Source organism: Novosphingobium decolorationis, assembly GCF_018417475.1.
Classification (GTDB): domain Bacteria; phylum Pseudomonadota; class Alphaproteobacteria; order Sphingomonadales; family Sphingomonadaceae; genus Novosphingobium; species Novosphingobium decolorationis.
The window spans coordinates 3,951,825-4,008,039 of record NZ_CP054856.1 but is presented as its reverse complement, the minus strand read 5'-3'; the positions used below and the strand labels follow the sequence as shown (position 1 = coordinate 4,008,039).

The following is a 56,215-nucleotide window of genomic DNA, read 5'->3' as shown; positions in this document are numbered from 1 at the left end:
CGAGAATTCGAGGCAGAAGAAGCGCCCGCCGTACTTGAGCACGCGGTGCGCCTCGGCCAGCGCCTTGTCGATGTGGGTGACGTTACGGATGCCGAAGGCGATGGTGTAGGCGTCGAAGTGGCGATCGGGGAAGCTCAGCTCCTCCGCGTTCTGGCGCGACCACACGAGGGTGTCGATGCCACGCTCCATCGCGCGTTCGATACCGACATCGAGCATGTCCTGGTTGATGTCCGAGACCGTGACGATGGCGCCCTTGGCCTCCATGCGGAAGGCTATGTCGCCCGTGCCGCCCGCCATGTCGAGGATCTGCTCGCCCGCGCGGGGTTTCACCCGGCGCACGAAGTCGTCCTTCCACACCCGGTGCATGCCAGCCGACATGGCATCGTTCATGATGTCGTACTTGCGCGCGACGTTCGAGAAGATGGCACCGACCTTGCCGGCCTTCTCCTCGGCGGCGACCTCTTCGTACCCGAAGGAAACCGTTTCACTCATGACTCAGTCCTCTAGCCCCGTGGTGCGCGGAGCGCCACTGGTGATTTTGCACCTGCGCGCAGTGCAAACGCACCCAGCACGATGCCCGCCAGGATGAGGCCCATGCCGACGGCGTGGAAGAGCGCGATATCCTCGCCCAGCAGCAGCGCGGACAGGAGCGCGCCGAAGAGCGGCATCAGCGTGATCCCCTGCCCCGCACGCGCCGGGCCCAGCTGCATGGTCGCGGCTATATAGATGAAGTAGGCCAGCACCGAGGGGAACAGCCCGACATAGACGAAAGCCCCCACGACCGGCCAGGACCAGGCGACGGTCAGTCCGCGCGCGGCTTCGAAGGCGGCGAGCGGGGCCAGCGCGATGGCGCCCAGCAGAAAGGTCAGGAACACGAAGACCGGCGCATCCACTTCGGGCTTCTTGCGCAGAAGCACCGTGTAGAAGGCCCAGCACACCACCCCGCACAGGATCAGCGCATCGCCCAGCCCTCCGATCTCAAGCGCCTCCACCGCGGCCCAATCCCCGCGAAAGACGATGAAGAGCACGCCCAGGGTCGAGACCGCCACGCCGGCAACCTGCAAGCCCGCCGGACGCCCCCGGAAAAGCAGGAAGTCGAACAGGAGCACACAGGTCGGCACCGCGGCCTGGAGCAGCAACGCATTCGTCGCGCTGGTGTGGTGGAGCCCGGAATAGACGAAGGAATTGAAACAGACGACGCCCAGAAACCCCAGCAGGACAAGCCACCCGGCCCGCGCCCGCACCTGAGGCCACTGCGCGCGCAGCTTCGGGAGCGCCAGCGGGGCCACGAAGAGGACCGCGATCACCCAGCGCCCGAAGGCCAGCGTGAACGGCGGAATATCCGCGCGCACCGCACGCCCGACAATGGAATTGCCCGCCCAGAACAGCATGACCAGCCCCAACATCAGGAAGGGGCGCAACGCGGAGGACGACGCGGGGTGGGATGGAGAGGAATCGGCCATGGCGGGGGACTTACCCTGCCCGCACTGCTCTGGCGACGGCAAAGCGCCGTCCTCTCGGACGCGTCCCATGCGCAGGCGCCTTATTCGCAAGCAACGCCGTCACCGTCCCGGTCGAGCCCGTGCCGATAGCCCGCCTCGCCCCGCCGCAAGGGGGCCCGTCCCGCGGCGCGCACCGCCGCGCAGTTGGGATAGTAGGTCCCTGCCCCATCCACAGCCCCAGACTGGACGGAGGGAGCAGACGGTGCGGTCGGCCGCTGCCGCGCGGACGGCCGATGGCAATGGTAGTCGCCCGTGCGGCGATTGTGGTGACAGCCACTGCGATCGAGGCCGCCTGGATGCGCCAGGGCTGGCCCACAGACGAAACCGCCCGCAAGACAGGCCAGCGCGAGAAAGGCGCGCCTCGGAAAGGTAACGAAAAGCATGAGGAAGAGCCTCTAGGAGATGCCCCTTACAATTTTGTAAGCCGAGGCCGTCACCTGCACACCTCTCGCATCCCTCGCCAATCGTACCTACACAGGCAGTACCATGCCCGAACTTCCCGAAGTCGAAACGACTGTGCGCGGCCTTGCCCGCTTTCTAGATGGCGAGCGGATTGCCCGCGTTGCCGTGAACCGCCCCGACCTGCGCCGCCCCTTCCCGCCCGATCTCGTCCAGACGCTGACGGGCGCGCGCGTGACCGGCATGGGACGGCGCGCCAAATACGGCCTTGTCCATACCGACCGCGAGGTCACCATGGTCTTTCACCTGGGCATGTCGGGCCGCTGGCGGATCGAGCCCGAACGCCCCGAGAAGCACGACCATCTCGTCCTCACCACAGGTGCCGGCCATACGCTCGCCCTCAATGACGCGCGCCGCTTCGGTTCGGTCGATCTCGTTCCCAGCGCGAGCCTTGAAAGTTGGGGGCCGTTTGCGAAGATGGGCCCCGAGCCGCTTGGCCCGGACCTCACGCCCGCCCACCTCAAGACCGCCTTCAAGGAGCGAATCGCTCCTGTGAAGCTGCTCCTCCTCGACCAGGGAATCGTCGCGGGGCTGGGCAACATCTACGTGTGCGAAGCGCTCTTCCGTTCGGGCATCCGACCCGACAAGGCGGCGGGCAAAGTCACCCTCCCCGCGCTCAAACGACTCGTCCCCGCGATTCGCGACGTACTCACCGAATCGATCGCGGCGGGCGGCTCGACCATCCGCGACTACGCCCAGCCCACCGGAGAACTGGGCTATTTCGCGACTTCCTGGCAGGTCTATGGACGCGAGGGCGAAGCTTGCCTATGTGGCGCGCCGGTCCTGCGCTTCGTGCAGGGCGGGCGCAGCACCTTCTGGTGCCGGAAATGCCAGAAATGAGCCATTCCCGACACGCGCTGCATCTTGACGAAATCGGGCCTCACCGCTATGGGGCGCGCTTTCCGGCGAATCCGTTCGCCAAATTTTCGAGATTCGACCAGGCAAGGGGCCGCGAGGCGGCCAGACAGAGGAACGTTAATGGCCAATACGCCGCAAGCCCGTAAGCGCATCCGTCGCAATGAGCGTCGTGCACTGATCAACACCAACCGCATGAGCCGCATCCGCACCTTCGTGAAGAAGGTCGAGAGCGCCATCGCCGGTGGTGACAAGACCGCAGCTTCGGCCGCGCTCAAGGAAGCCCAGCCCGAGCTCGCCCGTGGCGTTGCCCGTGGCGTGCTCCACAAGAACACCGCAGCGCGCAAGATGTCGCGTCTGACGAAGCGCGTTTCGGCGCTCTGATCCTTTCCTGATTCGCCCGGAACGGACCTCCGATCCGGGCCAAAATCAGTACGAAAGTGGAACAAGGCCGGGGAGGCGATCCCCGGCCTTGTTGCGTTCCGGGCAGGTGTTTCCAACTCGTTTGACGAAAGCCTAGGAAACACCGCGATTCGCCGCAGCGAAATCCGCAAACCCTTGGAATTCCGCCACAAAACACTTTTGTTACGGCGTTTCCCGCAGACTTACGTGAGTCAACTGCCTTAAATTTTTTTATTTTGGGATGGCCGTCTTGCCTGTGGGCCAAAGCCCTCCCTAAAAGGACTTCCGGCCGTTGCGGAACTGGCCGGGCAAATCGCGATAGAGTGGATCGAGCGGCTGCAAAAGAGCTTTTGCAGCGCGGGGAGGTTTTGTCCCCAGCGAGGTCCGCTTTCGTCGCATTTGCCGCATTCGCATTCGGTTTTTCAGGTGTGCCACGTTGGTTTTGGCAGCGAACCAGGGGAGTTCGGTAAGGTGTCAGTATCGTCAACGGGTCAGGGCGCAGGCAGCGCAAGCAAGAAGGTCAAGGCAGTCAAAGTGACGACGGAAGAGGAGCGTGAAGCGGTGAACCTCGCAGCAGACTGGGCTGACATCAGCCAGGGCCTGCGCAAGGACCTTGGCCATCAGGCGCACAGCCAGTGGATCAAGCCGATTCAGCCGGGCAACTACTGCAAGGAAACCGGCACGCTCGATCTCTATCTCCCCACCGAATTTTCGGCCAACTGGGTGAACGATCGCTTTGCCGACCGTCTCTCGCTGGCCTGGAAGATCGCGCGCCCCGACGTGCGCCACGTGCGCATCCTGGTTCAGCCCGGCCGTCGCCAGCTCCCCGAGCTGCGTCTTGGCAGCAGCGGCCGCCCCAGCCGCGCGCCCGCGAACGATTCGGCCCATAGCGCAGGCGATCCCCTTTCCGCCGCGCTCTCGGGCGAAGCCTTCACCGCGCTGGGCCAGGGCCCGGCCGGCATCGACGCCTCGCAGACCTTCTCCTCGTTCGTGACCGGCGAGAGCAACGTCCTTGCCTGCAACGCCGCGCAGCGCATGGCCGCAACCGAAACGCCGCAGTTCTCCCCGCTCTACCTCAAGGCCTCGACGGGCCAGGGCAAGACGCACCTGCTGCACGCGATCGGCCACGCCTACCTCACGAATCACCCGCACGCCCGGATCTTCTACTGCTCGGCCGAACGCTTCATGGTCGAGTTCGTCCAGGCGCTGCGCCAGAACCAGATGATCGAGTTCAAGGCGCGCCTGCGCGGCTTCGACCTCCTTCTGGTCGACGACATCCAGTTCATCATCGGCAAGGCCTCGGCCCAGGAAGAGCTGCTCTACACGATCGATGCGCTCCTCGCCGAGGGCAAGCGACTGGTCTTCGCCGCCGACCGTGCGCCCCAGGCGCTCGACGGGGTCGAGCCGCGCCTTCTCTCGCGCCTCTCGATGGGCCTCGTCGCGGACATCCAGCCCGCCGACATCGAACTGCGCCGCGCGATCCTGGAGAACCGCCTGCAGCGCTTCGCCTCGATCGACGTGCCCACCGACGTCGTCGAATTCCTGGCGCGCACGATCAACCGGAACGTGCGTGAACTGGTCGGCGGCCTCAACAAGCTGATCGCCTACGCCCAGCTCACCGGCCAGCAGGTGTCGCTGCAGCTGGCCGAGGAACAGCTCACCGACATTCTTTCGGCCAACCGCCGCCGCATCACGATCGACGAGATCCAGCGCACGGTCTGCCAGTTCTACCGCATCGACCGCACCGAGATGAGCTCGAAGCGCCGCGCCCGCGCCGTGGTGCGCCCACGCCAGGTCGCGATGTACCTCGCCAAGGTGCTCACCCCGCGCTCGTACCCCGAGATCGGCCGCAAGTTCGGTGGCCGCGACCACTCGACGGTGATCCACGCGGTGCGCCTCATCGAGGAACTGCGCACCCGCGATGCCGACATGGATGGCGACGTGCGCAGCCTGCTGCGCCAGCTCGAAAGCTGATCTGCGCGGCCAGGGCCGCAACACGACAGATTGCACCAAGGGGCGCTCGGGCAACCGGGCGCCCCTTTTGCATGTCTGCAAAACACCATGATCGTGCAAAACAACGTTAACCCACGTACACCCTTGCCGTGAATATTTGAGGTAAAGCGAGAGAAGCGACCCAATACACAGACACAAAAAGCCGCAGGAGCCCCCACCATGCGCTTTTACAACGCAACGACTTTCCTGTTTCGCCGTCATTACGAATGGCGCATTCTTTTCATCTGCTTCTTCGCGGTGCACGTACCGCTTCTGGCGACGCTCGCCTTTCAGGCCTTTTCGGGAGGCTGGTCGGTCCCCACGCTCATCGTCGTACTCGGCGCGACGCTGGCCGGGACGATCTTCGGCGTGCTCGCCATCCACGGCCTGCTCTCCCCCATCCGCAAGGCCACCAATCTGCTGCGCGCGATCCAGGCAGGCGAACACCCGGGCGCAATCCCCACCGGCAGCGATGACCTGGTGGGCCGCCTGCTCGACGGGGTCATCGTCGCCGCGCACGAATCCTCCACGCGCATCGCCAGGCTGGAAACGCTGAGCGAGCACGATCCCCTGACCGGACTGCTCAATCGCCGGGGATTCAGGAAGGCGGCCGAATGCGCCCTCTCCCGTCCCGGAAACGCCGTTCTCGCCCTGATCGATCTTGATCATTTCAAGCTGGTCAACGACCGATTCGGCCACGAGGCGGGTGACACACTGCTGCGCAAGCTCGCCCAGGCCCTGGAAGCGGACTTGCGCCGCAGCGATGTGTGCTGCCGTTGGGGCGGGGAGGAATTCGCGCTGCTCTTTCCCGACACGCTGGTCGACGAGGCGCGCCTCGTGATGGAGCGCCTGCGCGCCTCGATTGCGCTCGACACCGGTCTCCTCGACGAGGCCTGGCCGGTCACCCTGTCCTGCGGCCTTGCCCCCTTGCGCTCCCTCACCGAACTGGACGAGGCGAGCCGCCGCGCGGACGCCGCGCTCTACGAGGCCAAGGAAGCCGGGCGCAACCGGGTGCGCATCGCTCGTTCCTGAGCGCCCCTGCCCCGTCCGCATCCGCGCTTGATAGAGCCCCCCCGCCTGCTCTAGGGCATGGCCATGCGCGCCGCTCACGAGATCGCCCTTCCCGCCACCTTCCCCGAGGCCGCCCTGCGCGCCGGGCGCGGGCGATGCCCCCGCTGCGGCGAGGCGCACCTCTTTCGCAAGTGGCTCAAACCCAATGAGAGCTGTGCCTCGTGCGGGGTGGACCTCACCCACCAGCGCGCGGATGACTTCCCCGCCTACATCGCCATGATCGTGACCGGGCACCTGATGGCCCCGATCGTCATTGCGCTGTCCAAGGACTTTGCCCTGGAGCCGCTCGCGATCTTCCTCATCGTCATCCCGCTCGCGCTAGTGATGATGCTGGGCATGCTCCAGCCGGTGAAAGGCGCGGTGATCGCGGCGCAGTGGTGGTTCGGCCTGCACGGGTTCGTGCGCGAGAGCCCCCTTGCCAGCGAGGGCGATGCGCCATGAGCCTGGCCCCTGAACGCCTCGCGCGTTTTGCGCGCCATATCGTGCTGCCCGAGATCGGCGGAGCGGGCCAGGCGGCGCTCGCCAATTCGCATGTGGTCCTGATCGGCTGCGGTGGCATTGGCAGTCCAGCCCTGCAGTACCTGGCCGCAGCCGGTATAGGACGCCTCACGCTGGTCGACGATGACGTCGTGGACGTCAGCAACCTCCAGCGTCAGACGATTTTCACGCCGTCGGATGTCGGCACGCCCAAGGCGGAAGCGGCGGCCGAATGGGTGCGGCGGTTTGATCTTGGTCTGGAAGTGACGGCCGTGGTCGAACGGCTGGGGGGAGACAACGCCGACCGGATTCTTCCCGACGCGGATCTGGTATTGGACGGGTGTGACAATTTCGCGACTCGCCTCGCGGTGTCAGATGCCTGTGTTGCGCGTGCCATACCACTGACAAGCGCGGCGATCGGACGCTTCCAGGGGCAGGTCGCAAACTTCGCCGGACACCGCGAAGACCAGCCCTGCTACCGCTGCTTCGTGGGCGATGCCTTCGACGCACAGGACTGCGACACCTGCGCCGCCGACGGCGTGCTGGGCGCCATGGTGGGCATGGTCGGGACCTTCGCGGCGATGCACGCGATCCGCGTTCTGGTGGATGGTCACGCGGCCTTTGGCGATCCGAAATACGGATCGCTGACCCTGATCGACGGGATGAACCCAGGAATGCGCTCGATCCGCATTGCCAAGGACCCCGCCTGCTCAGCCTGCGGGGCGTAAAACAGGAAGAGTATTCAAGGGGTCATCTCCCCTTGCCCCCGAAATCAGCACTCTCGCCTGACGCAGCCAAGGGTGCGCATGGAACGTGAGCTAGAAAGGTTGGGGAGCCCGAGGGCGATGGCCCTCGGAAAGTCCCGTCTTCCCCCCTACCCCTGAAGCATCTCCTCCACCCAGGCCGGGACCGTCTGCGTGGCCGGACCATGGCGCGCCTCATCGAACCAGTCGGTCCCTTGCGAGGGTTGGAGGTTCAGCTCCAGCGTATGCGCGCCCATGTCGGCGGCCGTGCGCACGAAGCCCGCGGCCGGATAGACCGCGCCCGAGGTGCCGATCGAGACGAACAGGTCCGCCTCTTCCAGCGCCGCGAAGATCTCGTCCATGCGGTAGGGCATCTCTCCGAACCACACGATATCGGGCCGCAGGGCCGGCGCGCCGCAGGACGGGCACGGCGGGCTGTCGATCAAGCTTGCCGTCCAGCGCGTGCGCGCATCGCAGGCCGTGCACCAGGCCGAAAGATGCTCGCCATGCATGTGGATCACCTCGGCCCCGTCCGATGCGCCCAATGCCCGGTCATGGAGGTCATCGACGTTCTGCGTGACCAGCATGACCGCGCCTCCACTTCGGGCGGGCCACTCGCGCTGCAGGCGGGCCAGGGCGTGGTGCGCCGCGTTGGGCTCCACCTCCAAGACCTGTTCGCGGCGCATGTCGTAGAAGCGAAAGACCAGATCCGGGTCGCGCGCGAAGGCCTCGGGCGTCGCCACGTCCTCGACGCGGTGGTTCTCCCAGAGCCCTCCTGCATCGCGGAAGGTGCCGATGCCCGATTCGGCGGATACGCCGGCGCCGGTCAGGATGACGATGTTGCGAACTTGTTCCATTCCGCCCATGAGACCAGCCTTGAATGGAGACGGCAAGTGGTACGAATCGGAATTATCGGCAGTAACGGACGCATGGGGCAGGCCATTGCGCAGGCGATCGCGGACGCGGGGCTCGACCTTGCGGGCGGCGTGGACCGCGATGGCGACGTCGCAGGCCTTGCCGCCAAGGCCGACGTGCTGATCGACTTCTCCAGCCCCGATGCGCTGGAAGCCAACCTCGACGCGGCCGTCGCGGCCAAGGTCCCGATGGTGATCGGCACGACGGGCCTTGCCGAGCGCCACCACTGGCTGATCGACGAGGCCGCCGCTGAGATCGCGGTGCTCCAGACCGGCAATACCTCGCTCGGCGTCACGCTCCTTGCCCACCTCGTGCGCGAGGCCGCCGCGCGGCTCGGCAACGACTGGGACATCGAGATCGTCGAAACCCACCATCGGATGAAGGTCGATGCCCCCTCGGGCACCGCGCTCCTTCTGGGTGAGGCCGCCGCCAAGGGCCGCGACGTCACGCTCGGCGACGTGTCCGACCGGGGCCGCGACGGCATCACCGGCACGCGCGAGGAAGGCCACATCGGCTTTGCCGCGCTGCGTGGCGGCACGGTCGCAGGTGATCACACCGTCCACTTCCTCGCCGACAACGAGCGCCTCGCCCTCTCGCACATGGCCGAGAACCGCGGCATCTTTGCCAAGGGCGCGGTCAAGGCCGCGCAGTGGGTCCGCGAGAAGGACGCAGGCCGCTACACCATGCCCGAGGTGCTGGGGCTCTAAGGGGAGGTCAGGCTTGCGCCGCTACGTCCACGACCAGCTGTTCATCCATTCCGAGGCGGCGCAGCTGCGCCATGGTCTCTCGTGGATGAACCGGCTGATGGTGACGACGATCCTGGCGGCCATCCTGCTTACTGTCCTTGCCAGCGAGGAGACCCTGTTCCAGCCCCACCGCGCGCTCTTCATCGGGGCCGAGATGGTCTTCGGCGTCATTTTCGGCGTCGAGTACCTGGCGCGGGTGTGGGCCGTGGTCGAGGATGATCCGGCTACGCCCGCCTGGAAGATGCGGCTGCGCTTCATGGCAACGCCCGTAGCCCTGCTCGACCTCATCGTGGTGATTTCCTCGCTTCTGCCCTTCTTCTTTTCCGACCTTGCCGTGCTGCGCCTGATCCGCCTGCTCCGGCTTGCTGCGCTCATCAAGTTCAGCCACTTCTCGATCGCGCTGCGCGAATTGATGCACGCGCTCACCGACCGGCGCTACGAACTGCTGGTGACCCTGGCGTTGGGCGGCGGACTGCTTCTCCTGGGTGCCACCGCGCTCTACTGGGCCGAACGCGAGGTCCAGCCCGAAGCCTTCGGCTCGATCCCGCGGGCGCTGTACTGGGCGGTCATCACCCTGACGGCGGTGGGCTACGGCGATGTCTCGCCCGTCACGCCGCTCGGCAAACTTCTCGCCTCGCTCGTGGCGATGAGCGGGATCGGCCTGGTCGCGATGCCGACCGGCATCATGGCGGCAGCCTTCAGCGACGCCATGCAGCGCCGCCGCGCGCTCAACGACCCCACCCTCGCTCGCCGCGAGGATGACGAAACGGACCCGACGTGAAAAAAGACGATATCTTCGAATTCTTCCGCCGCCTCGCCGAGCTCAATCCCGATCCGGTGACCGAGCTGGAATTCGGCAACGTCTACCAGCTCCTCGTCGCCGTGACGCTTTCCGCGCAGTCGACCGACGTGGGCGTCAACAAGGCGACGCGCCGGCTATTCCAGGAGGTGAAGACCCCGGCCGAGATGGTCGCGCTGGGCGAAGAGGGGCTGAAGGAGCACATCAAGACGATCGGCCTGTTCAATTCCAAGGCGAAGAACGTGATCGCGCTCTCGCAGATGCTGGTCGAGAGGCATGGCGGCGAAGTCCCTGCCGACCGCGATGCCCTTGTCGAACTGCCCGGGGTCGGCCGCAAGACCGCCAATGTCGTTCTCAACTGCGCCTTCGGGGCCGAGACCTTCGCGGTCGACACCCATATCTTCCGCGTCGCCAACCGCACCGGCATGGCCAAGGGCAAGACCCCGCTCGCGGTCGAGAAGGGACTGGAAAAGAAGGTCCCCCACCCCTTCCGGGTCGGTTCGCACCACTGGATGATCCTGCACGGGCGCTACATCTGCAAGGCGCGCACGCCCGAATGCTGGCGTTGCCCGGTCGTGGACCTGTGCGACTTCAAGGCGAAGGTGCTGGAAAAAGGCGCCAAGCCCGCGGCAGCGAAGAAGCCCGCCGCACGCAAGGCGGCCGTGCGCAAGCCTGCCGCCAAGGCCTGATATCCCCACTCCGGTTGCGTCTGGTCAAGGCAGCCCCCCAAGCGTCTAGGCTAGGTCCTTGAGGGGCCACGCAAAGCAGCCAGGAGGGGGCATGGCGGACGCGCAGACTTTCGAACACGAAACACGGGCCCGCCCGCTCTGGGGCGGGCCGCCTCCAGGCTGGCGCGCGCGAATCTACCGCATCGCCTTCGAGGCCGAGACGCCTGCAGGCCGCCTGTTCGACAAGGTCGTGATCGCCGCGATCCTCCTGTCGGTCTGCGTCGTCTTCGCCGATTCGACCCCCCACCTCCACGCCCGCTGGGCGCGCGAGTTCCTCTTCGCCGAATGGGGCTTCACCGCGCTGTTCACCGCCGAGTACGCGCTGCGGATCGTGTGCCTGCGCCAGCCCTGGCGGTACGCAAAGAGCTTCTACGGCATCATCGACCTGCTGGCGGTGGTGCCCACCTATCTCGCGCTGCTGTTCCCCGCGATCCATGTCCTGATCGACGTGCGGGTGCTGCGGCTCCTGCGCGTCTTTCGTATCTTCAAGCTCACCGCCTACATCGCCGAGTACCAGCAACTGGCCGTCGCGCTGGCCGCAAGTCGCCGCAAGATCGCGGTGTTCCTCGCCTCGGTCCTGCTCATCGTCGTGGTGCTGGGCTCGCTGATGTACGTGATCGAGGGGCCCACCCACGGCTTCACCTCGATTCCCGTCTCGATCTACTGGGCGATCACCACGATGACGACGGTGGGCTATGGCGACATCATCCCGCAAACACCCGTGGGACGGTTCGTGACCGCGCTGATGATGCTGCTGGGCTGGGGCACACTGGCGGTGCCGACCGGCATCGTCACCAGCGAGATCGCGCTGCACCGGGGACGTGGGCCGGAATCGCTCGACCGGGCCACGCGCGGAGCCATCGGCCTCTCGCCCGCACCGCCCTGCACCGCCTGCGGCGAAGCCGAGCACCTGCCCCGCGCGCGCCATTGCCACGCCTGCGGCGCACGCCTGCCGCGTCCCGCCGAGGCCGAACCCGAGCCTTCACGCTGACACGCCGCCTGGAACATGGCAGGATGCCCCTTCGTTGCAGAAGTCCGAGACGCCATGGGAGAGCACCGATGCCATTTCACGCCGCCACCAGGAGCCTCGTGCGCCTTCTACCGTTTGCCGCGCCGCTGGCGCTGGGCGCCTGCGCGCAAGGGGAGCCCCGCCCGGCACCTCCGCCAGAGCCCGCTGCCGAAGTAATCGGCGAGGCGCGCGACTGCCTCCCGCTCAACAGTTTCTCGTCGACCGAGATTCGCGACGACTACACCATCGACTTCCTGAGTGCGGGCCGCCGGAACGTGTGGCGCGTCACGTTGCCCAACCGCTGCTCGGGCCTGCGCGCGGCGGACACCTTCACCTACGAGACCTCGCTGACGCGCCTGTGCCGCAACGACATCATCTATCCGCTGCAGCGCATCGGCAACGGCTTCCAGCGCGCAGGCGGCTGCGGCCTTGCGCCTTTCGTGCCGGTCAAGCTGGAGAAGTAGGAGCCAAGGGCAGGTTCAAGCCCTGCCCTTCCCGATCAGACATCGTCCGCGCTGACCATTTCGGCACGGTCGATCTCGCCGGTCATCACCGCGACCGTGGTCGCCACGGCCGCATCGCCCGAGACGTTGGTGGTCGTGCGCATCATGTCCATGATGCGGTCGACACCGGCGACCAGCGCGATGGTCTCGAGCGGCACGCCGACCGCGCCAAAGACCAGCGCCATCATGATGAGGCCCGCGCCCGGAATGCCGGCCGCCCCCACCGCGCCCAGCGTGGAGAGGATCGAGATCAGGAAGTAGGCCCCCCAGTCGAGCTCGACCCCGAAGACCTGCGCGCCGAACAGTGTGGCAAGCCCGAGGTACATCGCCGTGCCGTTCATGTTGATCGTGGCGCCCAGCGACACGACGAAGCTGGCAACCGCGTTCGAGACGCCCAGGTTGCGCTCGGTGCAGCGCATGGTGACAGGCAGCGTCGCGTTCGAGGAGGCGGTGGAATAGCTGACCGCCATGGCATCGACGATGCCGCGGAAGAAGTCATGCACCGGCAGGCGCGCGAGGAAATGGATCATCGCGCCGTAGATGCCCACGATGATGATAATACAGCCGAGGTAGTTGAGGCCGACCAGCTTGGCGAGCGCGATGAGCGCGTCCTGCCCCAGCGTGCCCGCCACCCAGGCCATCAGCGCAAAGACGCCGAACGGGGTCAGCTCCATCACGATCATCGTGACCTTCTGCATGACCACCGAGCCCGCATCGAAGATCTTGATGAGCGGGTGGCCTTCTTCCTTGGCCATGAGGATGCCCACGCCAATCAGCATGGCAAAGACGATGAGCGGGAGAACCTGCGCGTCGGCCATGACCTTGACCGGGCTTTCCGGAATCATCGAGAGGATCATGTCGACTGCGGTAGTCTCGTTGGGCGGGGGGACCGCGCCCAACTGAAGGCGACTGGTATCGAGGCCCTCGCCGGGCTTGAGCATGGTGCCCAGAAACAGGCCCAGCCACACCGCGATCTGCCCGGTGACGACGAAAAGCAGCATGGCGCGGCCACCGACCGCCCCCAGCTTGCGCAAGTCGCCGATGGCGGTAACGCCCGAGACCAGCGAGAAGAAGATCAGCGGGACCACCAGCATCTTCACCGACTTGATGAAGAAGTCACCGATCCACTTGATCGAGGCCGCCTCCGGCCCCCACCAGATCCCGACGGCGATGCCCAGAACCAGCGCGGCAATCACCCGCTGCCACAGGGGCACCTTGAACCAGAAACGCACCATCGCTTTAGAACCCTTATCCCCCGGGCTCACGCGTGGTGGCGGCCCCTCATCCTGTCAGGCTCGCAAGTGCGAGCGGTTTTTTCAAGCCCGCAGAGCCGCTTGGGTTACCCGTGTATAGATCCGCGCGAGCGTTTCCAGGTCCGCGATGGCCACGGCCTCGTCACGCTTGTGCATGGTTGCGTTGCACAGGCCGAATTCGATGACAGGCGCGATGTCCTTGAGGAAGCGTGCATCGGACGTACCGCCCCCGGTCGAAAGCTCCGGTTCCACCCCGGTCTCGGCGCGGATTGCCTCGGCCAGCAGGTCGGAAAATTCGCCCGGCTGGGTCAGGAAGGATTCGCCCGAGATGACGGGGCGCGCACTGCCACCGTGCTTCTCGGCGATCGCGATGACCCGTTCGCCCAGTTCGGCCCCTGTATGCAGGTCGTTGAAGCGGATCGAAATGCGCGCCTCGGCCCTCGCGGGAATGACGTTGTGCGCCGGATTGCCGACGGTAAGATCGGTGACTTCCAGGTTCGAGGCCTGGAACCAGTCGGTACCTTCGTCGAGCACGAGCGCGTCGAGTTCGCCCAGCATCGCGACCAGCTTGGTGATCGGGTTATCGGCAAGGTGCGGGTAGGCAACGTGGCCCTGCACGCCCTCTACCGAGAGGAAGATGTTGACCGAGCCGCGGCGGCCGATCTTCATCATGTCGCCGAGGCGATGGACCGAGGTCGGCTCGCCCACGAGGATCAGATCGGGCTTCTCGCCATGGGCCGCCATCCAGTCCATCAGCGCGCGCGTGCCATAGGTCGCGGGGCCTTCCTCGTCGCCGGTGATGATGAAGCTGATCGTGCCCGCCTCAGCCGGGATCTCGGCGGCCGCCGCGATCATCGAGGCGACCGAGCCCTTCATGTCGACCGCGCCGCGCCCGTAGAGAAGTTCGCCGCGCCGTTCCGGCAGGAACGGGCCCGAGGTCCAGCCCTCGCCCGGCGGGACCACATCGACGTGGCCCGCGAAGCTGAAGTGGCGGCTGCCTTCCGGGCCGCGGCGCACCGCGTAGAGATTCTCGACCGGACCGTCGGGCGCCTCGCCCGCCACGAAGCGGTGGACCTCGAAGCCGAGCGGGGCCAGCTGCTCTTCCAGGCAGTCGAACACCATGCCGGTGGCCGGGGTGACACTGGGGCAGGCGATCAGCGCTTCGGCCCGTTCAAGGGCGCTTGCGGTAAGGGGCAGGGTCTGGGACATAGGAATGCGCCATCGCACAGCCCTTGCGTCTTGACCATAGCCTCTTGAGGAGAGACCGCCATGCCCCGCATCGATCTCGACGCCCTGCCCCGCACGAACGCCACCGGATACCCTGCGCCTTTCGACGCGGCCGTCGCCGGGCGCTGGTGGGCACGGCTCGCAGGTCCCGGCGGCCTCACGCAGATGGGCGCCAGCCACGTCACGCTTGAGCCCGGCGCCTGGTCAAGCCAGCGCCACTGGCACGAGGGGCAGGACGAACTTCTCGTGATGCTCGCGGGCGAAGCCGTGCTGGTCGAGGACGCAGGGCGAACCCTGCTGCGCGCAGGCGAAATCTGCGCCTGGCCCGCGGGCGCGCCCGATGGCCATTGCCTCATCAACGAGAGCGATGCACCCTGCACCTTCGTCGCGATCAGCGCTGGCCCGGAACGGGGCGGCTGCTATTCCGATATCGACATGGCCTGGGACGAGCGCGGCTTCGTCCACAAGGACGGCACGCCCTATCCCGGCGCCCGTCCCGCCTCTGCCACCACCTGAACCACGGAACTCTCCCCGATGCCTCTCCCACGCGCCTACACGGTCGTCGATGTCTTTTCCCAGGTGCCCTTCTACGGGAATCCCGTCGCCGTTGTCCTGGATGCCCAGGGCCTGTCCGAGGCCGAGATGCAGACCATCGCACGCTGGACCAACCTGTCCGAGACGACCTTCGTGCTGCCGCCCAGCGACCCGCGCGCCGACTATCGCCTGCGCATCTTCACGCCGGCCAGCGAACTGCCCTTCGCCGGGCACCCCACACTGGGGAGCGCGCACGCGATGATCGCGGCGGGCCGGGTTTCACCGGGCCCCGAGGGGATTGTCCAGGAATGTGCGCGCGGGCTTGTCCCGATCCGCATCGAGGAGGCCGACGGCACGGCCCGCCTCGTCTTCACCCTGCCCGAAGCCCAGGTTACCCCGCTGGGCGAGGCCGCCATTGCCGATCTTGAAGCCTATCTCGGTGCCCCCATCGACCGAGCCCTCGAACCGGTGCGCGTGGACGTCGGCGCGGTCTGGGTCGTGGCGCGGCTGAGAAGCGCGCAGGACGTCCTCGCGCTCGAGCCCGATCTTACGCGCGGCGCCGCCTTCGAACGCAGCGTGAAGGCCACCGGCACCAGCGTCTATGCCCCCCATGCCGATGGTGGTCCGGCGGATATCGAGGTCCGCTCGTTCTGCCCCGCTGACGCCATTCCCGAGGACCCTGTCTGCGGCAGCGGCAACGGCGCGGTCGCGATCGTGCGCAGGCGCGCGGGCGAGCTCGGCCCGGGCGAGGCGCGCTACAATGCCACCCAGGGAAGCCGGGTTGGACGGGCAGGCCGGATTGCGCTTCGGGTCGCGGCGGACGGCGCGGTCGAGGTCGGCGGGCACTGCGTCACCTGCGCCAGCGGCCACCTCCACGCCTGACCCGCACGGTCAGCGAACGCGAAACGGCCCGGCAGGGGAGACCTGCCGGGCCGTTTCCATCCAGTCGGGCGCGACTGCCCGCCTGCCCTTGTCATCCCATCAATGGCACTTCAGGTCGCCCCGGTCGATCGAGCGGCCGATGGCCCCGCCAAGCGCGCCCCCGACAAGCGAGCCGATGGTCTTGTCCTGCCCTCCGGCAAGGGCGTTGCCTGCCAGCGCGCCGAGGCCCGCACCGACCAGAAGCCCGGTCGTGCCGTTGTCCCGCTTGCAGTGGTAGTGGCCATCCGATCCGCGCCAGACGTGGCTGTTGCGGGTGATGCGCTGGGGCTCGTGATAGCGCCCGTGCGAATCGTAGCGGTTGTTGTCGTGGTGCCTGTTATCGTGACGGTTATCATGACGATTATCGTGTCGATTATCGTGACGGTTGTCGTGCCGGCGCGGCGGGTCCGCACTCAAGGGGGCCCCGGCCAGCAGCAGGCCCAGGCCCAGTGCGGCAACGATCTTCCTGTACAGCATCCTGTCCTCCATCGCATGGATGGAACCGGACTACGCCCGCCCAGGGGCAGTTCCAAGGCGCGGACCACGTTCCTCGCCGTAGCGGGGGATTCCCCCCATCCGATCTCAGGGTCAGCCCCTAGGCAGCCGGTTGCGGCTCAGCCTGCCAGCGCGGCATCGAGCATCTGTGCAAGCCGCAGGCCCGCCTGCTCGATTCGCCGGTCGACAATGGGAATCGCCTTTTCAATCGCCGCGTTGTCCCAGACGACCTTGCCAGCCTCCTTCGTCTCGCACGGCAGCGTTCCCCCGAACGCCGCCGGATAAAGGAAGTCGCGCGAAACCTCGTAGCTTTCACGCGCCCAGTCCTCGGTCTCGCCAGTGGCCAGTTGGGCCTTCTCCTCTGCGCTATAGGTGCGCACGAGCGGCGGGCGCGCCGACGTGATCGCACGCTCGGCCAGCACCCCGTCCCAGATCGAGTGGAGGTTACGTCCGGGCGCCATGCCATAGTCGGCCTTCACGCGGTTTCCGCCAAGGTCATGGTTTTCGCCCACGTGAAGGGGCTGGTGCACGTCGCCCACGAAATGGACGAGAAAGGCCAGCGCTTCCAGGCGCAGGATCGGGGCAAGCTTGCGGTTGGCGAGAAGCTTCGCGTTGCGATCGATCTGCGCGGTCACGCAGTTGCCGTCACGGCACTCGCTCTTGATGTCGAAGGTGCCGCAGATCGGCTGGTCGTGGTAGTGCCACGAGGAGGCATAGGCAAAGCGCCAGCGCTCGCCCTTGATGCAGTCCGGCCACACGGCGGCATCCTCAAGCGTCTTCATCGAACAGCGCGGCGTATCCATCTCGCCCTGGTGCGCCAGCAGGCGCGCCATCGCGGCGCGCGTCGCTGGCTTCACGTTCTTCCAGGCAATGGCGCCCACGGTCCGGTGGCCCATCGCCCCCCAGGCCAGCGCGGGCGCGCTCGACAGCGCGAACCCTGCAAGCGCGGCAAGGGCCGCCACGATGTTGAGCAGACGGCGCATCATGACTTCTCCGGGATCTCGTACTGTTCGATGACCCATTCCTCGGCCTCGGCCGCCGCGATCCAGGCCTGCATCCAGTCGTGCTCCCACACCGCCTGCATGTAGGCCTGCGCGAAACCGGGCACGCCGATGCCGTACGTGAGGAAGCGGCTGACGACGGGCGCGTAGATCAGGTCAGCCGCGCCGAAGGTGCCGAAGAGGAACGGACCGCCCTTGCCGAAGCGCGCGCGCGCCTCGGCCCAGAGCGTGAGGATGCGCACGATGTCGGCGCGCACCTCGTCGGTCATCGGGGCATCGGGAATGCGCTTGCGCACGTTCATCGGCAAGGTGCGGCGCAGCGGCAGGTAGCTGGAGTGCATTTCGGCCACCATCGAGCGCGCCATGGCGCGCGCGGCCTCGTCCTTGGGCCAGAACCGGTCGCGCCCGACCTTGTCGGCGAGGTAGTCGATGATCGCGAGGCTGTCCCAGACGACCGCCTCGCCGTCCCACAGGATCGGCACCTTGCCGTGGCTGGGGGCGAGCTCTTCGCTGCTTGTCTGGACGTGCTGCCAGTCCTCGCCCAGCATCGGCACGGTCAGTTCCTCGAAATGAAGTCCCGACTGCTTGCAGGCCAGCCAGGCGCGCAGCGACCAGCTGGAATAATTCTTGTTTCCAATGATGAGCTTCACGGCGCCGGCATCCCTCTGGCTATGCCCGGCAGGCCTAGGGCCTCTCCCCCGGGATGTCGAGGGGGAGGCATGTCATCGGGACCGGGTCAGAAGGCCCGCGTGAGAAGGTAGAAGATGGCCCCGACGATGGCGCTGGCCGGAATGGTGATGAACCAGGCGACGATCACGCGGCTCGCGACCGACCAGCGCACCGCGCTGGCGCGGCGGGCCGCGCCCGTGCCCACGACCGAACCGGTGATGGCGTGCGTGGTCGAGACGGGAATGCCCATGGCGCTCGCCCCGAAGACGACGATGGAACCGGCCGTCGAGGCGCAGAAACCCGAGTGGTGGTTGAGCTTGGTCAGCTTGGAGCCCATCGTCTTGATGATCTTCCAGCCCCCCGACAGCGTGCCCAGAGCAATCGCGGTGTAGCAGGAGAGCACGACCCATTCGGGTACGTGGAAACCACCCTCAAGGTGCCCGGTCGAGTAGAGCAGAACCGCGATGATGCCCATGGTCTTCTGCGCGTCGTTGCCCCCATGGCTGATCGAATAGGCCGCCGAGGAAAACAGGTGCAGCGCCTTGAAGACGGTAGTCGAACCGCGCGGGCTGGTACCCTTGAACAGCCAACTGGTCAGCAGCATCAGCACCATCGCGATCACAAAACCGATCATCGGCGAAAGGAAGATCGCCACAACCGTCTTGGTCGTTCCCGAGCTTTCGACCACCCCGAAGCCGCCATGCATCATGCCCGCGCCCAGAAGGCCGCCGATCAGTGCATGGCTGGAGCTGGAGGGAATGCCCTTGAGCCAGGTGACGACGTTCCAGAACATCGCCCCTACCAGCGCCCCGAAGACCACCGCGGGTGTGATCGCGTCGGCATCGACGATGCCCTTGCCCACCGTCTCGGCAACGTGAAGACCCACGAACCAGTAGGCGATGAAGTTGCCGCTCGCGGCGAAGAGCACCGCGACCACCGGCGAAAGCAGACGCGTGGCCACCACGGTCGCAATGGCGTTGGCCGCATCGTGCAGGCCGTTCAGGAAGTCGAAGGCCAGCGCAAGGCCGACGAGGCCGATCAGCAGCGGCAAGGCGAGCGTGTGATCCATGGGATAAGGCTACGGCTCAGGCGTGGTCGATGACGAGACCGTCGATCTCGTTGGCGAGATCCTCGAAACGGTCGACGACGCGCTCGAGGCGCTTGAACATTTCCTGGCGCACGATGAAGTGCAGCGGCTCGGTCTGCTGGCTCGCCTTGTAGACGCGCTTGAGACCCGCGGCGTGGATATCATCGGCATGGCCTTCCATGCGCACCAGGCGCTCAGTCAGCTCGTGCAGGCGGTGGCCGTTGTCCGCGATCTTGCGCAGGAGCGGCATGATCTCGGCAGTAAGGCGCGCGGCATCGACGATGATCGCGGCCATATCGACCATCTCGGGCTCGAATTCCTCGACCTCGTAGAGGCTGACCGCGCCCGCAACCTGCTGCATCTCGTCGATGGCATCGTCCATCGTGGTGATAAGGCTGGTGATCGCCGAGCGGTCGAAGGGCGTCAGGAAGGTGCGGCGGACCGACTGGAGCACCTCGCGGGTGATCTCGTCGGCGTCGTGTTCACGCTCCTCGATCTCGCGGATGTGCTGGTTGCGGCCCTGCCCGCCCTGCGCGAGGCGTGCCAGCGCGTCAGCGCCCGCGACGAGCGTTGCGGCCTGCTTCTCGAAAAGGTCGAAGAACTCACCCTGCTGGGGGAGAAGCTTCTGAAACCAGGCGAACATTGCATTGACTCCTGTCCTGTCGGCCATGGCCGAGAACACCCGTGCGGGGCTGGCGGCGGCGCGGAACTCGCTCGCACCGAAAGAGCGGATAAGCGCCCTCAGATCTTCCTCGTCGACCGCCTCGGCGGCCTCGGTCAGCGAGAACCAGCGCCGGTCGCGCTGGTGCTGCTCGTCCCAGGTCTCCAGCATCTCGGTGACGGCGAAGGGAAAGACATCGACATCGGCCCAGACCCGCGCGCCCGAAGCGCGACGCTTGCGATAGCGGAAGGAGCCGAGCGGAATGGGGCAGACCGCGCCGAGCACGCCGGCCTCTTCCTCGGCTTCCTGCGCGGCGGCCGCGTGCGGGCTCTTGCCCTTCATCAGCCCGCCCTTGGGGATCACCCAGCGGCGTGTCTCGCGCGAGGTGATGAGGAGGATCTGGACGGGGGCGTCGATCGCCGGGCTTTCGCTGCGATATGGAAGAACGGCAATCTGACGCACAATGTGTCCCTTGGCTCCTGGGCTGGCGGAAGGTGGCCCGGATCGGCCGATTCGGGCCGGGGCCGCCGCCCGATACCTGCCCGCAGGCTGTCACGCAATCGTCACAGTCCCGGATTTGCGGGACGCGACGCAGATGCGCCACACTCCGCAGCTCTCAGAGACGCGAGTCCCCCAGGACTGCAGCACGCAACTCGGCGATCCCCAAGCCTTTTTCCGAACTCGTGACATGCACGAAGGGAAACGCGGCCGGGTGCTTGCGCGCTTCGGCCAGTGTCTCGGCGTGAACCTTCTCCAGTTCGGTCGCCTTGATCTTGTCGGCCTTGGTGAGGACGATGCGGTAGCCCACGGCGGCCTCGTCCAGCATTTTCATCATCTCGGCGTCGACCGCCTTCACGCCGTGGCGCGAATCGACGAGCAGCAGGTTGCGCTTGAGCACCACGCGGCCACGCAGGTAATCGCGTACCAGGCGGCGCCACTTCTCGACGATCGCAAGCGGCGCCTTGGCAAAGCCATAGCCCGGCATGTCGACCAGCCGGAAGTTGAGCGGTTCGCCCACTTCGAAGAAGTTGAGCTCCTGCGTGCGCCCCGGCGTCACCGAAGTGCGCGCAATCGCCTTGCGCCCGGTGAGCGCGTTCAGGAGCGAGGACTTGCCCACGTTCGAGCGGCCGCAGAACGCGATCTCCGGCGCGGTCGGATCGGGCAGGAACTTGAGGTCCGGCGCGCTCTTGAGGAACGTGACGGGGCCCGAGAAGAGCTTGCGCGCCTCCTCGATCAGCGCCTCGTCGCGCTCTTCCTTGCCGCCGAGATAATCCTGTGCGTCCACTTAGGCCTTGCCCTTCTTTTCACGCGCCTTGGCGCGAGCGCTGTCCTCGGCAACCTTCTCGGTCTGTGCCTTGAGCTGGGGATGGCGCGAATAGAGATACTTCTGCTGCGCAATCGTGAGCAGGTTCGAGGTGATCCAGTAGAGCAGCAGGCCCGAGGCGAACGGCGCCATCACGAACATCATGAACCAGGGCATGATCATGAAGATCTGCTGCTGGGTCGGGTCCATCTGCGCCGGGTTCAGGCGGAACTGCAGGAACATGGTCACGCCCAGCAGCAGCGCCAGCACACCAATCCCCAGGAAGCTCGGCGGATCGAACGGGATCAGGCCGAAGAGGTTGAGGATGTGCAGCGGATCGGGCGCGGACAGGTCCTTGATCCACAGGATGAAGGGCTGGTGGCGCATCTCGATCGCAAGGATCAGCGTCTTGTACAGCGCGAAGAACACCGGGATCTGAAGCAGCATGGGAAGACAGCCCGCGAGCGGGTTCACGCCTTCTTCCTTGTACAGCTTCATCACCTCCTGCTGCTGCTTCTGCTTGTCGTCCTTGTAGCGCTCCTGGATCGCCTTCATCTTGGGCTGAACGGCGCGCATGGCGGCCATCGAAGCGAAGCCGCGCTGGGCAATCGGGAACATGATGCCGCGCACGATGGCGGTCAGCAGGATGATCGCGACGCCAAAGTTGCCGACAAGGCTGAAGAGCTTCACGAGCAGCCAGAAGATCGGCTTCTCGAACCAGCGGAACCAGCCCCAGTCGATGGCGAGGCCGAAGTTGGTGATCCCCTGCGCTTCATAGGCGTCGAGCACGTTGTGCTCCTTGGCGCCGGCGAAGAGCTTGGTCGTGCGGCTCAGCTTCTGGCCGGGCTGGAGCGCCTGCTGCGCGTACACGAGGTCGGCGCGGAACAGGTCGTTGCCAAGCGCGCGGTAGGTGCCCTCGGCCTTGGCACCGACCGGCGCCAGGGTCGACATCCAGTAGACGTCGGTGAAGCCGATCCAGTCCGCGTTGCCCGCGGTCTCGATGGTCTTCTCCTCGGCAATGTCGTCGTAGTCGGTGCCGAACGAAACGGAACCATCAAACGCGCCGACGGGACCCGAGTGGACCTGGAAGCTGTCGAGGCTGGCGGTCTTGTCGGTACGGTTGATGAGCGCGAAAGGCTGCACGATCACGGGGGCCTGGCCGGCGTTCGCCACCGACTGCTCGACCGTGAGCATGTAGTTGTCATCGACCTTGTAGGTCAGCGCAAAGGTCTGGCCCTTGCCGTTGTCCCAGGTCAGCGTGACGGGCGTGGAGGGGGTCAGCTTGGCGCCGTCCTTCACGCTCCACACGGTGCCCGCGTTGGGCGCCGCAGCACCCTCGCCCACCCAGCCGAACTGGGCGAACTGCTGCGCGGGCGTGCCCGAAGGGGAGTAAAGACGGACGGGGCCCGAATCCTTGTCCACCGTCTCGCGGTGCTCGTTGAGTACCAGGTCATCGATCAGGCCACCGACCAGGTTGATCGAGCCCGAAACCGCCGGAGCCTCGATCGCCACGCGCTCACCCGCGGCCAGCGCGCTCTTGAGGTCCTTCTTTTCCAGCGCCACGGCGGCCGCGTCGCGAAGGCCGCCCTCGCGGGTCGGCTTGCCGGGCTTGGTCGCGTCCTCGGCCCCGCCGGCCTCGACCGTCTTCGTGGGCGTCTTGGCCTGCGGATAGAAATAGCCGACACCGGCCTCCCACCCGAAAAGCACAAGCGCCGTCAGCACGACCGCTAGAATGATATTACGCTGGTTTTGCACGAAGGCTTTCCTGTCGTCGTCTCGTCAGTGGCAACAGCGGTCCGCCGATGCGGTCTCGCTCTTGGATTGGTTTTGCGTTCCGGGCACCGGATCGTAGCCGTGCCCGCCCCATGGGTTGCAGCGCAATAGACGCCATATCGCATAGCATCCACCCTTAATCGCACCGTGGGCACGCACCGCCTCGATGGCGTACTGCGAGCAGGACGGCGCAAAGCGGCAGGTGGGCGGCAGCACCGCCGAAGGGCCGAGCTGCCAGGCCCGCGCAATGGCGATCAGCAGCAGGCCGGGCAGCCGCGCGATGAGGGCCAGCAGCCGCTTCACGGCGCCACAGGCTCCGGCGCCGAAGAGCTGGCCTGTCCGCCCTTTGCCGACCCCTTGCCCCGGTCCGCGCTTGAATGCTTGCGGGGAGGTCGCTTGCCCCGGCGGGGCCCGCGCGGGGGATCGCCCTTGCCGTCCCGCGCCCGCCCGAGCGCGGCGACAAGCTCTTCGCGCAGAAGCGAGAAGTCGCGTTCGATGCCGTTTTCCCGGCCGATCAGGACGTGGTCGGTATCGGGCAGGCCGTGCTCAGGCAGAAGCTCGCGCAGGAGCGCCCGGAAGCGGCGCTTCATGCGGTTGCGTACAACGGCGTTGCCGATTCGCTTGGTCACCGTGATCCCGGCGCGCACGCCCTTGCCCGCGTTGCGATTCGCAAGCAGTACGAAACCCGCGCGCGCCACCCGCGTGCCGCTGTTGGCCGCAAGGAAATCGGAGCGCTGGCTCAGGATCTGGTAGGGTTTCTGGGTCATGGCAAGCCGGAGCCTACCGCGGCGCGGCAGGCGGGCAAGCTCTCATCGGGCGAATCGCCAACCTGCCTCGACCGACAGGCCGGGGCAGCGGCGGATTCCCAAACGACGGCGGCCCGCGCAATCACCGAAAGCCTCCTCAAGGAGACCCTGGCGCCTGCGCGGGCCGCGACGTTCATTTCCACCTTCCGGGCGCGCGCCCGGAAAGCGGGAATGCCAATAAGATCAGGCCGAAAGCTTCTTGCGGCCGCGAGCGCGGCGCGCGCGAAGCACCTTGCGGCCACCGACGGTCGCCGTGCGTGCGCGGAAGCCGTGACGGCGGGCGCGGACAAGGCGGCTGGGCTGGAAAGTGCGCTTCATGTCAGTCCTCGAATAGTTCAATTGGCCCGTTCAAGGACCGAACAAAAAGGCCGCCTGCTGCGAGACGACCCCAAATCAGATGCGCGCCGATACGTGAGCTGGAAAAGAGAGTCAAGTTGAGGCCCGCGATTCGTTGACCCCAAGGCCGATTTCTTGCGCTTTTGATCTGGCCGTGCTGTTTCTTCCTGGCAGCCGCCCCCTGCCCATCGACGCCCCAGGGCAACCAGCCCACGCCAACGGAGCCCAGACATGATCCTCATCGTTACTGGACTCTTCGTGAGCTTCCTGGCCCTCTTCGTGGTCGCAAGCCTGCTGGAGCATCTTGTCTTCAAGCATCTCCTTCGCCGCGCCACCACCATCAAGCTGCTTTCCACGCTGGGAGCATGGCTGATCGGCGGCGTAACCATTGCAGGCTCGGCGGGAGAGATGCAATCCGACCTTGATGCGGGCTTCCTGGGCACGATGCTCGTAGGCCTTCTCGCCCTGACACTGCCTGCGGGCATTCTCGCCGTGATCGGCTATCTGGGCGCACGCCAGCGCGCCAAAGCCAACCTGCCCGAGGATATCGAAAAGACCTTTTCCTGATGCCTCGTCAGGAGCGCGCGTTCAGATCCGACAGAGCAACCGCACCGTCGAAGGGAACCCACAGGCTCATGACGCCCGCACCAAACCAGCGCGCCTGTGTGAAGGGGACCGAATTGGTCATGGCGTAGAAAGCCTCGGCCTCGAGCGGGCTCATGCCCATCTGCCGGTAATAGTCGACATAGCGGCGGTTCACCGGCGCGCTGAGCGCGAAATCACCCGGCTGCAGCCCATCCTCGTCAATCCAGGAATGGACCGCGAACTCGGCCCCCGCATCGGCCAGCCGGCGCGAGCCCGCCAGGAAGAGCTCCACCCCACCCGAACGGACCGAACCGCCCGAGGGCACATGCGTGGCGATACCGTGCGAGCGGATCAGGCGCCCGAGCTCCAGGTTGGCGAGGTCATCGCGCGTACCGGGACATTCGACCATCTCGAGCACGGCGATGCCCGGATAGTCGCGCAGCATCGCGGAGAACTGGGCTGGACTGCGCGGCCCGGTTGCACCGACAAGAGCCGCCCGCGCGCCATCGAGCACGCGAAACGGGCCATAGGCCACTTCACGCCCGGTAAGTTCGGGCAGAGTGACGTCGAGAACGGCACCGCCCGAAACCATGAGGCGCGACCTGCGCGCACCGGGCCCGGAGAGGGACGTGTCATCCAGATCGAGCGTTTCGTAAGCCAGGCGCTGCGCCGCGGCCGGAGAAGCCCCGCACAGGGCGCCAAGCCCCAGGGTGGAGGCCAGGATCGGCAGAAGAGCGGCAGTGAACGAACGCATGGCCTGAGAATGCCTCCCGGAGCCTTACCCAATCCGCGAGAGATGCGGTTAAAATGCTGTAAACTTTCGCTCTCGCAACGCATTGTGGCTCGACAGGTCGCACCCTCGATGCAAATACTGCCCGAAATACGGATTATTACTTAGTCTATTCGTGGCAGGTACCTTTGTGGTCGCACTCATTTCGACGGTAGCTTACCTGGGCCTCGAAGCCCGCGCCGTCGAAGTACAATGCCAGGTAGCGCCGGGAATGCCCGGCTTCGCGCTGGTCGGCCTACCCGACAAGGCCGTCGGGGAAAGCCGCCAGCGCGTCAGCGCCGCCCTCACCGCGATGGGCCTTGCCCTTCCGCCCAAGCGGATCACGATCAATCTCTCGCCCGCCGACCTCCCCAAGGAAGGCTCGCACTACGATCTCCCGATTGCGCTTGCCCTGCTGACCGCGATGGGGCTGCTTGATGCCGAACAGATGGCCGAAGTCATTGCGGTGGGCGAACTTGCGCTCGACGGGCGGATCATCCCCTCCCCCGGCGTCCTCCTCGCCGCGCTCCATGCCAGTGCGGCCGAGAAGACCCTGATCTGTCCTGCCGCCCAGGGGACCGAGGCAAGCTGGGCGAACGGGGTGCCGGTGACCGCCGCGCCCGACCTCGTCAGCCTGCTCAACCACCTGAAGGGTACCCAGGTCCTCCCGCGCCCCACGCCCGGCCGCGTCGAGGCCAGCGCCCCCGGGCCGGACATGAAGCAGGTGAAGGGCCAGGAAACCGCCCGGCGCGCGCTGGAGATTGCGGCCGCTGGCGGGCATAACCTCCTGATGTGCGGCCCGCCCGGCGCGGGCAAGTCGCTGCTGGCCGCCTGCCTGCCCGGCATCCTGCCCGAGCTGACGCCTCCTGAAGCGCTCGAAGTCTCGATGGTCGCCTCGGTCGCGGGAACGCTGGAGGAAGGGCGCATCAGCCGCGCGCGCCCCTATCGCAGCCCGCACCACTCCGCCTCGATGGCCGCGCTGACGGGCGGCGGGCTCAAGGTTCGCCCCGGCGAAGTCTCGCTCGCGCACCTGGGCGTCCTGTTCCTCGACGAGCTTCCCGAATTCCAGCGTGCGGTGCTCGATTCGCTGCGCCAACCACTCGAAACCGGTGAGATCAGCGTCGCGCGGGCAAATGCGCACGTCACCTTCCCGGCGCGGGTCCAGCTGGTGGCGGCAATGAACCCGTGCCGCTGCGGACACCTGGGCGATCCCGCACTGGCCTGTTCGCGCGCGCCCAAATGCGCCGCCGATTACCAGAGCAAGGTCTCAGGCCCGCTTCTGGATCGCATCGATTTGCACGTCGACGTCGACCCGGTGCGCGCGATTGACCTCGCCCGGCCCGGTTCTTCGGAAGACAGCGCCACCGTGGGCGCGCGCGTACGCCGCGCCCGCGCGCTCCAGACCGACCGGCTTGCGGGCACCGGCGCGCGCAGCAACGCGGAACTTCAGGGCGAGGCACTGGAGACCCACGCGAGCCCCGACGAGGCGGGCCAGAAACTCCTCCTCCAGGCCGCCGAAAGCCTCCACCTCACCGCGCGCGGCTACACCCGGATCCTGCGCACCAGCCGCACCATCGCCGATCTTGCCGGAGCCGAGACGATCGGACGCGCCCACATCGCCGAGGCATTGAGCTACCGCCGCCAGCCGCCCCGCGCCTAAAGTTCAGCCACAGGCACGGGCTGGCCGCATCCGGCAGCAAAGGCCGCCAGAAGGCGCTGCCCTTCGCCCCAATCGCCCAGCCCGCTCTCGGCGTTGATATGACCGCAGGGGCCCATGTCGAGGAAACCGGCCCCGCGCGCCCGTGCAAAATCCTGCGCGAAAGCAGGCGAGGCGTAAGGGTCATTGCTGGAAGCCAGGACGAGTGCGGGGAACCCAAACGCGGCACGTGGCACCTCGCGAAAGCCCGCCGAGGCTTCGCGGGGGAACGCAGGCCCTTCCGGATCGGGCGGAGCGACCAGGAGCGCGCCGGCTATGTGCCCCGCCTCGCCGTGGCGCGCGGCCCAATGCGCCGTCAGCAGGCAGGCAAGCGAATGGGCCACCAGCACCACCGGGCCCTCGGCCCGCTCCAGCCCCTGTTCGAGCGCGGCAAGCCAGTCTTCCAGATCGGGCCTGTCCCAGCTAGCGGGCGCGAACCGTGTCGCGCCGTCCATCCGTGCTTCCCAGCGCGATTGCCAATGCGCCGAGCCAGAGCCGCCGAAACCGGGAAGGATGAGAAGGGACATGCCAGCCTGCCTGCCATCTGAAGAGCGTTGCGTGGATGGCCCGATGCACCCGGCACAGGCACCTGAACAGGCACTTTCTCTGTCGCCCCCAACAGATAAGCTTCCATCTTGGCGATTGCGCACGCCCGGCCAAGCAGGCACAGCGAAAGCCGTGAACGGCATTCCCGCCAGACTGAGGATATTTTTCGATGGGCAACGTCTGGAACCGGCGCCAGGTGCTGGCACAGGCCGCTCTTGCGCCCCCGGCGCTCTCCACACTGGCCTTATCCACGTTGGCCCTATCCACTTTGGCCGAGCCCGCGCGTGCGCGGATCATCGACACCGGCTTCGAAGGGCTGGTTGGCGAGCGGGCCGACGTCGCGCTCGAACTCCTGCGCGCCTCGCGCCAGGCCAGCTTCGGCGCGGGCAAGGACGTGTGGATCTGGATTTCCTCGCTCTGCCCCTACTGCCAGAAGTACTTCCGCGAATTTCCGGAACTCACGGTGCCGGGCTTTCGCGTCCACTACATCCCTTTCATCCTGGGCGAAGGGGAGACCGGCGCGGTCCTGAAGGTCCTCAACGACCCGAGCCAGGCGACCTTCCTCAAGTTCATGCGCCGCGAACTGAACGACGCGCCGAGCGTGGCCTACAACCCGTTCTACACAGGCCCCCTCGACTACACGGGGAGCGCCACCACGCTCCTGTCGCGTCACCACGCGCATATCCGTCTGGTCCAGAGCGCCTATGACGCCGATGCGGGCTTCCCGGTCGAAACCGGGCTCAACCGCCAGCTGTCCACTCCGCGCACGTTCTTCCGCACGCAGAAGGGCGCCTTGCTGATGTGGGGGGGAGGCTTTGGCAAGGCCCAGTTCGAGCGGCTGCGCGAACTGTGACACACCGCTGCCGATCGCGCCGATGAGCCCCCGCGAAGCGCTGCCACTGGGCGCGGTCAGTGCGATCCTGGCCGCGCAGGTCTCCATCCACGTCGGCGCGGCGCTGGCCAAGGACCTCATCGGCGAACTCGGCGCTGAGACACTGGCAGCCATGCGCACGCTCCTTGCCGCTGTGATCCTGCTCCTCCTCGTGCGGCCACGCCTGTCCCGGCTCTCTGGACGCCTGCCTGTGTGGATCATGCTTTACGGCCTTGCGCTGGGGGGCATGAATCTCCTCATCTACGAGGCCTTCGCGCGCCTTCCGCTTGGCGTTGCGGTGGGGGTGGAGATCTGCGGGCCACTGGCGATTGCGCTGGGAGGCGCGCGCGACCGCAAGGAACTGGCCTGGCCGGGCCTAGCTGCACTTGGCCTCCTTGTCCTCATCCCCTGGCCGGGGCGTGCCCATGCCCTCGATCCCGTGGGCCTCCTCGCGGCGCTGGGCGCAGCCGCCTGCTGGGCGCTCTACATCCTGCTGGGCCGACGCGCGGCACAGGCCGGGAGCGGCACCGCCGTCGCGCTGGGCATGGTCGCGGCCTGCCTCGTCACGCTTCCCGCTGCGCTCGCCAGCGGATTGGGCACCCTGCCCGCACTGCCGCTCTGGGGCCTCGCCCTGGTGGTGGCGGTGCTGTCGAGCGCGCTGCCCTATGCGCTGGAGATGCACGCCATGGCCGCGCTTCCTGCCCGTATCGTCGGCCTTGTCGCCAGCACCACGCCCGCCATGGCCGCGCTTTCGGGCTATCTTCTCCTGGGCGAGGCGCTGACACCCTGGCAGATACTGGCCATCGCGCTGCTGATCGCGGCGGCAGCGGGCTGCACGCTCACCGCACGTCCCCCCGTGGCGGGTCTGGCCGACGAACCGCTGACCTAGGCGGCGCTGACGGCCTCGTCGTGGTCGACCTGACGCAGGACCTCCCCGATCACGCGCGCGTCGCTGGCAAAGCCCAGGTGCGAACAGCGGATCGCCACCGCGCGGTCGCGCTCGAGCGGCCAGCCCTTGGCCGAGCGAGGATGGATCACCCCGTCGCGCGGGCTCCACAGGGCGATGGTGGGCACCGGCGGCTTCTCACCCAGCACGCATTCGATCGGCGGTGCATCGACAGCATGGCCGGTGATGACCTGGTAGGCGCGCCAGGCGTTGTTGGCGCGCGGGTTGCCCGAGAAGGGCGTGCCCATAGTGATGACCTTGGCAACCGCCTCGGGCTGGCGCCGTGCGATCTCGCGCGCAAAAAGGCCACCCAGGCTCCAGCCAACCAGCACGACCGGACGACGATGGGTCCGCGCCAGCGCCCCCACCCGCTTCATCAGGAAGGCGAAGTTCTCCGGCGTCGGCCCGAAATTGACGCCAAGGCCCCATTCGTGGACCTCGTGCCCCGCCTTGGCCAGCGCGTCGGCCATCGGCTGCATGCGCCTGGGGTGCGCGCCGAAACCGGGAAGCAGCATCACCGGCTGGGGATGGCGCGCCGGAGCGACGCGGGCGGCGGCCCCGCGCCCGCGTCCCCACAAGGACGCGAACTCCCGCGCGAAGAGGCCAAGCGCGGGCTTGCGCACACCGGGCGGATGCGGCTGGCGTGCCAGCGCCGCTCGGCGCAGCACTTCCCCGCGCATGTCCCCCCATGTGTCCCACGTCGGCTGCTTCACGTTCCCTTTATCCTTTCCTGCCTTGTTCCATCGCACCGTGTCGGCTCAGCCCTCGCAGTCCCCGGTGCGCTTGGAAACCATGCGCATCTTCATGTTCATCTCGGACATCGGCGCCTGTCCGCCCGTCACCTTCATGTCCATCGTGACATCCGAGGTGGTGGCACTCGCCGTTCCCTGCAACGTCATGACCGCGGTTCCCTGGCTCGGATGTGCACAAGTCATCTGGGCATCGAGCGCTCCGTCCGTCACGGCGAAACGGTCATAGGAGCAGTTGGAGGTCTCCCCGACATTCTCGAACATGTCGCGAAAGCCTTCTTCCGCCTCGGCCCTGGTCAGGCAGAAATTCTCGGTGCGATCCCTCGCCATCATGCCCTTCACCTGCCCGGCGATCTCGGCCGGCAGGCCCGGCGCCTCGAAGTTCTCGATCGTGATCGTGCGCGCGTAGAGGCCGGGCTCGGGCTTCACGAGACCCTTTGCGGCCTCCTTCATCTCGGCCAGCGAGGGCGGCTCGCCGCGCCCGGCCGCGTCCGCCGAGCCTGCGCCACCATCACCGCCCGAACTGCAGCCCGCCAGCGCCAGCGTTGCCAGCGCCAGACCTGCGTAGAAAGGAACTCTGCCTTGTGCCATCGTCCTGTCCTCCTCGCTCGAAACGCCCGCGCCCCGCGCCGATCCCGCATCATACGGGAATGCGCGGCTAGCACCGCGGCGCACCTCTCTCCAACCATTACAGTTCAATGACACACTCTTGTCAGCAAGAGATTGAACGCACGCCCCACCGTCTCCATATGTTCCGCCATGACCGAACTCATCATCCGTCGCGGACTGGACGAGCCGGATACCTCGGGCTCGTTCACCCCGCACAAGCCCCAGCGCCCCGAAAAATCCCTCCCCGGCAAGACCTTCCGGATCGTGTCCGAGTACGAACCGGCCGGTGACCAGCCCACCGCGATCGCCGAACTGGTGGAAGGCGCGAAGGCCGAGGACAAGACGCAGGTTCTCCTGGGTGTCACCGGGTCCGGCAAGACCTTCACCATGGCCAAGGTCATCGAGGAGCTGCAGCGCCCGGCGCTGATTCTTGCCCCCAACAAGATTCTCGCCGCCCAGCTCTACGCCGAGATGAAGGACTTCTTCCCCGAAAACGCGGTCGAATACTTCGTCTCCTACTACGACTATTACCAGCCCGAAGCCTACGTGCCGCGCTCGGACACCTACATCGAGAAGGAAAGCTCGGTGAACGAGGCAATCGACCGGATGCGCCACTCGGCCACGCGGTCCCTGCTCGAGCGTGACGACGTAATCATCGTCGCCTCGGTCTCGTGCCTTTACGGTATCGGCTCGGTCGAGACCTATTCGGCGATGACCTTCGATGTCGTCTCGGGCACCGAGGTCGACCAGCGCGAACTGATCCGAAAGCTCGTCTCGCTCCAGTACAAGCGCAACGACGTCGCCTTTGCGCGCGGCTCGTTCCGGGTGCGCGGCGACAACCTCGAAATCTTCCCCTCGCACTACGAGGACACCGCCTGGCGGGTCTCGTTCTTCGGCGACGAGATCGAGGAAATCTGCGAGTTCGACCCGCTTACCGGCAAGAAGGGACCGACGCTCGACAAGGTCCGCGTCTTCGCCAACTCGCACTACGTAACCCCTGGCCCGACGATGAAACAGGCCAGCGAGGCGATCCGTTTCGAGCTGGAGGAGCGGCTCAAGGAACTCCACGCGGAGGGCAAGCTGCTCGAAGCCCAGCGCCTCGAACAGCGCACCAACTTCGATCTCGAGATGATCGCGGCAACCGGCTCGTGCAACGGCATCGAGAACTATTCGCGCTTCCTCACCGGCCGCCTGCCCGGCGAGCCCCCGCCAACGCTCTTCGAGTACCTTCCCGACAACGCGCTCCTCTTCGTTGACGAGAGCCACCAGACCGTGCCGCAGATCGGCGCGATGGCGCGCGGTGACCACCGCCGCAAGATCACGCTTGCCGAATACGGCTTCCGTCTGCCCTCGTGCATCGACAACCGCCCGCTGCGCTTCAACGAGTGGGACGCGATGCGCCCGCAGACCTTCGCCGTCTCGGCCACGCCGGGCGGCTGGGAAATGGAGCAGACCGGCGGCGTCTTTGCCGAGCAGGTCATCCGCCCGACCGGCCTGATCGACCCGCCGGTGGAGATCCGTCCGACCGAGGACCAGGTCCAGGACTGCATTGCCGAGTGCAAGGCGGTGGCCGAAAAGGGTTTCCGCACGCTCGTCACCACGCTCACCAAGCGCATGGCCGAGGACCTGACCGAATTCATGCACGAGGCGGGCGTGCGCGTTCGCTACATGCACTCCGATGTCGAGACACTGGAGCGCATCGAGCTGATCCGCGACTTGCGCATGGGCGTCTACGACGTGCTGGTGGGCATCAACCTCCTGCGCGAGGGCCTCGACATTCCCGAGTGCGGGCTCGTCACGATTCTCGATGCCGACAAGGAAGGCTTCCTGCGCTCGGAAACCTCACTCATCCAGACCATCGGGCGCGCCGCGCGCAATTCCGAAGGCCGCGTCATCCTCTACGCCGACCGCATGACCGGTTCGATGGAGCGCGCCATCGCCGAGACCGACCGGCGCCGGGAGAAGCAGCAGGCCTACAACGAGGAACACGGCATCACCCCCCAGACGATCAAACGGCGCATCGCCGACATCGTCGCGGACACGGCGAGCCGGGACGGGGTTACCGTCGAGATCGAGACCGAGGATGGGGCCAACAACCTCGTCGGGCACAACCTGCGCGCCTATATCGAGGACCTCGAGAAGAAGATGCGCGCCGCCGCCGCCGACCTCGAGTTCGAGGAAGCGGGACGCCTGCGCGACGAGATCCGCAAACTGGAAGCGAGCGAACTGGGGCTCCCCGAAGGCGAGCACAAGGCCCCGCTGGTCGGCCGCTCGAACGAGGGCAAGCCGGGCACGCGCAAGATGCGCTACGGCAAGCAGACCAGGAAGTGGGGCAAATAGGCCCGCCTGATTTTCAAAATATATACGTGAAACAAGGGCATAGCCTGATCGTTTAACCTGCGCAGCGCAAGGCGCGCGGCAACGCCGCCACCGCGCGCGAACATGTAAAGACGAAGGAGACCCGACGTGGAACTGAAGGACCAGGCCATCATCGTAACCGGCGGGGCCAGCGGCATCGGCCGCGAAACCTGCCTTGCCCTTGCGCGTATGGGTGCCGATATCGTGGTGGCCGACTTCAACGCCGAAGGCGCGGCCCAGGTCGCCGAGGAGGTGAAGGCGCTGGGCGTGGCCGCGCACAGCTTCAAGGTCGATGTCTCGGTCGCACAGGAGGTCGAGGCGCTCGTCGACTTCGCCGTCGAGAAACTCGGCACCTTGAACGGCCTGTTCAACAACGCCGGGATCGGACTGGTCAAGCCGTTCCTGGAGATGGATCCGGCCTCCTACCTCAAGGTCATCGAGGTCGACCAGCACAGCGTCTATTACGGCATGTACTACGGTGCGAAGAAGATGGTGGAACTGGGCTCCAAGGGTACCTTCGTCAACACCGCCTCGATCTACGGCTCGGTCGCCTCGCGCGGGAACTTCAACTACAACGCGGCCAAGGCGGCGGTTATCGCCATGACCCGCTCGGGCGCGCTGGAGTTGGCCGAACACGGCATCCGCGTGGTCGGCATCGCGCCCGGCTACATAGATACCCCGATCCTGGGCACGGATGCGGGCGTGAAAGAGCAGCTTGCCGCGCAGCACATGCACAAGGAGCTGATCGCGCCCGAGAAGGTCGCCAGCGTCGCGGCCTATCTCTTCACCGACGCGGCCCAGGCCATCAACGGCTCCACGGTGCCTGTCGACGACGGTTTCCTCGCCTTCAAGGAATAGGCCAGCGCCTGAAAAAATACCCGGAGGCTCACCAGGAGCCTCCGGGTAGTGCAAGGATTGGCCGAAACCAGCCCTCGGGTCGCATGGATACAATGTCTGCAAAATGCAGACTTGGCATGCCACGATCATGGTATGAACGCGGGCACGGACCATAGTTTCCCTTGCGCACAATCCCTGATCCGGACACATTTGCCGGTGTGGGGCAGGCAAAGAGCATAGACAGCGAATCGCTCGCGCGCTTGCGCAGCGCGATCGAGCAGGCTCCCTTCCACCCGGAGGGCTGGCGCTTTGCGCTGCACAGCCTCGCCGAAGCCACCGGCTCACCCCGCACCCAGATCCTGGCGCTTGGCCAGAGGCATATGGCCTTCAACTGGGTCAACACCACGCCCGACGATTTCGAGTCCATCATCCGGGAAATCGACACCTACCGCCCCGATGCGAACTACCGCATCGCCGCGATGGGCAAGCCGATGGAGCTGACCTGGGAACCCCACTACGACGCCGTGCGCGCGGTTCATACCGACGAGCGCTATCTCGAGATGGCACGCCGCTACGATTTCGAACTGGGCGCGCAGATGGTCCTTTCGCAAAAGCCCGGGCTGTTCTTCGGCGTCGCGATCATGCGCAGCGAACGCGAAGGGCGCACCAGCGAACACGAACGGGGTATCCTGGCCCAGGTCGCGCCGACGATCCTCTCGGCCATCCGCACGCAGGAATCGATCGAGCACGCCGGAGCCAAGCTCCTCCACGGCTCGCTCGAGGCGATGGACACCGCCGCGATCCTGCTCGATGGCCTCGGCAAGACGACCTTCGTCAGCCCCGCCGCGCAGCGCCTGCTCGGCCCCGAGACGCTGCAGATCTCGGGCGGCACCCTTCACGCCCAGCGCCCCGAATTCGATCGCCAGCTGGGCCGACGGATCGGCCAGGCCCTGGCGGGCGAGGACCCGGGCCCGGCCGACCTGTGGATCCGCACAGGCAAGGGACTCATGCTGGTCGACGCGCGTCCCCTGCCCCATGGCGACTGGCACCTGGGCCTCAGCGCCCGCGTCATCGTCAGCCTGAGACCGCTTCTTCCCTCCCGAATGGGCTCCGACCACGCTGAAAACGCAAAAAAGGTTGCGCGCATGGGCAGACAGCTGGGTCAGGCGATGGGTCTGACCGACACCGAAGGCGAAGTCGCCGCGCTTCTTGCCCAGGGCTTGTCGCGCAAGGATATTGCTGCGCTGCGGCAAGTCAGCCCGCAAACGGTAAACAGCCAGCTGCGCACCATTTTCCTGAAATGCGAGGTCAATCGCGAAGGCGAACTTGTTGCAATTGCACGATCTATTCTCGACGCGATCGGCAGCTGAGCCACTCCCACCACGGTCCCGAAAAGGGGCAGGAATCGTGCATCAGGCGCAAGTCACGAGTCCCGCTTTTCACTGTTCTTTCCTGTGTGTGAGAGCAAACGGTCCCCAGACACGGTGAATTGGAGAGGCCATGCGCATCCGTAACAACGCCCTACGTTCCAAGATCATGTCGGCCGAAGACGCCGCCCGCCTCATTGCCAACGGCAACACGGTCGGGATGAGCGGCTTTACCGGCTCCGGGTATCCCAAGGCCGTCCCCCAGGCCCTCGCATCGCACATCGAGGCCGAGCACGCGGCCGGAAATCCCTTCAAGGTCCGCATGTGGACCGGCGCTTCCACCGGCCCCGAACTCGACGGCGCGCTTGCCAAGGTCGACGGCATCGACATGCGCCTCCCTTACAATTCCGACCCCATCGCCCGCGAGAAGATCAACTCGGGCCAGATGAACTACTTCGACATGCACCTCAGCCAGGTGGCACCGATGGCCTGGCAGGGCTTCCTCGGTCCACTCGACGCCGCGGTGATCGAGATCGTCGGCATCCGCGAGGATGGTTCGCTGATCCCCTCCTCGTCGGTCGGCAACAACAAGACCTGGCTCGACCGCGCCGAGAAGGTCATCCTCGAGGTCAATTCCTGGCAGAGCGAGGCGCTCGAAGGCGTCCACGACATCTACTACGGCACCGCGCTTCCCCCCGCGCGGATCCCGATCCCGCTGACCCGTCCCGACCAGCGCATCGGCGAGGACTGCCTGCGCGTCGATCCGGCCAAGGTCGTGGCCGTCGTGGAAACCGACTCGCCCGACCGCAACGCCCCCTTCACCCCGCCCGACGAGAACGCGAAGATGATCGCCGGGCACATCCTCGAATTCCTCACCCACGAGGTGAAGGTCGGCCGCATCCCCAAGGAGCTGCTGCCAATCCAGTCGGGCGTGGGCAACATCGCCAACGCGGTGCTTTCGGGCCTGATGGACGCCCCCTTCGAGGGCATGACTGCCTACACCGAGGTGATCCAGGACGGCATGCTCGACCTCCTCGCCGAGGGCAAGCTGCGCATGGCGAGCGCCACCGCCTTCTCGCTCAGCCCCGATGCGGCCGAGCGCGTGAACCGCGAGATGGAGTTCTTCCGCGACAAGATGATCCTGCGCCCGCAGGAAATCAGCAACCACCCCGAGCTGGTGCGTCGCCTGGGCTGCATCGCGATGAACGGCCTCATCGAAGCCGACATCTATGGCGCGGTGAACTCGACCCACGTCATGGGCTCGCGCATCCAGAACGGCATCGGCGGTTCGGGCGACTTTGCCCGCAACGCCTTCATCTCGATCTTCGTGACCCCGTCCGTCGCCAAGAAGGGCGCGATCTCGGCCATCGTCCCGCAGGCCAGCCACGTCGACCACATCAACCAGGACGTGCAGGTGATCGTCACCGAGCAGGGCCTCGCCGATCTGCGCGGCCTCAGCCCCAAGGAACGCGCCAAGCTCATCATCGCCAACTGCGCGCACCCGACCTACCGCCCGATGCTCGAAGACTACTTCGCGCGCGCGCAGAAGGAATCGTTCGGCCAGCAGTCGCCGATGATCCCGTCCGAAGCCCTTTCGTGGCACCAGCGCTTCATCGACACCGGTTCGATGTTGCCCTGACGCCGCGACAAGAGGCCCGCAGTCCCCCATCCCTCTGTGCGGGCCTTGTCGCTGCGAAGCGACACGGTAGAGTGCCTCGCTTGCCATCCCCATCCCGGCAAGCGAGGTACCTACTCCCCATGCGACGTGCAAAACTGGCCTTCGGGCTGCTCCTGGCGACCAGCGCCCTCCTTCCCGCCACGCAGGCGCTCCAGGCCGCCGACGAGAAGGCCTCCGCCAACTCGGCAAGCAAGGCCGAAACCGCAAGCGAGGACGCTCTCCCGCCCCTCCCTGAAGACGCCTCGGTGCGCCAGAGCGCGGTCATCGGCGGCAAGAGTGTATCCTACACCGCGACCGTCGGCACGATCCCCGTTCACGACGCCAAGGGCAAGCTGATCGGAGAGGTCGTCTATACGGCGTACACCCTGCCCGGAAAGCAGGCCGAGAACCGGCCCGTGACTTTCGCCTTCAACGGTGGCCCGGGCGCGGCGTCGGTCTATCTGAACCTGGGCGCGATCGGCCCCAAGCGCGTCGCCTTCGGTGCCCAGGGCGATTCCCCCAGCGATCCGGCTGTGCTTCAGGACAACCCCAATTCCTGGCTCGACTTCACCGACCTCGTCTTCATCGATCCCATCGGCACCGGCTTCTCGCGCTCGCGCGCCGACGAGGAGACCACCAACGCCGAGTTCTACGCCGCCGACGCGGACATCCACTACCTCAGCCGCGTCATCTACGACTGGCTGGTCAAGGAAGAGCGCCTCGCCAGTCCCAAGTACCTGACCGGCGAGAGCTACGGCGGCTACCGCGTGCCGCGCCTGGCCTACTACCTGCAGACCCAGATCGGGATCGGCGTCAATGGCATGGTGCTGGTCTCGCCCTACCTCGATCCGGCCGCCATCGGCGATGACACCGCACTCTCCCCGCTTCCCTGGATGCTGAACTATCCTGCCATGGCTGCGGGCCACTTCGAGCGGCAGGGCCAGCACCTCGACGAGAGCAACATGGGTCCGGTCGAGGAGTACCTGCGCACCCAGTTCCTGGCCGACTTCATCGCCGGACCGCGCGACAAGGCGGCGACCGCACGCCTTTCCGCCCGCGTCGCCGAGTTCACCGGCCTCGATCCCGAACTGGTGCAGCGCATGGACGGGCGCATCGACATCGGCACGTACCTGCGCGAGATCCGCCGCACGCAGGGCCTTGTCGGCTCGGTCTACGACAGCAACTTCACCGCCTACGACCCTTTCCCGGCCAGTTCGCGCGCGCAGTACAATGACCCCCTGCTGACCACCCTCATCGCGCCCACCACCTCGGCCATGGTCGATTTCGTAACACGCCAGGTCGGCTGGAAGGTCAACGCGCGCTACAACGCGCTGTCCTACGAGGTAAACCGCGCCTGGGACCGCGACAACACCGACAGCCCGGTCCAGGACCTGCGCAAGGCAATTGCCATCGACCCCAAGATGAGCGTCGACATCGTGCATGGCTGGGACGATCTTTCCTGCCCCTATTTCGCCTCGCAGCTGATCATCGACCAGATGCCCGATTTCGGCCAGGCGAGCCGCGTAAACCTCCACAAGTATCCGGGGGGACACATGTTTTATTCCCGTCTCGACAGCGGGGCCGCGATGCGACGTGACATTCTTGAAAGTTACGCCAAGCGCAATTAGTAAGTAAACATAATGTTAAATTAAAGAAATCACCTTTCCAAATTTGGACAGTTACTATAAACAAATTCTCGAGTGAGCCCGAAAAGCCCTCGTGGTCGCCCAGATTAGACATCTGCAAAATACATAAAGAAAAACATGAAGATTCGTTCATGTTTTCTACGGAACTAAAAAAAGGGGGCCAAAAGCCCCCTTTTCTTCATTTTCCGATCGGATGAAACTCAGAGTTTACCAAATTCGGCCTCGTAGGAAGCCGTATTACCCTCAGCCAGGAAGCGGGCCTGCTCGACCCATTTGTCGCGGCGCGGACGCCCGGCGAAGGCGCCGAGCTTGCCATCGAGCTCGTCGAGATCCGCCTCACTCCAGGCCGCGATCTGCGCGTACGTCGTCACGCCCAGCGACACGAGGAGCTTCTGCATCTTCGGGCCCAGCCCCTTGATCTTGCGCAGGTCGTCGCTCTGCCCCGTCGTAGCAGGAGCAGGCACAGGAGCAGGTTCTTCCGACGGGGGTGCAGGCTCCACCGGCTCAGGGGCAGCTGCGGGCGTATCCTCAGCCTTGGGTGCCTCGGCTGCAGGGGTCGGCTCCGGAGCCTTCGCGGCCTCGTCTTCCGCCTTGTGGCTGCGCGCCTCGTCCGCCTCTTCCTGCGCCGCGACGGCAATCACCTCGCCGATCCCGGCCATGGTTCCGGCCGCGGCGGGCGGGTCGATATGCGCGGGCTGCTTCTCACGCGTGTCGGCATCGTCGACGCCAGGCACGGGCAGGTCGTATTGCGAGGCGGGGCTCGCGGAATCTATGAGCGCCTGGTTGCGCTGGGCGGGCGCCGCGCCTTCGTCCAGAACGTCCGGGCGGTGCGTGCGCTCACCCGGCTTCTTCGATCCATGCGCGAAGATCCAGAAGGCGACCACGATCCCGATCACCAGGGCGGCAACGAAGATCAGCCAGTTGGCCTCGATCATTTGCAGCACGATATTATCCTTTTCGTTTCCATATGAGCCAGCCGATGCCCAGGCCCAGACCATACGTGAGCAGCACCGATACGGCCAGTTCCAGCCACAAGGGCATCAGCAGTCCTTTCCAAGCGTCGAGTTCCGTGAAGTGCCGGAGGTGGGGCCGCGCATAGCAGCCCGCCCGCCCGATCCCAATGCCCTTGCCGGCACGCCCCGAATTGGGAGCAGCCCTGCGCGCATCAGCCTGGTCCGGGTGTGTCGATGGGGGTGGGCTTGACCGGTGCGGACACGATCACCGAAAACTCGATCCGGCGGTTGGCCGGGTCGCTCGGGCTGAGCCCGGAGATGGGCTGGCTGGCCCCCACGCCTGCGGCGCGCAGACCATCGGCCGGAATCCCGCGCCCGATCAGCGCCCAGCGCACCGCTTCGGCGCGCGCGAGCGAGAAGGCCTTGTCGACTTCGGCATTGCCCCCCTCATCGGTGTGGCCGGTGACCGCGATGATGCTGCCGACACAGGGCCGCAGCGCGCGCGCAACTTCGTCAAGCAACCGTCCACTAGCCGGATCCAGACGTGCCGAGGACTGCGTGAAGCGGATCGTGCGGGTCTGGAGGATGCGCTCGACATCGCTCTGGCAATGGACTGCCTCGGGATTGTCGGCGCGCGTGCTCGTGCGCGACCAGCTGATGCCGCCAATACCCGGCACCGCCGCAATGCCCGCGGCGACCTGCTGGCGAAGGGCTTGAGGCAATTCATCCCCGCCCGACAGGATCGGGTGGCGCGTCAGCCAGCCGTAGCGGTCCTTGAAGGCCAGCTCGACCCCCTCACCTCCCTCGACGCCGCTGCGCGCGGCCTGCGCCTCGCGTTCAAGGTCCGCAACGAAGCCAGGGCCGTTCAGGACCATTCCGGTGGCGGAGAGGAGCAGGCAAAGGGCAGCACCTACCCCGGCAATCAAGGCGTTACGTGGATTCATAGGGCGAGCCTAGAGCGATAGCGCCCCCCTGTCAGCCTCCAAGGCCGCTCAATCGCCCTTCAATGCCCCGGCAAGTCCGACCAGCTTCACGAATTCCTGGCGCCAGTAGTCGCCGGGCTGCCCGGCGAGGCGCGCCACGTCCCCCTCGTCGAACCCATTGAGGAGCGTATCACCGCGCAGATCCTGCCCGAAGGCCGCAACGGCCGCGGCAAAGGCGAAGTCGCCGCGCGGTGCCTTGACGCTCGCCACGAGGCTTGCCGGGACCGGCCGCTCGATCAGCTTCGAGGTCGTGCCGTCCGGCAGCTTGTAGCGCAGCTTGACGAAGGCCAGTTCCTGCGTCCGGGCCTGCGCGGCCGTGTTCGGCATATCCTCGTAGCGCCGTTCGGGCAGCCAGCCCTTGGTGCCTGCCGGAACGATCTCGTAGAGCGCGGTCACCTGGTGCCCCGCCCCGATGTCGCCTGCATCGACCGCGTCGTTTTCGAAGTCCTCCTCGCGCAGCGCGCGGTTCTCGTAGCCCAGCAGCCGGTACTCGCTGACGAGCGCCGGGTTGAACTCGACCTGGATCTTCACGTCCTTGGCGATGGTGAAGAGCGTGGAGGCCATCTGCTCGCCCAGCACCTTCTTCGCCTCGAGCGCGCTGTCGATGTAGGCGTAGTTGCCGTTCCCATGGTCGGCCACCTGCTCCATCAGCGCTTCGTTGTAGTTGCCCTGCCCGAAGCCGAGGGTCGTCAGCGTGATCCCGGCATCGCGCTCCTTCTCGATCATCGCGATCATGTCGTCGCGGTCGGTGATGCCGACGTTGAAGTCGCCATCGGTGCCGATGAGAATGCGGTTGACGCCCCCTTCGATGAAGTTGTCCCGCGCGATGTTGTAGGCCAGCTTGAGCCCTGCCGCGCCCGCCGTCGAACCGCCCGCGCTCAGCGTATCGAGCGCGGCGCGGATCTTGCGTGTGTCGTTGGTGGGCGGCAGGACCAGCCCTGCGGCTCCTGCATAGACCACGATCGAAACACGGTCCTGTTTGCCCAGTTCCCCGGCCAGTCCCGAAAGCGCGGTCTTGAGGAGCGGGAGCTTGTCCGGCGCGCTCATCGACCCCGAAACGTCGAGCAGGAACACCAGGTTGGCAGGAGGTCGGCTTTCGCGCGCAATGTCATAGCCGCGAAGGCCGATACGCAGCAGGCGCGTTTCGGGGTTCCAGGGGGTTTGCGCCATGTCCGTGGTCACCGAGAACGGAGCCTCGCGGCTGTCGGGCGCCGGATAATCGTAGCGGAAGTAGTTGATGAACTCCTCGGTGCGCACCGCCCGCGCCGGGGGCAGCTGGCCCTGCGTCAGGAAGCGGCGGGTGTTGGTGTAGGCACCGGTGTCGACATCGACCGAGAAGGTGGAAACAGGCTCCTGCGCCACGCGCTTCACCGCCGAGACCTCTTCGCCTTCGTACTGCTCGCGACCGGGCTGCGTGGGAACCTGCACGGGCGGCACGAAGCGGCTTTCCTGCATCGAATCCGCAACTCTTGCCCCGGTGACGGTGACAGCCGACGGCGCTGCGACGATACCGGGTGGTGGAGGCGGCGGAGGCGGAGGTGGAGGAGGAGGTGGCGGCGCGACAGCCAACGGTGGAGGGGGCGGCGCGTCCGCCACTTCGCCGCAGGCGGCCAGAAGGCTGAGCCCCGAAAGCACCAGCCCCAGCCTCGCTACACGGCCCGACAGATCCTTGCGAACCACCATAAACCCATCCCCTCGTCCCGTTGCTGGAACGCGAGAACGCCACCCCGCCCGTTAATCGCGACTGAACGAGACCTGCGCGCGACGATGCGAAATGCCAGAGGCGATCAGTTCGACTTGGTCTTCTGGAACAGCTTGCGGTCTTCGGGCCCGAAGGCCTTCTTCCAGATGACAAAAAGGTAGGAACCCAGGATCGCGGGGATACCGAAGGCCAGTTCCACCCACTCGGGGAGATACTGCGTGAAGACGAAGCCGATCGCCACCGCGGGGGCTGCCGCCCAGAGCAGCGGCCAGCGCCAGTTGTTGATCGGATGGCCCAGGAACTTCGCGAGCATCTTTGCCTTCACCACCGAGGCGAGCCCCAGCGCGATGAAGAGCGCGCCCGCCGCGGCCGCGGCCTGGAACAGCGAATTGTAGCCCAGGTGCTGCATGAGCAGGATCCCGGCGAACGTCAGGACCGCCTGGAAGCCGATGGTGGCCAGCGACACACCCAGGTTGCGCACACGGTGGACGTAGATCAGCGCCGCCTCGCTGACGACGGCGGTCGAGGCGACGACTTCGGCGGCGAGCAGAAGCGCCAGCGCGCCCGTCCCGCCCACGAATTCGCGCCCGATCAGGCCCATGACACCCTCGCCGGTGATGCCCAGCGACAGCGCGATGGCCACCTGCGCGGCCATGATCCAGAAGCCCACCTGGCTGACCTGGCGCGCAATCGCGCCATAGTCCTTGCGCTTGAGCGCGCGGGTGATGACCGGCCCCAGCACCGGCTCGAAACTGGTCTTGAGCTTTTGCGGCAGGCTCGCAACCTGCTGCGCGGCGTAGTAGACGCCAACCGCCGAGGGCGGCGCGAGGAAGCCCAGCAACAGCACGTCGACACGGCGCGTGCCCCACTCGATCGTATCGGCCAGCGCAATCGGCATCGAGCGCACGACGAGGCGGCGCATGACGCTCACGCGCGGACGCCAGCCACGCGGCCGCCCATAGGCGCGGATGAAGGGCACGAAGGCGGTGATCGCGGCGGCAAAGATCGAGGCGATATAGGCGAGCGAAAGCCCGCTTTCGGGCGCGACGAAGATCATCAGGCCCGCCATGATCGAGATCGTCCAGGGCTCGACGATGGCACGCGACCAGACCGTGGGACTGATCTGCAGGCGATAGGCAAGCGCGGCCAGCCAGATCTCGGTCAGCGCCAGCGGCGGGATCGCGATCACCATCAGCCGGTCGAACTGGGTATAGGTGCCGCCCGGGAACATCGGGGCGGGCACGAACCAGAAGAACAGCGCCGCCGCACACGAGGCCAGAAGCGAGACCGCCACGCCATCGAAGACAGTGTTTGCGGGCAGTTCCTTGCCTTCAGCCTCGCTCATGCGCTGGGCCAGCCCGCGCTTCTCGCCCATCGTGCAGACCATTGCGGTCAGCTCAATGATTACGAGCGCGGAGGCGAAGCGGCCGAGTGCGGCAGGCCCGTAGGCCGCCGCCCGCCCGGCGATGAACAGGAAGGGAATGCGCGCGGCAAGGCGCAGGAAAAAGCCCAGAAAATTGGTGCGCCCGCCCTTGGCCAGTGCGGCAATGTCATCGCCGTCCTGCTTGTCCCGGCCAGCTTCGGCGCGCGAAACACTGTCGTTCAACCCAGGCGCTCCTGCTCCGAGCGCAAGGGGCGCGAAAGGATATCGGCGACGACTTCACCCGCAGGCGCGGCGCCTTCGAGAAGACGGCGGACCGCGGCGACGATGGGCATGTCGATGCCCTCGCGCCGGGCAAGATCATCGAGGATCGGCGCGGTGGCCGCCCCTTCGGCGACCGAACTCTTGCCCGCCAGCGCCTCGGCGGCGCTTTGGCCCTGCCCGAGCGCCAGACCCAGCGAGAAGTTGCGGCTCGAGGTCGAGGAACAGGTCAGCACCAGGTCGCCCAGACCGCACAGGCCCGCCAGCGTCTCGGCCCGGCCTCCGCGCGCAAGGCCAAAGCGCTGCATCTCGGCATAGCCCCGCGCGATCAGCGCCGCGCGCGCATTCTGGCCAAGGCCCAGCCCCTCGGCCACGCCGCAGGCAATCGCCAGCACGTTCTTGATCGCACCGCCGATTTCGGCGCCGATCACATCCTCGGAATAGTAGGGACGGAACGCCGGGCTCGCGATCAGGGGCGCGAGCCGCTGCCACTGCGCCTCACCGCCCGAACAGGCAAGCGTGATGGCCGTGGGCAGACCCGCGGCGACTTCGTGTGCAAAGGTGGGCCCCGAAAGCACGGCAAGACGGCTGCCCGGCGCGGCCTCGGCCGCGACCTCGGCCATCAGCCGCCCGCTGGACGCCTCGATCCCCTTGGCGCAAAGCACCAGATCGCGCTCTGCGGCAGGCAGCTGCCCGACCACCGAGGCGAGGAACTGCGCAGGGACCACGGCCAGCAGCACCTGAAGCTCAGCCATCTCGCCAAGGTCCGAGGTCGCACGGATCGCCGGATCAAGCTCGGCGCCCGGCAGATAGGTGTCGTTGACGCGGGTTTCGTTGATGCGCGCGGCAAGATCCGCCTCGCGCGCCCAGAGCTTCACCTCTTGGTTGCCCGCACGGACCAGCGCCTGAGCAAGCGCGGTGCCCCAGGCGCCTGCGCCGATGACCCCGACCGCCAGACCGCTTGCTTTCGTCGTCGTCATGCCTTCACTCCGGCTCCGCGCACCGCCTCGGCGTCCGGATCGAGCGGCCAGCGCGGCCGCGCGGAAACGTCGAGCGGATCGCTCTGCCCCAGCGCATGGCGTTCCACACCGGCCCAGGCGATCATCGCCGCATTGTCCGTACACAGCTTGAGTGGCGGGGCAATGAACGGCAGCTTGAAATCGGCGGCCAGCCCTTCGAGCGCGGTGCGGATCGCGGTGTTGGCTGCAACCCCGCCCGCCACGACGAGGGCCGTCGGTGCGACGTCCGCGATGCTCTTGAGCGCGCGGCGCGTGCGGTCGATGATGCACTCGATCGCGGCCTGCTGGAACGAGGCGGCAATGTCTGCCGCGCTGTACTCGCCCGACTGGTGCGCGCGCAGGACCGCGCTCTTGAGACCGGCGAAGGAGAAATGCGGCTCCTTGCTGCCCTTCAGAGGGCGCGGCAGCGGCACGGCCCTGGGATCGCCACTCGCAGCCAGGCGCTCCAGCGCCGGACCACCCGGATAGCCCAGCCCCAGCACCTTGGCCGACTTGTCGAAGGCCTCGCCCAGCGCATCGTCGATGGTCGTGGCAAGGCGGCGGAATTTGCCCACGCCTTCAACCAGCAGGATCTGGCAGTGCCCGCCCGAAACAAGCAGCAGGAGATAGGGATAGGCCAGGCTCGCATCGGCCAGCCGGGGCGAAAGGGCATGACCTTCCAAGTGGTTGATCGCGATCAGCGGCTTGCCCGTCGCCATCGCCAGCGCCTTGGCCGAAACGAGCCCGACCATGACCCCGCCGATCAGGCCCGGACCTGCCGTTGCGGCAATCGCGTCGACCTCGTCCAGGCGCATCCCCGCATCGGCCAGCGTGCCCTCGATCAGCGGCGCAAGGCGCTCGACATGCGCGCGCGCGGCGATCTCGGGCACGACGCCGCCAAAAGGCTTGTGCTCCTCGTCCTGCGACGCGATGCGCTGCGCTAGGATCGTGCGGTCCGCCGTCACCAGCGCCGCGGCGGTCTCGTCGCACGAGCTTTCTATTCCGAGGACAATCGTCATCCTCACGCTACCTCGCTCACTTTGGCCGAACGACCTTTTCCTGGACGCGCCCAGGCGCTAGCACGGTTTCCACGATGACTACCCAGACCACCGCGCCCAATCCGCGCTTCCGCCTCGGCACCCGCCGCTCGCCTCTTGCCATGGCCCAGGCCGAAGAGGCCCGCGACCGCCTGGCAAAGGCGCATGGAATCAATCCTGCGCATATAGAGATCGTGGCCGTGACTGCCAGCGGAGATCGCATCCAGGACCGCGCTCTGGCCGAAATCGGGGGAAAAGCGCTCTGGACCAAGGAGCTCGACGCCTGGCTGGCCGAAGGGGAAATCGACTTTTCCGTGCATTCGGCCAAGGATGTGGAGACGCTGCGCCCCGAAATCTTCGCCATCGGCGCGGTACTACCGCGCGCAGACGTGCGCGACGTGCTGGTCGGCGCGGCCAGCATCGCCGCGCTGCCTTCCGGCGCGGTCGTGGGGACGAGCGCGCCGCGCCGGGCCGCCCAGCTCCTCCACGCCCGGCCGGACTGCAAGGTGGTGACCTTCCGCGGCAATGTCGCCACGCGACTTGCCAAGCTCGCCGCGGGCGAGGCCGACGCGACCTTCCTCGCCGCCGCTGGCCTCAAGCGCCTGGGCGAAACCGGCACGGGCCATCCGCTTGATGAAGAGGACTGGCTCCCGGCCCCCGCGCAGGCCGCAATCCTGATCGAGTGCCGCGCCGATGATACCCGCACCGCCGCCTTCCTCTCGGCCATCGACGATGCGCCGAGCCGCGCCGCGGTTCTGGCCGAACGCGCCCTGCTCGAAGGGCTTGGCGGCAACTGCCACAGCCCCATTGCCGTGCTCACCCGCCATGAAGGCGAACAGCTCCACATGCGCGCGGCGATCTATGCCCCGGACGGCGGCGAGCGGATCGAGGGCGAGGTCCGCTTCGCCTCGGGCGACCTGAAGGGCCCCGCCGACCTTGCCGCCGACCTCCTGTCGCGTGCAAGTCCGGCCGTCACCGTGCATTTCACCGGTCCGCCGACGTGAGCGCCCAAGGCGCCTCCCTGCCCCTCCCCGTCCTCATCCTGCGACCACAGCCGGGCGCGCAGGCAAGCCTGGAGGCCGCGCGCAAGCTGGGCCTCGCCGCCGAAGCCTACCCGCTCTTCGAAGTGCGCCCGCAAGCCTGGGAGGGCCCGGCCTGCGACGATATCGACGCGCTCGTGCTGGGAAGCGCGAACGCGCTGCGCCATGGCGGCGGCGCGCTGGAGGCCTATCGCGGCAAACCCGCCTACGCGGTCGGCCAGAAGACCGCCGAGGCCGCGCGGGCCGCCGGGCTCGACGTGGTCTGTACCGGCCGTGGAGGGCTCCAGTCCGTCCTCGATACGCTGGCGCCCGAACACCGCCGCCTGCTGCGCCTTGCCGGGCGCGAACGGGTGGCGCTTCACCTGCCCGAAAGCGTCACCATGACCACGCGCGAGGTCTACGCCAGCGAGGCGCTGCCTGCCCCTGAGGCCCTGCGGCAACGCCTGCGCGATATGTCACAGGGCGCTGTCGTGGTTCTTCTCCACTCGGGCGAAGCGGCGGTCCGTTTCGAGGATCTATGCCGAAAATGGGGCCTTGCGACAGGCGCCATTCATCTCGTGGCCATCGGCCCGCGTGTATCCGCGCGGCTCCATAGCCCGTGGGGGAGTGTGCGCTGCGCCCCCGAACCCAGCGACGCCGCCTTGCTGGCCTTGGCCGCACAGATGTGCCAAGAGGCTTTCTCGGGATCGATACAAGTAGACAACCAGACCTGATGCCAGACCTGATGCAGGACTTCGAGACACAACCACTTGCGCGCGAAACCGTGCCGGGACCACGCCCGCGTTCGCGCGGCGGCATGGTCTTCGTCGCCTTCGTGGCGTTCCTGCTGGGCGCCGCCTTCGTCGCCTGGGCGTCCTCGCGTGGCTGGCTCGAACAGGTCCTGCCCACGGCCGAAATGTCCGAGGCTCCGGCTGCGGAAACGGCGGTTGTCGGTGAGCCTGTCGAGATCCCCGATCCCCTTCCCCTGCCGAGCCCCGGCGCCGGGCATCCTTCGCCGGACCAGCTTGCCGCGCTCGGCACGATGGAAGGGCGCCTCGCAATGATCGAGAACCGCCTCTCGCGCATCGATTTCGAGACCGACGCCGCCTCGGGCAATGCCGCGCGCGCCGAAAGCCTGCTGATCGCCTTTGCCGCACGCCGCATGGTCGATCGCGGCGAACCGCTGAGCTACGTCGCCGACCAGCTGCGGCTGCGCTTCATGGACGCCCAGCCCCGCGCGGTCGAGACGATCATCGCCTTCTCCAAGGAGCCGGTAACGATCGACGAACTGAGCGCACGGCTCGAGGCCCTCTCCCCCGAACTGAGCGTTTCGGGCCGCGACATCAGCTTCTGGGACCGCGCCCGGGGCGAGCTGACCTCGCTGTTCACGGTGCGCCGCGATTCCGCCGCGCTGGTCTCGCCCCGCGCCCGAATCGAGCGCGCGCGCATCATGCTGACCGCACGCCGCATCGACGGGGCGATCCGCGAAGTGGAGCGCCTGCCCGGCGCAGAGGCTGCGCACAACTGGATCGCCGATGCGCATCGCTACGAGAACGCCCAGAAGGCACTGAGCCTGCTCGAGACGACCGCGATGCTTGAACCCCGGCGCCTCAAGGACGCCGAGGGCCGCGCCATCGATCAACCCAGCCCGCTCGCAACGCCCAGCCAGGGAAGCCCGTCGCAAGCCGCTGAGAATGACGCCGGATCGGGCGAAGACTGAGCCCGAGAGAACACCGGACATGACCGACACACCAGACCAGAACCGGGCCGATCCGATCGAGGATGCCCGGCTCGAGGCACTTGCGCGCTATTCCCTGACATCCGAACCGGAACAGGACTTCGACGACATCGTCGCCATGGCTGCGGAAATCTGCGACGTACCCGTCGCTCTGGTCAATATCGTCGAAGCCGAACGCCAGTTCTTCAAGGCCCGCATCGGGATCGACATCTCCGAAACCCCGCGCGATGTCTCGATCTGCCAGTTCGCGATCCGCGAGGACGTCCCCTTCATCATTCCCGATGCCCGCCGTGACCCGCGCTTCGCGGACAATCCGTTCGTGACCGCAGAGCCGGGCATCCGCTTTTACGCAGGCTTTCCCCTCGTGACACGCGACGGGCATGCGCTGGGCACGCTGTGCGTGATCGACCATGAGCCGAGAACCCTGGATGCGCAGCAGATCCGCATGCTGCGGATACTCGCGCGCCAGGCGATGTCGCAGATCGAACTGGGCGCCGCGCTGGAGAAGAGCCGCGCCGCCCATGCCGAAGCCGAGCGCCTGCGCGCCGGACAGCACGAAATCGCCATGGAGATGACCCACAGGGTCAAGAATACGCTCGCCATCGTGCAGTCCATCGTGGCGCAGACGCTGCGCCGCAGCCCGGATGTCGAGCAGGCCCGCAAGGCCATTGATGCGCGCCTTCTGACCTTGGCGCGCGCGCAGGATGTGCTGACCCGTTCGGCCCTCGATGACATCGATGTGCGCGCCCTCATTTCGGCGGCCCTGGGCCCGCACATGCAGGGCGAGAACGACCCGCGCTTCGTGCTGTCCGGTCCTCCGCTGCTCCTTGGCGCACGCCAGGCCCTCGGCCTCGCGCTCGGGCTCCACGAACTGGCGACGAACGCCACCAAATATGGCGCGCTTTCCCAGACGGGCGGAACCATCGCGCTCACCTGGAACGGCGCGGACGCCGCCTGCACGCTCGAATGGGCCGAGCGCGGCGGCCCCCGGGTTGAGGTGCCCACCGAACGCGGCTTCGGCTCCACCCTGATCGAACGGATCGTCGCGGGCTATTTCGAAGGCGAAGCCCGGCTGACGTTCGATCCTGAAGGTGTGCACTTCACGCTGTCGGGCCGGGCACGTCGGCCTGAAACCCGGAGCTGACGGAAGATCGCGCGCGAGAAACCAAACTTGCGCGAAAGAGGGTCGCAGATCAGGAAGAGATATCCGAAGGCCATCGCCCTCGGGCTCCCCGAACTGTCGAGCTCAAGGCTCTCGCGCTGCGTTGGCTAAGAGAGGTGAGGTCGCCGAGTTTGGGGTCAAGGGGTAATACCCCCTTGAGAAATTACCTTCCACCTTCTCTTTGACTGCAACTCGGAACGCGGGGGCCAGCCCGCCTCCCTAGCCTTGCAGAAGCTCGGGAAGCTTGCCGGACATACCCCGCGCCTCGTCCATGAAGAAGCGCTTGAGGGCAGGCAGACGCTGCACCGCGCCCATGCCCAGACGGCGCACGGCACTTGGCACGCGGCCCGGAATACCGAACAGGCGGGTAAGCGTGTCGGTCGCGGCCATGACCATGACCGAATCGAGGCTGCGCCACTTCTCGTAGCGCGCCAACAGCTGCGCATCGCCCGGTTCAAGGCCCAGGCGCATGCCCTCGCTCAGCACTTCGACCAGCGCGCCCACGTCGCGCAGGCCCAGGTTCAGGCCCTGCCCCGCGATCGGGTGCATGCCGTGCGCGGCATCGCCGATCACCGCAAGGCGCTCGTCGACCACGTTCACGGCATGATGGAAGCGCAAGGGATAGCTCATGCGCGGAGCCGAGAGTTCGATATCGCCAAGGACACCGTGCATCTTCTCGGCAACCTCGTTCAGGAACATCGCATCGCTCATCGCGATGACGCCCTTTGCGTCCTTCTCGGCGACCGTCCAGACCAGCGCGCTGCGATGGCGCCCCTGCGCGTCGTCGAGCAGCGGCAGCAGCGCAAAGGGTCCAGCGGGATAGAAGATTTCCCAGGCCGTGCCGCCGTGCGGCTTGGAGTGGAAGAGCCCCGTCACCATGGCGCGGTGGTGGTAGTCCCACTTCGCCATCGAGAAGCCGGCCTCATCGCGGGTGGGCGACTGGCGCCCTTCGGCCGCGACCAGCAGCGAGGAGGTGAGGATGCGCCCGTCGCTCAGTTCGACTTCCACCCCGTGGGGCCCGCGATCGCGGCGCACGGCCTCGGTCTTGACGTGCCAGGCGATGTTGGGCTCGTCCTTGGCCGCCTCGAACAGCGCGATGCGCAGGTCCCGGTTGGCGTACATGCGACCCAGCGTGCCCTCGTCGGGCTTGGGCTGGAAGTCGATCCGGCCCGGCTTCATGCCGTCGGTCACCGCGATCGAATCGATCGCGCAGCCCAGCGGCTCGAGGCGCTTGCCAAGACCGATGTTGCAGAACAGGTTCCAGCTCGCGGTGGAAACCGCCGAGGCGCGGCCGTCCGCGCCCTCGGCAACGAGGTCCGCCGGGTCGGCGCGGTCGATCACGTGGCTGGAGATCCCGGCCCGGGCCGCGGCCAGCGCCAGCGTCATGCCGACGAGACCGCCGCCCAGGATGATGAGATCACGGCGCTCCTTCGCGCCAGTCGGGATGCGTGTATCCGAGTCGCTCATGAAGAGCAGCTATCGGCCTCCGTCGCATCAATGTCGAGACATCTTCCATCCCACGTGCCCGCAGGGGCGAAGAGGGCCACGGTGGCAGCAAGAGTGGGCGCGATATCAACGGTTTCGACCGGATCGGGCTGCTCGAATCCCTGGATCCCTTCGCGCCAGAACAGCATCGGCACGCGGCGGTCGTAATCCCACGGGCTACCATGGCTGGCGACCTTGAAGGGCTTGGCCTTGCCGGGCACGATCCCGCGGCGGGTCAGCATCTGCACCTCGCCCGAGCGCCCCGGCACATAGGACGCGCGCACCTTCTGGAGGTCCGTCCAGTCCTGCGGGGCGCCTTCAGGCATGGGCTCGGCCATGATCTCGTCGTGTGAGAAAGCCGCCTCGATCTGCGGGTTGGCGCGCAGCACGTCGAGCAGGCTTGCCACCACGGTCTGCTTGTTCTTTCCCGCAAGGTCGGGCGCGAGCCACACGCTGCCCGATTCCCCGGCGCCGTAGAAGAGGTGCCCGCTGGGAACGGTCACGCCGGTGCGGCGGGCCACTTCGGCCTCGAGTGCGGCGGCAGTCAGCGAAGGATCGACGCGGCCCGCATGCGGGTTGCCGCGCAGTTGCTGGCGCTCGGGCGCATCGAAACCGCCATGGTCGGCGCTCAGCACGACCTCGTAGTCGATCCCGCGCGCGTCGAGCGCGTCGAACAGCGTACCGAGCGCGGTGTCGAGCGTGTTCATCTGGATGCACATCTCCACGCCCTCGGTGCCGAAGGCATGGCCGACCTTGTCGGTCGACGAGAAGCTGACCGAAAGCAGGTCGGTGACAGCGTCCTTGCCCATGCCCAGTTCGTCAACGAGGCGCACAGCCATGTCGGCGGTGGCGAGATCGCCGCGCGGGCTTTCCGAGAACGCCTTGTAGTCGCCCGCCTTGAAGGGAAACTTGTACGTGCCGATGGTGAAATCGCCGATGGGCGTGGCATGGTCGCGGCGCGCGCAATCGCCCGGCACGGGCATCTCGGCAGCCCCGGCCGCGACCTTGCTGGCGATCTGCGCGTTGTAGGCCGCAACGCTCTTCGAGACCTTGCGGTCGAGGAAGGTCGTGTAGCCTTCCTCGCCGAACCAGTAGACGGCATCGGTGTCGTGCCCGCTCATCATGACTGCGGCGCGGTCCTTGACCGAAACCGCCGCGTTGATCGTACGCGGATCACGCTTCTTCATGAGATCGCCGAGAGTCGGTGCCTTGAGGTGCACCGGGCTGACCACCGGCTTGTCGGACGAACTGCGCGGATCGCGCTCGTCTTCGACGCAGTAGATTTCCTTGTCGGCGCGTGCGAGCGCGGGATCCATCCAGCCGTTCGCCGGAATGCCGGTGCGCGCCGGGTGAACGCCGGTCAGAAGCGTGGAGTGGCCCGGGCAGGTCTCGGTCGCGGCGTGCGACTGGTAGCCCGAGGGGAACACGACACCATCCAGCAGGCGCGTGAAGCCCTTGGAGAAGCGCTGGCGGTACTGCGCGAAAAGGTCGGAAGAGAACTGGTCGACCGAGATCGCGACGATCAGCTGGGGCGTGGCCTGGGCTTCGGGCGCGGCGTCCTGGGCAAGGGCCGGTGAGGCCATCGCGGCGGTGGCAAGGCCGGTCGCAAGAGCGAGGGTGGAAAGACGCAGGCGCATGGGTGTTCCTTGAATTGTCGGCGCGCACCGGGCACAGGCGGGAGAGCCGACAATCCCCAAGGGAACGAACGGCCGGGATCTCGCACGTGGGGCGCAAGGTAAGTTCTATGAATTCGCGTCGTTATAGCCTGTTTTTGACACGTATATGTCAACTCCTCGCAGCCTTCGCCCTGCTTCTCCTGGCCCCGGTGGCCATGGCCGCCCCCAACCATATCGCGGCCAGGCTGGTGGCCGCGCCCGGCGCCGAAGCGGGCAAGGAGACGACGTTGGCCATCGCCATGAGCCCTGAAAAGGGCTGGCACGGCTACTGGCTCAATCCCGGCGATGCGGGTCTTGGCATGCAGCTCGACTGGAGCCTTCCCGAAGGTGCCCGCGCAGGCGATCAGCGCTATCCCGTGCCGCACACGTTGCTGGTCGCAGGGTTGATGAACCACGTCTACGAGAGCGATTACGCCGTACTCGTGCCCGTGACCCTGCCCGCAGATGCCAAGCCTGGCGCGCGCATCCCGATCCGCGTCAAGGCGCAGTGGCTCGCCTGCACCGAGGAAATCTGCGTGCCCGAGCGCGCCGAGCTCGCCACCGAAGTCGTGCTGGGCAAGGCGGACGCCAAGGCCGAAGCCAAGTTTGCCAAATGGCAGCGCGCGTTGCCAGCGCCGCTCGACGCGCCGGCGACCAAGGCGCTGGCCGCCAAGACGCTGCGCCTCGCCATCCCGCTCCCCGCTTCGGTCGAGCTGGAAAACCCGCATGTCTTCCTCGCGCAGGACAAGGTCGTCGACTACGCGGCCCCGCAGACCTTCGCCCGCAAGGACGACACGCTCCTTGTCACCATCCCGCGTGCGGATTTTGCGCCGCGCGATCCCGAGGTGCTGGACGGCGTGCTCAAGCTCGACGGCTTTGGCAACGGTCTCGCCTTCACCGCGAAGACGGGACCGGTTCCCAGCGGCGGGATCCCGCTCAAGGGCGCGGATACACCCGAGTTGCCCGCCCTGCCCTGGTTGCTGCTTGCCGCGCTGGCGGGCGGCCTCATCCTCAATATCATGCCCTGCGTCTTCCCGATCCTTTCGCTCAAGGCCCTTTCGCTTGCACGGGCGGGCGAGAGCGAAGCGCACGCCCGGATCGAGGGGCTGGCCTACACGGCGGGCGTCGTCGTGGCCTGCCTTGCGCTCGGCGGCGTACTCCTCGCACTTCGTGCCGGAGGCGAACAGGTGGGCTGGGCATTCCAGCTCCAGGAGCCGGTCGTCGTCGTCGCGCTGCTTCTGCTGGCCGCCACGATCACCGCCAACCTCCTGGGCCTCTTCGAGTTTGCCGTCCCCGGCTTTGCCAGCGAGGGCAGCCCGCAAGGCGCCTTTGCGACCGGACTTCTCGCCGCGTTCGTGGCAACGCCCTGCACCGGCCCCTTCATGGCGAGCGCCATGGGCGCAGCGCTGCTGCTGCCGGTGGTGCCCGCCCTTGCGCTCTTTGCCGCACTGGGGCTGGGGATTGCCCTTCCGTTCCTGGCGGTTGCCTTCGTGCCCGCTCTGCGCACCCGCCTGCCCCGCCCCGGCAAGTGGATGACGACCTTCCGGCGCTGGATGGCGCTGCCCATGGGCCTCACCGCACTCGCGCTGGGCTGGCTGGTCTGGAAGGTCGGGGGTGAGGTCTACTTCGCCGTTACGCTGCTGTTCGCGGTGCTGCTGGTGCTGGCGCTGTTCGGGGTGGGCCGCGCGCAGCGCAAGGGGCGCAAGGCCCGTCCGGCAGCGCTTCTGGCGCTGTTCGACGCGCTCGCCTGCCTCGCGCTCCTGCCCGCCGCCGCGCCCGAGCCGGTCGAGGCCGCCTCGATCCTCGCCACCCGCCCCTTCAGCGCCGAGGCACTCGCTGCCGCCCGGGCGGACGACAAGCCGGTCTTCGTGTGGATGACGGCGGACTGGTGCCTGACCTGCAAGGTCAACGAGAACGTCGCCATCGAGCGCGAGGAGACCCGGGCGGCCTTCGAGGCGGCCGATGTCGTTGTCCTGCGCGGCGACTGGACCCGGCGCGATCCCGAGATCACCCGCTACCTGACCGAGCAGGGTGCAGCCGGTGTCCCGCTCTATGTCTGGTACCCGAAGCAAGGTCCGGGCGAAGTTCTGCCCCAGGTGCTGACGCCCGCGCTTCTGGCCGAACGAGCGGCCGGCGGCTGAGCCGCTCGAACGCGAGCCTGAGGGCAAAGTCCACGCCTTTCGGGAACCAGGCGGCACTTCCAAGGTTGCTTTGGGCAGATCACGAAATCGCGCTGCTCGTTTTCCCGTGTTTGCCGAATCGCGCCGCGCTCTTCCCGGAGGTGTGCCGTGACCGACCTGCCCATGGCCGAATGGCTTGCCAACCTGATCCTGGCGACCGGCGTTGCGATGCTGCTGGGAAGCGTGGGCCTTGCCACACTGGGATACCTGCGCGCGCGCAAGCGCATGGTCCGCCCCCAGGCGAGACAGACCGCTGTCGCCCCGGCACCTCTATCCCGAGATGAGGAACCTCGCCCGCTTGCCTCGCTGCTGCCCGAGCAGCGCCAGCGTTTCATCCGCGACTGGCGCGCTCTTCAGGCCCACGCCGCCGCGAGCCCGGCCGACGCCCTGATCCTTGCCGACGTGCTTATCGCGCAGGTCCTGCATGCCTGCGGCCATCCCCTCATGCTCGAGCGCGCCCACAGCACCCTTGCCGCGAGTGACAGCATGTCGCGCGAGGACGAGATCGCCCACACCTACCTGCTCGGCCACGCCAGCGTCACGCGCCTGGCGCAAGGGTGGCCCTGTGAGGACGAAATCCGCATTGCCCTTGTCCGCTATCAGCTGGTGTTCGACGAACTCGTCAACGAACCCGACGAGGACGCCCCGGCCTTCACGTTGCACCGGGGACGGATCGTCGCGCTCGACAGCCCCTCCGCCCCACGGCTCGACGGATAGCGTCTCGACGGGGAGTCCACCTCACGCGGACCAAAAGAAAA

Annotated in this window: 56 protein-coding genes (1 of these 56 running past the window's edge); 28 read left to right on the top strand and 28 right to left on the bottom strand. The window is 66.8% G+C overall.

Translation table 11 applies throughout. From position 1 onward, the window contains the following. The 3 genes in view from HT578_RS18610 to HT578_RS18600 are tightly spaced (at most 11 nt apart) and all read right to left on the bottom strand, a layout consistent with a single transcriptional unit that may run on beyond the window. Positions 1-492, bottom strand: partial view of a class I SAM-dependent methyltransferase gene (locus tag HT578_RS18610; RefSeq protein WP_039388249.1) — the 5' portion only. The gene continues 240 nt to the left of window position 1, outside the view; 492 of the gene's 732 nt are visible here — the first part of the coding sequence; it begins with the start codon at positions 490-492; the stop codon falls past the left edge of the window. An 11-nt stretch (positions 493-503) separates the two neighbouring features. Continuing rightward, positions 504-1,532, bottom strand: coding sequence for a DMT family transporter (locus tag HT578_RS18605; protein WP_338422154.1), 1,029 nt, complete (start codon positions 1,530-1,532; stop codon positions 504-506). Between the two features lie 11 nt (positions 1,533-1,543). Continuing rightward, complete coding sequence (locus tag HT578_RS18600) at positions 1,544-1,885, bottom strand: excalibur calcium-binding domain-containing protein (protein ID WP_213501030.1); 342 nt, start codon at positions 1,883-1,885, stop codon at positions 1,544-1,546. A 103-nt stretch (positions 1,886-1,988) separates the two neighbouring features. On the opposite strand from HT578_RS18600, the gene mutM reads away from it, so the two are divergent. The 6 genes from mutM to HT578_RS18570 all read left to right on the top strand — a co-directional run bounded on the left by mutM (position 1,989) and on the right by HT578_RS18570 (position 7,486). Then, entirely contained in the window at positions 1,989-2,801 is an 813-nt protein-coding gene (gene mutM, locus HT578_RS18595; RefSeq protein ID WP_213501029.1) for a bifunctional DNA-formamidopyrimidine glycosylase/DNA-(apurinic or apyrimidinic site) lyase, read from the top strand. 138 nt (positions 2,802-2,939) lie between these two features. Continuing rightward, positions 2,940-3,200 carry a 30S ribosomal protein S20 gene (gene rpsT / locus HT578_RS18590; RefSeq protein WP_213501028.1) on the top strand — a complete coding sequence of 87 codons (261 nt, stop codon included), beginning with the start codon at positions 2,940-2,942 and terminating at the stop codon, positions 3,198-3,200. 552 nt (positions 3,201-3,752) lie between these two features. Continuing rightward, the gene (gene dnaA / locus HT578_RS18585; RefSeq protein WP_213501027.1) at positions 3,753-5,192 is read left to right on the top strand and encodes a chromosomal replication initiator protein DnaA; all 1,440 of its coding nucleotides are present in this window, start codon (positions 3,753-3,755) and stop codon (positions 5,190-5,192) included. 198 nt (positions 5,193-5,390) lie between these two features. Then, the gene (locus HT578_RS18580) at positions 5,391-6,242 is read left to right on the top strand and encodes a GGDEF domain-containing protein (protein WP_213501026.1); all 852 of its coding nucleotides are present in this window, start codon (positions 5,391-5,393) and stop codon (positions 6,240-6,242) included. A gap of 63 nt (positions 6,243-6,305) precedes the next feature. Beyond that, a complete protein-coding gene (locus tag HT578_RS18575; protein WP_213501025.1) occupies positions 6,306-6,722 on the top strand; it encodes a DUF983 domain-containing protein in 417 nt (138 codons plus the stop codon). Beyond that, entirely contained in the window at positions 6,719-7,486 is a 768-nt protein-coding gene (locus HT578_RS18570; RefSeq protein ID WP_199904328.1) for a HesA/MoeB/ThiF family protein, read from the top strand. Before HT578_RS18575 ends, HT578_RS18570 begins: the two co-directional genes overlap by 4 nt. A 146-nt stretch (positions 7,487-7,632) precedes the next feature. Here HT578_RS18570 and HT578_RS18565 read toward each other — a convergent pair whose 3' ends face one another. Beyond that, on the bottom strand, positions 7,633-8,358 hold the full coding sequence (locus HT578_RS18565) for an NAD-dependent deacylase (protein ID WP_213504461.1): 726 nt from the start codon (positions 8,356-8,358) through the stop codon (positions 7,633-7,635). A 36-nt stretch (positions 8,359-8,394) separates the two neighbouring features. Here HT578_RS18565 and dapB point away from each other — a divergent pair, with 36 nt between their 5' ends. From dapB to HT578_RS18540, 5 genes are all read left to right on the top strand, one after another. Beyond that, on the top strand, positions 8,395-9,123 hold the full coding sequence (gene dapB, locus HT578_RS18560; RefSeq protein WP_213501024.1) for a 4-hydroxy-tetrahydrodipicolinate reductase: 729 nt from the start codon (positions 8,395-8,397) through the stop codon (positions 9,121-9,123). A gap of 13 nt (positions 9,124-9,136) precedes the next feature. Continuing rightward, positions 9,137-9,943 (top strand): potassium channel family protein, encoded by an 807-nt coding sequence (locus HT578_RS18555; RefSeq protein ID WP_213501023.1) that lies wholly within the window; start codon positions 9,137-9,139, stop codon positions 9,941-9,943. Then, positions 9,940-10,650, top strand: coding sequence for an endonuclease III (gene nth / locus HT578_RS18550; protein ID WP_213501022.1), 711 nt, complete (start codon positions 9,940-9,942; stop codon positions 10,648-10,650). The genes HT578_RS18555 and nth overlap by 4 nt, the downstream gene beginning before the upstream one ends. 91 nt (positions 10,651-10,741) lie before the next feature. Then, positions 10,742-11,680, top strand: a complete 939-nt coding sequence (locus HT578_RS18545; protein ID WP_213501021.1) for an ion transporter — start codon at positions 10,742-10,744, stop codon at positions 11,678-11,680. A 68-nt stretch (positions 11,681-11,748) separates the two neighbouring features. Further along, the gene (locus HT578_RS18540; protein ID WP_052321926.1) at positions 11,749-12,162 is read left to right on the top strand and encodes a hypothetical protein; all 414 of its coding nucleotides are present in this window, start codon (positions 11,749-11,751) and stop codon (positions 12,160-12,162) included. A gap of 35 nt (positions 12,163-12,197) precedes the next feature. On the opposite strand, the gene HT578_RS18535 is transcribed toward HT578_RS18540, so the two are convergent. Then, a complete protein-coding gene (locus HT578_RS18535) occupies positions 12,198-13,436 on the bottom strand; it encodes a dicarboxylate/amino acid:cation symporter (protein WP_213501020.1) in 1,239 nt (412 codons plus the stop codon). 81 nt (positions 13,437-13,517) lie between these two features. Next, entirely contained in the window at positions 13,518-14,663 is a 1,146-nt protein-coding gene (dapE, locus tag HT578_RS18530; RefSeq protein ID WP_039388269.1) for a succinyl-diaminopimelate desuccinylase, read from the bottom strand. 60 nt (positions 14,664-14,723) lie between these two features. On the opposite strand from dapE, the gene HT578_RS18525 reads away from it, so the two are divergent. Together HT578_RS18525 and HT578_RS18520 are read left to right on the top strand one after the other, a co-directional pair. Next, positions 14,724-15,197, top strand: coding sequence for a cupin domain-containing protein (locus tag HT578_RS18525; RefSeq protein WP_213501019.1), 474 nt, complete (start codon positions 14,724-14,726; stop codon positions 15,195-15,197). Between the two features lie 18 nt (positions 15,198-15,215). Next, on the top strand, positions 15,216-16,097 hold the full coding sequence (locus HT578_RS18520) for a PhzF family phenazine biosynthesis protein (protein ID WP_213501018.1): 882 nt from the start codon (positions 15,216-15,218) through the stop codon (positions 16,095-16,097). Between the two features lie 99 nt (positions 16,098-16,196). On the opposite strand, the gene HT578_RS18515 is transcribed toward HT578_RS18520, so the two are convergent. The 10 genes from HT578_RS18515 to rpmH form a co-directional block, all read right to left on the bottom strand. Beyond that, entirely contained in the window at positions 16,197-16,613 is a 417-nt protein-coding gene (locus HT578_RS18515) for a glycine zipper 2TM domain-containing protein (RefSeq protein ID WP_213501017.1), read from the bottom strand. Positions 16,614-16,750: 137 nt separating this feature from the next. Beyond that, the gene (locus HT578_RS18510; RefSeq protein WP_213504458.1) at positions 16,751-17,614 is read right to left on the bottom strand and encodes a S1/P1 nuclease; all 864 of its coding nucleotides are present in this window, start codon (positions 17,612-17,614) and stop codon (positions 16,751-16,753) included. Beyond that, positions 17,614-18,282 carry a glutathione S-transferase family protein gene (locus tag HT578_RS18505; RefSeq protein ID WP_213501016.1) on the bottom strand — a complete coding sequence of 223 codons (669 nt, stop codon included), beginning with the start codon at positions 18,280-18,282 and terminating at the stop codon, positions 17,614-17,616. Before HT578_RS18505 ends, HT578_RS18510 begins: the two co-directional genes overlap by 1 nt. An 86-nt stretch (positions 18,283-18,368) precedes the next feature. Then, positions 18,369-19,370 carry an inorganic phosphate transporter gene (locus HT578_RS18500; protein ID WP_213501015.1) on the bottom strand — a complete coding sequence of 334 codons (1,002 nt, stop codon included), beginning with the start codon at positions 19,368-19,370 and terminating at the stop codon, positions 18,369-18,371. A 16-nt stretch (positions 19,371-19,386) separates the two neighbouring features. Continuing rightward, on the bottom strand, positions 19,387-20,511 hold the full coding sequence (locus HT578_RS18495) for a DUF47 family protein (protein ID WP_213501014.1): 1,125 nt from the start codon (positions 20,509-20,511) through the stop codon (positions 19,387-19,389). Between the two features lie 154 nt (positions 20,512-20,665). Continuing rightward, on the bottom strand, positions 20,666-21,334 hold the full coding sequence (gene yihA, locus HT578_RS18490; protein WP_052321927.1) for a ribosome biogenesis GTP-binding protein YihA/YsxC: 669 nt from the start codon (positions 21,332-21,334) through the stop codon (positions 20,666-20,668). Then, the gene (gene yidC / locus HT578_RS18485) at positions 21,335-23,107 is read right to left on the bottom strand and encodes a membrane protein insertase YidC (RefSeq protein ID WP_213501013.1); all 1,773 of its coding nucleotides are present in this window, start codon (positions 23,105-23,107) and stop codon (positions 21,335-21,337) included. It abuts the gene before it with no gap. A gap of 24 nt (positions 23,108-23,131) precedes the next feature. Further along, the gene (gene yidD / locus HT578_RS18480; protein ID WP_199904329.1) at positions 23,132-23,428 is read right to left on the bottom strand and encodes a membrane protein insertion efficiency factor YidD; all 297 of its coding nucleotides are present in this window, start codon (positions 23,426-23,428) and stop codon (positions 23,132-23,134) included. After that, positions 23,425-23,892, bottom strand: coding sequence for a ribonuclease P protein component (rnpA, locus tag HT578_RS18475; protein ID WP_213501012.1), 468 nt, complete (start codon positions 23,890-23,892; stop codon positions 23,425-23,427). Before rnpA ends, yidD begins: the two co-directional genes overlap by 4 nt. A 222-nt stretch (positions 23,893-24,114) precedes the next feature. Then, positions 24,115-24,249, bottom strand: coding sequence for a 50S ribosomal protein L34 (gene rpmH, locus HT578_RS18470; protein WP_039388288.1), 135 nt, complete (start codon positions 24,247-24,249; stop codon positions 24,115-24,117). Between the two features lie 249 nt (positions 24,250-24,498). Here rpmH and HT578_RS18465 point away from each other — a divergent pair, with 249 nt between their 5' ends. Beyond that, the gene (locus HT578_RS18465; protein ID WP_213501011.1) at positions 24,499-24,834 is read left to right on the top strand and encodes a hypothetical protein; all 336 of its coding nucleotides are present in this window, start codon (positions 24,499-24,501) and stop codon (positions 24,832-24,834) included. Positions 24,835-24,841: 7 nt separating this feature from the next. Here the strand turns inward: HT578_RS18465 and HT578_RS18460 are convergent, their stop codons facing one another. Next, positions 24,842-25,606 carry an alpha/beta hydrolase gene (locus tag HT578_RS18460; protein WP_213501010.1) on the bottom strand — a complete coding sequence of 255 codons (765 nt, stop codon included), beginning with the start codon at positions 25,604-25,606 and terminating at the stop codon, positions 24,842-24,844. A gap of 166 nt (positions 25,607-25,772) precedes the next feature. On the opposite strand from HT578_RS18460, the gene HT578_RS18455 reads away from it, so the two are divergent. Continuing rightward, positions 25,773-27,281: a YifB family Mg chelatase-like AAA ATPase gene (locus HT578_RS18455; protein ID WP_213501009.1), complete on the top strand. Its 1,509-nt coding sequence runs from the start codon at positions 25,773-25,775 to the stop codon at positions 27,279-27,281. Here HT578_RS18455 and HT578_RS18450 read toward each other — a convergent pair. Further along, positions 27,278-27,844: an RBBP9/YdeN family alpha/beta hydrolase gene (locus HT578_RS18450; RefSeq protein ID WP_213501008.1), complete on the bottom strand. Its 567-nt coding sequence runs from the start codon at positions 27,842-27,844 to the stop codon at positions 27,278-27,280. The two genes, HT578_RS18455 and HT578_RS18450, sit on opposite strands and share 4 nt — an antisense overlap. Positions 27,845-28,032: 188 nt before the next feature. Here HT578_RS18450 and HT578_RS18445 point away from each other — a divergent pair, with 188 nt between their 5' ends. Together HT578_RS18445 and HT578_RS18440 are read left to right on the top strand one after the other, a co-directional pair. Then, positions 28,033-28,716, top strand: coding sequence for a thioredoxin domain-containing protein (locus HT578_RS18445; protein WP_213501007.1), 684 nt, complete (start codon positions 28,033-28,035; stop codon positions 28,714-28,716). A 22-nt stretch (positions 28,717-28,738) separates the two neighbouring features. After that, the gene (locus tag HT578_RS18440) at positions 28,739-29,623 is read left to right on the top strand and encodes an EamA family transporter (RefSeq protein WP_213501006.1); all 885 of its coding nucleotides are present in this window, start codon (positions 28,739-28,741) and stop codon (positions 29,621-29,623) included. On the opposite strand, the gene HT578_RS18435 is transcribed toward HT578_RS18440, so the two are convergent. Both HT578_RS18435 and HT578_RS18430 read right to left on the bottom strand, forming a co-directional pair. Then, positions 29,620-30,360, bottom strand: a complete 741-nt coding sequence (locus HT578_RS18435; RefSeq protein WP_213504455.1) for an esterase/lipase family protein — start codon at positions 30,358-30,360, stop codon at positions 29,620-29,622. The two genes, HT578_RS18440 and HT578_RS18435, sit on opposite strands and share 4 nt — an antisense overlap. A gap of 78 nt (positions 30,361-30,438) precedes the next feature. Further along, the gene (locus tag HT578_RS18430) at positions 30,439-31,020 is read right to left on the bottom strand and encodes a DUF3617 domain-containing protein (RefSeq protein WP_213501005.1); all 582 of its coding nucleotides are present in this window, start codon (positions 31,018-31,020) and stop codon (positions 30,439-30,441) included. Between the two features lie 168 nt (positions 31,021-31,188). Here HT578_RS18430 and uvrB point away from each other — a divergent pair, with 168 nt between their 5' ends. The 5 genes from uvrB (at position 31,189) to HT578_RS18405 (ending at position 38,885) form a co-directional block, all read left to right on the top strand. Then, positions 31,189-33,378: an excinuclease ABC subunit UvrB gene (uvrB, locus tag HT578_RS18425; RefSeq protein ID WP_213501004.1), complete on the top strand. Its 2,190-nt coding sequence runs from the start codon at positions 31,189-31,191 to the stop codon at positions 33,376-33,378. Positions 33,379-33,504: 126 nt separating this feature from the next. Beyond that, positions 33,505-34,254, top strand: coding sequence for an SDR family NAD(P)-dependent oxidoreductase (locus tag HT578_RS18420; protein ID WP_213501003.1), 750 nt, complete (start codon positions 33,505-33,507; stop codon positions 34,252-34,254). Positions 34,255-34,415: 161 nt separating this feature from the next. Beyond that, complete coding sequence (locus HT578_RS18415) at positions 34,416-35,603, top strand: helix-turn-helix transcriptional regulator (RefSeq protein ID WP_239026354.1); 1,188 nt, start codon at positions 34,416-34,418, stop codon at positions 35,601-35,603. A 130-nt stretch (positions 35,604-35,733) separates the two neighbouring features. After that, a complete protein-coding gene (locus tag HT578_RS18410) occupies positions 35,734-37,239 on the top strand; it encodes an acetyl-CoA hydrolase/transferase family protein (RefSeq protein ID WP_213501002.1) in 1,506 nt (501 codons plus the stop codon). Positions 37,240-37,358: 119 nt separating this feature from the next. Further along, positions 37,359-38,885: a S10 family peptidase gene (locus HT578_RS18405; RefSeq protein ID WP_213501001.1), complete on the top strand. Its 1,527-nt coding sequence runs from the start codon at positions 37,359-37,361 to the stop codon at positions 38,883-38,885. Between the two features lie 218 nt (positions 38,886-39,103). Here HT578_RS18405 and HT578_RS18400 read toward each other — a convergent pair whose 3' ends face one another. The 6 genes from HT578_RS18400 to tsaD form a co-directional block, all read right to left on the bottom strand. Continuing rightward, positions 39,104-39,838 (bottom strand): hypothetical protein, encoded by a 735-nt coding sequence (locus tag HT578_RS18400; RefSeq protein WP_213504453.1) that lies wholly within the window; start codon positions 39,836-39,838, stop codon positions 39,104-39,106. Between the two features lie 230 nt (positions 39,839-40,068). Further along, positions 40,069-40,800 carry an OmpA family protein gene (locus HT578_RS18395; RefSeq protein ID WP_213501000.1) on the bottom strand — a complete coding sequence of 244 codons (732 nt, stop codon included), beginning with the start codon at positions 40,798-40,800 and terminating at the stop codon, positions 40,069-40,071. 48 nt (positions 40,801-40,848) lie between these two features. Next, the gene (locus HT578_RS18390; protein WP_239026353.1) at positions 40,849-42,294 is read right to left on the bottom strand and encodes a vWA domain-containing protein; all 1,446 of its coding nucleotides are present in this window, start codon (positions 42,292-42,294) and stop codon (positions 40,849-40,851) included. Positions 42,295-42,626: 332 nt separating this feature from the next. Continuing rightward, complete coding sequence (locus tag HT578_RS18385; RefSeq protein WP_039388303.1) at positions 42,627-44,147, bottom strand: lipopolysaccharide biosynthesis protein; 1,521 nt, start codon at positions 44,145-44,147, stop codon at positions 42,627-42,629. Next, positions 44,144-45,163 carry an NAD(P)H-dependent glycerol-3-phosphate dehydrogenase gene (locus HT578_RS18380; RefSeq protein WP_213500998.1) on the bottom strand — a complete coding sequence of 340 codons (1,020 nt, stop codon included), beginning with the start codon at positions 45,161-45,163 and terminating at the stop codon, positions 44,144-44,146. Before HT578_RS18380 ends, HT578_RS18385 begins: the two co-directional genes overlap by 4 nt. Then, entirely contained in the window at positions 45,160-46,200 is a 1,041-nt protein-coding gene (gene tsaD, locus HT578_RS18375; protein WP_213500997.1) for a tRNA (adenosine(37)-N6)-threonylcarbamoyltransferase complex transferase subunit TsaD, read from the bottom strand. Before tsaD ends, HT578_RS18380 begins: the two co-directional genes overlap by 4 nt. A 74-nt stretch (positions 46,201-46,274) precedes the next feature. On the opposite strand from tsaD, the gene hemC reads away from it, so the two are divergent. The 4 genes from hemC to HT578_RS18355 are packed head-to-tail and all read left to right on the top strand — an operon-like array spanning position 46,275 to position 50,119. After that, positions 46,275-47,222 carry a hydroxymethylbilane synthase gene (hemC, locus tag HT578_RS18370; RefSeq protein WP_213500996.1) on the top strand — a complete coding sequence of 316 codons (948 nt, stop codon included), beginning with the start codon at positions 46,275-46,277 and terminating at the stop codon, positions 47,220-47,222. Next, positions 47,219-47,971 (top strand): uroporphyrinogen-III synthase, encoded by a 753-nt coding sequence (locus HT578_RS18365; protein ID WP_239026352.1) that lies wholly within the window; start codon positions 47,219-47,221, stop codon positions 47,969-47,971. Before hemC ends, HT578_RS18365 begins: the two co-directional genes overlap by 4 nt. Then, the gene (locus HT578_RS18360) at positions 47,971-48,957 is read left to right on the top strand and encodes an MICOS complex subunit MIC60 (RefSeq protein WP_239026351.1); all 987 of its coding nucleotides are present in this window, start codon (positions 47,971-47,973) and stop codon (positions 48,955-48,957) included. Before HT578_RS18365 ends, HT578_RS18360 begins: the two co-directional genes overlap by 1 nt. A gap of 19 nt (positions 48,958-48,976) precedes the next feature. Next, the gene (locus tag HT578_RS18355) at positions 48,977-50,119 is read left to right on the top strand and encodes a sensor histidine kinase (protein ID WP_213500995.1); all 1,143 of its coding nucleotides are present in this window, start codon (positions 48,977-48,979) and stop codon (positions 50,117-50,119) included. 237 nt (positions 50,120-50,356) lie between these two features. Here the strand turns inward: HT578_RS18355 and HT578_RS18350 are convergent, their stop codons facing one another. Further along, positions 50,357-51,604 (bottom strand): UbiH/UbiF/VisC/COQ6 family ubiquinone biosynthesis hydroxylase, encoded by a 1,248-nt coding sequence (locus tag HT578_RS18350; protein WP_213500994.1) that lies wholly within the window; start codon positions 51,602-51,604, stop codon positions 50,357-50,359. Continuing rightward, complete coding sequence (locus tag HT578_RS18345) at positions 51,601-53,259, bottom strand: alkaline phosphatase family protein (protein WP_213500993.1); 1,659 nt, start codon at positions 53,257-53,259, stop codon at positions 51,601-51,603. The genes HT578_RS18350 and HT578_RS18345 overlap by 4 nt, the downstream gene beginning before the upstream one ends. 107 nt (positions 53,260-53,366) lie before the next feature. Between HT578_RS18345 and HT578_RS18340 the strand changes: the two genes are divergently transcribed. Both HT578_RS18340 and HT578_RS18335 read left to right on the top strand, forming a co-directional pair. Continuing rightward, positions 53,367-55,418 carry a protein-disulfide reductase DsbD family protein gene (locus tag HT578_RS18340; protein WP_213500992.1) on the top strand — a complete coding sequence of 684 codons (2,052 nt, stop codon included), beginning with the start codon at positions 53,367-53,369 and terminating at the stop codon, positions 55,416-55,418. 147 nt (positions 55,419-55,565) lie between these two features. Beyond that, positions 55,566-56,174 (top strand): hypothetical protein, encoded by a 609-nt coding sequence (locus tag HT578_RS18335; RefSeq protein WP_213500991.1) that lies wholly within the window; start codon positions 55,566-55,568, stop codon positions 56,172-56,174. Positions 56,175-56,215 lie beyond the last annotated feature (41 nt).

Bases quoted from the DNA above. Each gene is read 5' to 3' on its own strand.
- HT578_RS18465 (WP_213501011.1), top strand. From the start codon at position 24,499: ATGATCCTCATCGTTACTGGACTCTTCGTGAGCTTCCTGGCCCTCTTC.
- hemC (WP_213500996.1), top strand. From the start codon at position 46,275: ATGACTACCCAGACCACCGCGCCCAATCCGCGCTTCCGCCTCGGCACC.
- HT578_RS18350 (WP_213500994.1), bottom strand. From the start codon at position 51,604: ATGAGCGACTCGGATACACGCATCCCGACTGGCGCGAAGGAGCGCCGT.
- HT578_RS18435 (WP_213504455.1), bottom strand. From the start codon at position 30,360: ATGCGCGGGGAAGTGCTGCGCCGAGCGGCGCTGGCACGCCAGCCGCAT.
- uvrB (WP_213501004.1), top strand. From the start codon at position 31,189: ATGACCGAACTCATCATCCGTCGCGGACTGGACGAGCCGGATACCTCG.
- HT578_RS18545 (WP_213501021.1), top strand. From the start codon at position 10,742: ATGGCGGACGCGCAGACTTTCGAACACGAAACACGGGCCCGCCCGCTC.
- rpsT (WP_213501028.1), top strand. From the start codon at position 2,940: ATGGCCAATACGCCGCAAGCCCGTAAGCGCATCCGTCGCAATGAGCGT.
- tsaD (WP_213500997.1), bottom strand. From the start codon at position 46,200: ATGACGATTGTCCTCGGAATAGAAAGCTCGTGCGACGAGACCGCCGCG.
- rnpA (WP_213501012.1), bottom strand. From the start codon at position 23,892: ATGACCCAGAAACCCTACCAGATCCTGAGCCAGCGCTCCGATTTCCTT.
- HT578_RS18405 (WP_213501001.1), top strand. From the start codon at position 37,359: ATGCGACGTGCAAAACTGGCCTTCGGGCTGCTCCTGGCGACCAGCGCC.
- HT578_RS18400 (WP_213504453.1), bottom strand. From the start codon at position 39,838: ATGATCGAGGCCAACTGGCTGATCTTCGTTGCCGCCCTGGTGATCGGG.
- HT578_RS18440 (WP_213501006.1), top strand. From the start codon at position 28,739: ATGAGCCCCCGCGAAGCGCTGCCACTGGGCGCGGTCAGTGCGATCCTG.
- HT578_RS18460 (WP_213501010.1), bottom strand. From the start codon at position 25,606: ATGCGTTCGTTCACTGCCGCTCTTCTGCCGATCCTGGCCTCCACCCTG.
- HT578_RS18340 (WP_213500992.1), top strand. From the start codon at position 53,367: ATGAATTCGCGTCGTTATAGCCTGTTTTTGACACGTATATGTCAACTC.
- HT578_RS18580 (WP_213501026.1), top strand. From the start codon at position 5,391: ATGCGCTTTTACAACGCAACGACTTTCCTGTTTCGCCGTCATTACGAA.
- HT578_RS18540 (WP_052321926.1), top strand. From the start codon at position 11,749: ATGCCATTTCACGCCGCCACCAGGAGCCTCGTGCGCCTTCTACCGTTT.
- HT578_RS18605 (WP_338422154.1), bottom strand. From the start codon at position 1,532: ATGGGACGCGTCCGAGAGGACGGCGCTTTGCCGTCGCCAGAGCAGTGC.
- rpmH (WP_039388288.1), bottom strand. From the start codon at position 24,249: ATGAAGCGCACTTTCCAGCCCAGCCGCCTTGTCCGCGCCCGCCGTCAC.
- HT578_RS18445 (WP_213501007.1), top strand. From the start codon at position 28,033: ATGGGCAACGTCTGGAACCGGCGCCAGGTGCTGGCACAGGCCGCTCTT.
- HT578_RS18410 (WP_213501002.1), top strand. From the start codon at position 35,734: ATGCGCATCCGTAACAACGCCCTACGTTCCAAGATCATGTCGGCCGAA.
- HT578_RS18520 (WP_213501018.1), top strand. From the start codon at position 15,216: ATGCCTCTCCCACGCGCCTACACGGTCGTCGATGTCTTTTCCCAGGTG.
- HT578_RS18430 (WP_213501005.1), bottom strand. From the start codon at position 31,020: ATGGCACAAGGCAGAGTTCCTTTCTACGCAGGTCTGGCGCTGGCAACG.
- HT578_RS18515 (WP_213501017.1), bottom strand. From the start codon at position 16,613: ATGCTGTACAGGAAGATCGTTGCCGCACTGGGCCTGGGCCTGCTGCTG.
- mutM (WP_213501029.1), top strand. From the start codon at position 1,989: ATGCCCGAACTTCCCGAAGTCGAAACGACTGTGCGCGGCCTTGCCCGC.
- HT578_RS18565 (WP_213504461.1), bottom strand. From the start codon at position 8,358: ATGGAACAAGTTCGCAACATCGTCATCCTGACCGGCGCCGGCGTATCC.
- HT578_RS18355 (WP_213500995.1), top strand. From the start codon at position 48,977: ATGACCGACACACCAGACCAGAACCGGGCCGATCCGATCGAGGATGCC.
- HT578_RS18575 (WP_213501025.1), top strand. From the start codon at position 6,306: ATGCGCGCCGCTCACGAGATCGCCCTTCCCGCCACCTTCCCCGAGGCC.
- HT578_RS18345 (WP_213500993.1), bottom strand. From the start codon at position 53,259: ATGCGCCTGCGTCTTTCCACCCTCGCTCTTGCGACCGGCCTTGCCACC.
- HT578_RS18450 (WP_213501008.1), bottom strand. From the start codon at position 27,844: ATGTCCCTTCTCATCCTTCCCGGTTTCGGCGGCTCTGGCTCGGCGCAT.
- HT578_RS18525 (WP_213501019.1), top strand. From the start codon at position 14,724: ATGCCCCGCATCGATCTCGACGCCCTGCCCCGCACGAACGCCACCGGA.
- HT578_RS18360 (WP_239026351.1), top strand. From the start codon at position 47,971: ATGCCAGACCTGATGCAGGACTTCGAGACACAACCACTTGCGCGCGAA.
- HT578_RS18510 (WP_213504458.1), bottom strand. From the start codon at position 17,614: ATGCGCCGTCTGCTCAACATCGTGGCGGCCCTTGCCGCGCTTGCAGGG.
- HT578_RS18570 (WP_199904328.1), top strand. From the start codon at position 6,719: ATGAGCCTGGCCCCTGAACGCCTCGCGCGTTTTGCGCGCCATATCGTG.
- HT578_RS18390 (WP_239026353.1), bottom strand. From the start codon at position 42,294: ATGCAGGAAAGCCGCTTCGTGCCGCCCGTGCAGGTTCCCACGCAGCCC.
- HT578_RS18380 (WP_213500998.1), bottom strand. From the start codon at position 45,163: ATGACGACGACGAAAGCAAGCGGTCTGGCGGTCGGGGTCATCGGCGCA.
- HT578_RS18535 (WP_213501020.1), bottom strand. From the start codon at position 13,436: ATGGTGCGTTTCTGGTTCAAGGTGCCCCTGTGGCAGCGGGTGATTGCC.
- HT578_RS18600 (WP_213501030.1), bottom strand. From the start codon at position 1,885: ATGCTTTTCGTTACCTTTCCGAGGCGCGCCTTTCTCGCGCTGGCCTGT.
- HT578_RS18500 (WP_213501015.1), bottom strand. From the start codon at position 19,370: ATGGATCACACGCTCGCCTTGCCGCTGCTGATCGGCCTCGTCGGCCTT.
- HT578_RS18395 (WP_213501000.1), bottom strand. From the start codon at position 40,800: ATGAATCCACGTAACGCCTTGATTGCCGGGGTAGGTGCTGCCCTTTGC.
- dapE (WP_039388269.1), bottom strand. From the start codon at position 14,663: ATGTCCCAGACCCTGCCCCTTACCGCAAGCGCCCTTGAACGGGCCGAA.